Below are 57671 nucleotides of genomic sequence, written 5' to 3'. Positions count from 1 at the left end.
CGCGCGCGAAGAATCTGAATAAGATTCTTCACTGCCCAGATTATGGACAAATGTATCATCTGATTTTTGAGTTCAGTTCTTATATAGTGGAGTGACTTGAAAAAGGCATATGTTGAAAGTTAATCTAAAGCAAAAGTGTTCGTCACTCGATAATGCCTGAGTGCTTTAGCACAAAGGAGTTTGTGGCAATCTATACTTTTAGCTTATCAAACACTCAGGTATGGATTGCCATGGGGCTGCACCCCCTCTCAATGATGTATGGACACGGATTCAGTTTATATTGAATCTAATCGACATCTGAGTGCCAAAAGTTTTAACAAACTTACCAGGAGTCCATACCGTGAGTGAGATAAAACAATAGCATTTGATTGGTAGATTTAGCATTTTTCTAGAATGTTGTAAAAAAGCATGATAAGCATAATTCATATAATTTAAAATAGAACAGACAGGAAATTATGAAAAAAATCTTTAGTATAATTATATTCGTTTTTGTTTTAAATACGTTGACCGATATTCATGCAAATAATATTAATATTTTGAAAGAACAGATAAAACAAGAACATGATAATTTTCCAATCGGTGATTTAAATGATGTGGAGTTTGTAAAAAAAATTATTAATCAAATGTTTTTAAAAGATCAAGAAATTAGGCAATATTTTATAAAATATAGTAACGATTCAGAATTTCGGGATTTAGTAATAAATCTGGATCGCTTTAATACGTTAAAAATGAAAGAAATTTTGAGCGTACATGGATGGGTAAGCATTTCTAAATTTGGTGCTAATGCAGATGATCAGGCATGGTTATTGGTGCAGCATGCAGATCATGACCCTTTTTTTCAAGCGGGTTGTTTATTTATATTAGGGACGTTAATTGATAAAGCTGAAACAGTTAAAAAGAATTATGCTTTTCTCTATGATCGTGTTGCACTAAAGTTTCCGAGTCTTGGTCTGAAGCAAAAATATGGAACGCAAGTTAAAATTGAAAATAATAAGTTTGAGCTACTTCCTCATGAAGGAAGTATAGAGACATTAAATATAGAACGAGGTAAAATGGGATTAAATTCTATAGAAGAATATATGGAAGTTATAAAAAAATTGTATGATAAATAAAATTAATGCTGACATATAATTGTTATGCTTAGATAATAAATGATATTTATTCTCATGCCGATGCAAGAAATGTAGAGACATTTGTGTAAAGTTAGCCGACTATATTTATGTTCATTTAGGTAGTGAGGAGTCTATTGGCTCCCAATCTACGGGACAAAAATTTAATTTTGGATAGAAACCTAGCAAATACTAGCTGTTTCCCTGAACAGGCGAGAGGCGAAGCAACGAGCACGGATTCAAGGTCCAATTAACAATCATGATCGCAGCTCATGACGTTATTAAATATTTTGCCATGCTCTTCGAGCATGTATTTCGTTATGTATCCTGTCTGCATTCGTTGCTTCGCTTCAAGGCGTTCAGGAAAACAATGGTGTGTGGACAAATTTCTAGCATAAAAATGAAAATTGTCCCGTAGATTGATTAACTCATCACTATACAAAGTATCGTTAGTGATGGGCCGTATGAAGCGAGAGTTTCACGTAGGGTTCTGTGAGTACCTAGGGCTGAAATGCCCTGGGTGACTCGACTAAAATATACTAAAACTTATCCTTATATCGTTCCTTAAAGTCACTGAATATTTTTGTGATGATAGCGCTCATTTCCTCAGCATTAAATTGATCATCTTTCCAGATTTGGAAATCAATATCAGAATCTTTAAGCATTGATTGAATATCAAAAAGAATATTATATCCTATTCCAAAACGAGAATTTAAAACCTGAAACAAATTAAAATTCTTCCCCAATGCTCCAGTCATTTGAATCGTCATTACATCGCCCATATCCAAAAAAAATGGTTCTATTTTGCTTGGAGCAAATTTTTGAAATACCTCGATAGCGGAGATACCATTTTCAGTTGCAGAATAATTATGAAGTATTGGTAAAATGATATCAAATAAATTATTAAGAACAAAATTGCAATCAGTTTCTAAATCGTTAAACTCACCTCTATAAAAACGATAGTTTTCATGCTCAAGAAAAAACAAACAAAAATGATCTAGATTCTGTATTTTCTGATCTTGATTTAAATTGATCAGTCCAAGAAGCGCTTTATATTTATCAACTCCATCTTCATTGCACATATCAACAAAATTAGCTACTGGTGATGCATGCGCCCAGTCATGTGTCAAGCAACTCATAGATGTTTGATTTAAATATCCATCAAATTTAGAACGGAACAAAGGAAAACCACACAGACGCATATCTTGCCCTAATGATTCATTCAAAACTTTCAAAGATAAGTAACCTGATTCACTAACAATTGTATAAGGATATAAATTAAACTCAACATACATAGTAGGCTTTATATGTTCTGAACCAATTCCATTGTAAAAAATTCCATAATTATCATAATCTTTATTTAATATAAAATTTAATGCTTCTTTTAAGTTATCGAATAGAAATTTTTCATCTATAATAGAGTTTAATTGTGATTCAGTTACAATCTTCGCATAATATAAATGAACGATATTAAAATGAGCCAATGTTAAATTTTCACCATTTTCGCCAAAAAACGCTAATACGTGATCGTAAATTTTATTGAATGTTTCTAGGTATGCACCATCTAAAATTTCTGCTATTGCCGTAGAGTTTTCTATAAATTGCGGCAAAAGTTCTGGGAAGGGTGCGTCAGGAGCTCTATCTTTTTTTAATTGAACAAGTCTTTCAAATTGTACTTCCGGAGAAGTAAGTATTGCTGCAATTACTTTTGATGTTCCATAAAAAAAAGAAACACAAAAAAATACAGTTATAATTAGTTTTTTCAACATTTTATATCCTTAATTAAATTATACCATTTTTAAAAAATGCTAAGTAATTTAAAAACTTAGAGAATTTCTCTTAATTAAATTAAAAACATATAACAAACTAATAATTTTTAAAAACAGCACAACATACCTTGTTAACTATGTATAACTATCATCAAAAGCATATACAGTCAACAATTTTATACATTAAACATAAAAAATATTTGTATGTAATTTAAAATATACATTTATTATTATAAAAGAATAATTTTATTATTATAAAAGAATAATTTTATTTAAATATTGATCAATTTTGATGAAATAACACCTTCACGTCTTTTCAACAAATCCTTCGCTTGAAGATGGATATGCATCAAAAGCTCATCCTCATCAAAAGAGGTGACTTTTCCTTTAGATACAACTTGTTTGCCATCAACCCAAACATCTTCAACATCACTTGCGCGTCCTGCATAAATTAAATTCCATAAAACTGGATCATGATTTTCTGACGATATAAGAGGCATTAAATGGGGTTGCCATAAATTAACTGTTATGAAATCTGCCTTTTTGCCTATTTCCAGCGATCCTATTTCATGGTCCTGTCCCAGCACTTTTGCGCCTTCAATAGTTGCTAAACGCAAAGTTTCGGCAGCATTAAGGGCAGTCGCATCGTGATTTAAATTCTTTTGTAAAAGGGAGCCAAATTTCATAAGCTCCCACATACTTAGGCTATTATTGGATATAGAACCGTCCGTACCCAATCCAAATTTTATATTTGCAGCTTTAAGACGATCAATTTGCATAGAACCGCCGCCTAATTTCACATTACTTGTGGGGCAATGCGCAATGCGTACGTCATTATCTTTAAACAAAATTATCTCGTCATCAGAAAGATAAACACAATGAGCAATAATCGTTTTGGGCGTTAATATATTGCGTTCATGCAATAAATAACCTGGCAATTTGCCAAAATGGTTTTTAACAGCTTCAACTTCGTCTTTGAATTCGCTTGTATGTGTATGAATATAAACCCCATATTCGTCTGAAAGCCTTCGCGCCTTTTTATATGCATCAACAGAACAATAAAAAAGATGCTCAAGCCCTACTAAAATTTGAATTCTATTATTGTAACTTTGATGATGTGTTTTAATAAGTTTTTCATTTTGTTCCATTGTTTCAAAATAGCCTTGCCCTAAATCTGAAACATAGGGCGCTAAATGCGCACGCATTCCAAGGGAACCTGCAGCATCCGCCGCTTTATGCATAAAACGATACATATCAAGAACGCAAGTTGTGCCGCCTTTTAAAGCCTCAAGGTAACTAACCATCGAGGCCCAATACGCATCTTCCTCGGTCAAAACTTTATGTTCACGTTGATATTCAGGTAACCATTCTAAGAAAGGTAGATTTTCAGAAAATCCTTTTAATAAAGAACTATGAGAATGGACATCAATAAATCCAGGTAACACAGCAAAGCGGTCTTGGGCATCTATAATTTCAACGTTTTCGTTTAAAATAACATCATTTTTTGATCCAACATTAAGGATACGATCATTCTCCCACAAAATTGTGCCAGATTCGTAAAAATTGTTGTGAAGATCAACAGGATAAATACGCGCGTTAATAATTGCTTTTTGAGTCATAAATTTTATCCATCCATAATTTTGCAAAAAATATAATTTTTAACTTGCAAATGGTCAACGGTTATGTCATATTATGTTTACAACACATTTATTGGCTGCCCGGCCAGTGTTGTTTTCTTCTTGGGCGTTTCCTCCCTAAACTTGGGCCGTTCGCGGCCTCTTTTTTATATAGTATTTTCCATTTTTGTTAATAGGGCGTTATTCGTTTCTCATGTAGGAAAAGACTACACTTCACGCCTCATTCCTACTCTTAACTAAAAGCGAAAACATTATATATTGTTATTCATTCGAAAATTGCTTTTCAACTTTTTCAAAAACACCTTTCATAGAATCAGAAATTTTACCACCAAAGCTTGATAAACCGGTGACTAAAACCAATACGAGACATGCAAGTAAAAGAGCATATTCAATGGCTGATGCGCCATATTCAGAATTTTTTAACAAGGATTTTTTAAGCTGTTGTTTGTTTGACATTTCCACTTGATGTTCTTTCCCTCGTTTTATTTTTTTGAAGTATACCGCTCTTGTTTCAAACTGTGGAGGTCGTCAGATTTCGGGATTCATCATGCTCATGTACAAAGAGGTACACGCAGCAGTCTTCACCACTCATCTTCTCGACCCAATTTCGAAACAATTTGGGTATAGCTTTTTATATTTTTGAATGAATTGGATAAAAAGTAAAGGGGGAGTTGCCTCCTCCTTTCCGATCTATAATAGTGAAATGATTTGAGATTCAGACAAGAAGCAAGGCTCGAAGTGTAGTTCTTCCTACATGAGAGCGGTAGCGATGATGTATCAATCCAAAGTCATTTCATTATAAATTAGGCGCTATAATACATGTCAAATTCAACTGGATGCGGCGTATGTTCATAACGATACACTTCATTCCATTTCAATTCGATATAGCTTTGAATAAAATCATCAGTGAATACATTACCTTGTTTAAGGTAATCGCAATCTTCACCCAAAGAAATAAGGGCTTCGCGCAATGAACCACAGACTGTTGGTACTTTTGCAAGCTCTTGAGGTGGTAAATCATAAAGATTTTTATCCATAGGCTCACCAGGATGAATACGATTTTTAATCCCATCAAGACCCGCCATAAGCATAGCAGCAAATGCTAAATAAGGATTAGCTGTTGGATCTGGGAAGCGTACTTCAACACGTTTTCCGTTTGGATTTGATACATAAGGAATACGGCAAGAAGCAGATCGATTACGTGAAGAATACGCCAATAAAACAGGCGCTTCAAATCCTGGAATCAAGCGTTTATAGCTATTGGTCGATGGATTTGTAAACGCGTTCAATGATTTGGCATGTTTAATGATCCCGCCAATGTAAAACAAGGCGGTTTCAGATAAATCAGCATAACCATTACCGGCAAAAAGCGCTTTACCATCTTTCCAAATGGATTGATGCACATGCATACCGGAACCATTATCACCCATAACAGGTTTTGGCATAAAGGTAGCTGATTTTCCATAGGAATACGCAACATTTTGAACAACGCATTTATATGTTTGAATTTTATCAGCTGAATTCACAAGTGTATCAAAACGAATACCAAGCTCATTTTGAGCGGGTGCCACTTCATGGTGGTGACGTTCTGTTTCAATGCCCATATCTGATAAAACAGTGAGCATTTCTGCACGTATGTCATGCATTGAATCAACAGGTGCTACAGGAAAGTAACCGCCTTTAACAGTTGGTCTATGCCCTAAATTGCCCGTTTCGTATTTACGATTCGTATTATGTGGGCTTTCTAAAGAATCAAGTTTAAATGATATATTATGTGATTCAACAGAAAAACGAACATCATCAAAGACAAAGAATTCAACTTCTGGACCAAAATATGCTTTATCGCCTACTTTAGAAGTCGCCACAAATGCTTCAGCTTTTTTAGCAATCGAACGTGGATCTCTGTTATAAGGCTGTTGTGTTACAGGTTCATAAACGTCTGCAATAATAATAAGTGTTGGTTGCGCTGAAAAAGGATCCATAACTGCTGTTGCAGGATCTGGCATTAAGCACATATCTGATTCGTTAATTTCTTTCCAACCAGCAATTGATGAACCATCAAACATAATACCATCTTCGAAGAAGTCATCATTAACAGTTCCTACGGCCTGGCTCATGTGATGCCATTTTCCGCGCGGATCTGTAAATCGCACATCAACATATTTCACATCAAATTGACTGATTAAGTCATAAACTTTTGTCCGATCAGACATCATTACTTTCCTTTTGATTTGGCTGTTTTCTAAGTAGGCAAAATACTCAAATCTGTTATCTCATACTTCAACTTGTTCAGCAATAGTAGAATTAATGCAATAGTCAATAGATTTGAGAAACAGGCAAGGAACAACAAGCGAAGTGCATCTTTATATACATAAGCGAGGCGTAACGATGAATCCTTCTAATATCTATCGATTATAGATTTGCGCATGAAAAATTTTGTTAATATCGAATTTCAATATGTTAAGATTAAAACTTCAAAACAAGTATCTTAATATAAAAATTTTATGGGGGTGGTGGAGCCAAGCGGGATCGAACCGCTGACCTCTACAATGCCATTGTAGCGCTCTCCCAGCTGAGCTATGGCCCCATATAAGTTCTTTTCTACCCTATTTTCAAAAGAATGCAAGATAAAAATGCTATTTTTTGGTTTTTTTTGAAGGTTGATTAGATTTTCAATCCAATAAACATATTTTACTTTTATTCTAAAAACAAAATACATGATATACATTAAATATTATCAATTACATGATCATATCACTCAGTAAAATTTCAATAATTCTAACACATTTTATTATATTTACTCAATTCTTCTTCTAGTTTCAAAAGAAGAAAACCATTTTTTTATATAATCAATTTTTATTTTAATTTTATCGTTAATTTTATGATTGTTAAAACTAAGAGCCATCTGATAAGCATCTAACGCTTTTTGTTGGTATGCTTTACTTTTATTAATATCTCGTTCATGTTTAGCGAAATTAAAACTATAGGTATCTCCTAAAGCATCATAAAGATCTGATGAAGAACATTTTTTAATCCCTTTTTGATAAATTGAAATTGCTTTGTAAACGTCTTTTTTTTCATATTTATAAGCATCTCCTAAAGCACGATAAAGTTCTGCTGAGGGACATTTTTCAATACCTTCTTGGTAGATTGCAATTGCTTTATTTGTATTTTTCTTTTCATGTCTATAAGCATCACCTAAAGCACGATAAAGATCTGCTGAAGGGTAGTTATCAATCCCTTTTTGATACATTGAAATTGCTTTATTTGTATCTTTTTCTTCATAATAATAAGAATCCCCTAAAGAACGATAGAGATCTGCTGAGGGGCATCTATCAATCCCTTCTTGATAGATTTCAATTGCTGTATTTGTATCTTTTTTTTCATATCTATAAGCATCACCTAAACCACAGTAGAGATCTGCTGAGGGGCATTTATCAATTCCTTTTTGATAGATTTTAATTGCTTTATTTGTATCTTTTTTTTCATAATAATAAGCATCACCTAAAGAACGATAGAGATCTGCTGAAGGACATTTAAAAATACCTTCCTGATAGATTTCAATTGCTGCATGAACTTCGTGCTTTTCATATCTATAAGTATCACCTAAAGAACGATAGAGAACTGCTGAGGGGTATTTATCAATCCCCTCTTGATAGATTTCAATTGCTGTATGAACCTCTTGCTTTTCATATCTATAAGCATTGCCTAAACCACGGTAGAGATCTGCTGAGGGGCATCTATTAATCCCTTCTTGATAGATTTCAATTGCTTTATTTGTATCTTTTTTTTCATAATGATAAGCATCACCTAAAGAACAATAGAGATCTGATGAAGGACATTTAAGAATACCTTCCAGATAAATTTTAATTGCTGTATCTATATCTTGTTTTTCATAACAATAAACATTACCTAAGCCAATATATGCTTGTTCATAATAAATGGATTCTTGATTTTCATCATCATTAGAATATAAAACCATCGAAAAGTACTTTATTGCTTCGTCAGCCTTTTTTTTAAAAGAAAAATACTTTCCTTTTAAAATTAGATCACGCAATTTTTTATTTTTTTCGTTAATGTCATCTACTGTATCTAAAAAATCATCATTATGATTTCTGTTTAAAGAATCATCATGCAATGAATATAAATCAGAAATATTTTCAGGATTTTCAACTTGGTCTTGCATTTTAGTATCGACATCTATATCAGTATCACTTTCTGTGTCCGTATTAGTGTCTGTATTACTCGTCATAATACGTAATATTTTTCGAGGCGGTTGAGATTTTATTGTAGAAGAATTTTTTGTTCTTTTACGTCCCACAATAGAATTTTCCATTGTTTCAATTTGATCTAATGGCTGCGCGGAAACATTTGGCGCAGAAACATTTGACGCAGAACCGTCTTGAGTGGATCTATTTCTTGGTCGAACTCTATTCACATTGCCTTGCCTACGAACCTTGTCACGAATATTTGTACGTCTTTTGTTTGCTTCTTTACTTTTGTAATAATCCGGATGAAAAGTATCATTTTGACGTGTTGAATTTGATGTTTGTTTTTTTTGAGTCTTTCCGTTTCCAATTGTTTTATTAAATAATGTCCAAGCCAATGCAACAGCATTCTCCCGTGTCATTCCATTAGGTGTATATTCATAAAGAAGAATCATTTCCGACATATCTAAAAAATATGTTTTTGTGTAACACTCATTTTTTGTTTTTAAATTATCAAATATTTCCCAAGCTTTATTTAGTTCTTTTTGTTTAACGTAAATTTGACCTTTATAAATTTTTGCATAATGTCTATATTTTTTTATTACACTTTGTGAACCTTTTTTATTAATTAATGTGTCTAATTTTTTTAACATAGAATCAATGGAATTATTTTCGTGAAGAAAGTTTTTTTTAAGATAAATTTGAATGTGACAAAAAAGAGCATTTTGATCATCAAAAAGTTTTGCCGCATTTTTATATGCAGCAATCAAAGATTCATAAGCATTAAGTCCTGGAAGGTATTTTGCTTTGCCAAAAACAAAATATTTTATTTGAGAAGCAGTAAAACTTATTTCCGTTTGTGCAGGCTGTGATACTTGATTGTGTGGCTCATCTTCAGTGAATTCTAAATCGTAACAAGGTGTTGTAGGTAGAAAACTTGAAGAAAAATCTTCAAAAGTTATTTCTTCTTCTGGTGATTTTGGTGATTCTAAAGAAAAAAATATTTCTTCTTCCAATGGTTCTGAAGAAAAACTATCAAAACTTATATTTAATGAGAGTTGCTCTTCTCTAAATCTTCCTTCTTCAAGAAGAGAATTTCTTAATTCTGTTAGATGTTTATCTTCATCATTTTGTGAACGTATATTTGTATTCACATGTCCTGTTTCAACTAATCTATTGTAATGTTGATTTTTATGTAAAAGAGATAAATTTTGATTTACATTGGAAGAATCATTTGAAAAAGCATGACTTATAAAAAGGATTTTTTCACCAGGAGCAGCGCTATAAATATATAAGTTTTTATTATTTAATACGGCAAAAGCATCGATAAGGGTGTATAAAATTGGTAAGTTAGGATCAATTTTTTGAATTTTTTTGTTTTGGTCTAAAAAGTACTTATTTGCATTGTAAGAAAGCTCATGCTTTATATTTTTAATTTTATTTAAATATTCTTCTACAGAAATATTTTCTGCGTAATCATTTTTAATATATTCGCGCATTTTACGATTACGACGCTCATATTTTGTATCGTTATCGTTAAGGGCGTTAAGCATTGCATCAATAGCTTCTTCCCGCGAATCGTATCCAAAAGCTTTAAAACCACAAGCAAGGTTTTTGCCTGAAATATAATATTCATTAAAAGTAATTGCTTGATTAGTATTCAGTTTCCATGGATTTGTCCTATCAGGTATTGATGCATTAACAGCATCATCAATAGTACATTCTGAACAATTAACAGAAGAAAAAAATATAAAAAAAGATAAAAAGATAAAAGAAATATTTTTAATCATAACAACCTACATAATTTTAAAAAGTAACAATCAAGACTGTATCATAAAAGCAACATGAAAACAAAAAATATAATAAAATTTATAAATAAACTAAATATTAAGTAAAGTATAAATAAAACTTCAATAAAAAGATATTTAATTACAATTAACCACATTGTAATAAATATTTTTTCAAACATTATATACAAATTACTGATGGAAAACGCTAAATTATACACAGGGTCTAGAACATGTAAAAACACTTAAAAGAAATTGCAAATCCATTAAAATTGTTTTTCACGAAATAATTTAGGAAGGAAATAAAGTTACAACAAGACATACTGGTCATGTAATAAAAGACGATGATTCTGAAGTAAAAGTAGATGTAATGGCTATTTTTGAGATTAAAGACGGCAAAATAATCGGCTGCCGTGAATTAACGCGCCTTGTATAGTCATTCCAATTAACATCCATATGAATTACGATTTGGTCTAAGGTAGTGCCATAAGGGTCAAAAATCCTACGTTTTTTTAAGAGGCTGTCTATTGGAATGACTATATTTTTCTATTGAGTCGAGACATGTTGTTCAATGAGTTGAATAATTTGTTTATTTTTAGTTTTACGTGCGTATTGCAAAGGGGTTCCGTATAAAGGATGTTTTATTCTTAGATCTATTCCATGCTCGATTAATGTGGTGATAATGGAAAAGTTTTGAGTATCAATTGCTTTATTGATCGGTTGTTTTTCAACAGAAGGTTCTGAATCAAAAGAAAGTTTGAAAATATCTAGTAAAAAGTTAAGAATTTCTGTGTTTTCAATTTTGATAGCAATGTTTAGAATTTTAATTTTAAAATCTTCATCCATCATATTATTAGTAAAAAATTTTTCATTCTTAAAAAGAACTTTTACTAAATCTATTAGTTTATTTTCCATGATATATTTAATTAAATTTATGGATTTTTTTTTGTCAAGTGCAATATCTTCGTGTTTTATAAAAATTTCTAAAATTTCATTTCTCCCGTATTGTTGAATAAGCTCAATAAGTGGCTCTTCTAAACACCTATATCTAAATTTTGAATTAGGATTGCATCCAGAATTTAGCAATTTTTGCGTAATAAGAGGATAATTGTTAATACTGGCCCAACCTAGCAAATTGCGGTCAGCGGAAGGCTCATCTTTTATTTGTGCGCCTTTTGCTAATAGCAAATCAACAAGTTCAGGGTGATTATATTTGACTGCAAGATATAAGGGGGAATGTTCAGTTTCTTCTTCTAAGTCATTGATATCTATTATTGATTTATTAATATCAATTTGATTTTCATTGTTGAGGATGGAAATTAGTTTATCTAGATCACCAGAGCATATATAAGCAGATAATAAATGATCTGAAATATTTGTCTTTATAGGAATATTTTCATTTTCTAATTCAATATTTCTTTTTTTTAACAATAAGTCTAATGCATCGTTCTCTGTGAGAATTGTTTTTCGCGGTGGTGTAAATCTCGATTTTAATATTAATGAAATGATATCAGTCACCAATACTTTCAGGTTTGTTTTATATTCTTGCACTTCTGGCGCATTACGAGAGAGGCCGCGCCAATAAGATATAACTTGCAAGGGGCTATTTTCTGAAAAAAGCTTTGGATGTAAGATAAACCTACCTTGAATTTTATTTAAATCGAATAAAGGATTATTTATTTGGATTAAAGATTCATGATCGTTTTTACATATTTTTTTTGAAAATTTTTCAAGTTGAGCAGGATTATGACGCATAGCTTTAATAAGAAGCGCCACTTGATTTTTGTTAATATCATAATCTTTGGACCCATCTATAGTCACGCCAACACCTAATGATTTAGATAGATAAACAAATTCATCGATATTATCGGGCGCAAAACTAAATTGGAACAAGCGTCCACGATCTAATAAAGGAAGCGCTTCAAATTTTAAAATTAAATCCTTTATTTCTGATAGTTGTGACATATCAATGCCAAAATAAGTAAATAATTTTATCAATGATTTAGAGAGCAAAATCTTCCTCTCAGATCTTGCCTCCATAAACAAAGCCATTGAATCGTCAAATACAACATGATGATTTCCAAACAAGAATAAATTCATGGATAACGCTTTTTCAGCATAATCGGCAGAATAATTACCGAGGTCTGTGAAAGATTTTACGTTTTGCTTAACTTTTTGATCATTAATAAAATCGGCGATATTCTCAATATCAAAAAAAGCTTCATCTGTACCGCGACACAGCATAAGGTCTTCTCGTTGAATATTCATTATTTGTCGTCTGAGTTCAGAATAAATGTCATAAAGCAAACCAACAATTGGACTTGAAGCATGATACATAAAATATCTATCTGGTGAATTTTGTTCTTCTAAAAGCGCTTCAACAATTGGAGTAATATTTTCATGATTTGAATTGCTCCTTATTCCTAAGTAATCTGTCATTGTGAAATCTTTTTCATAAAAATTTTGTATGTTTTTTTTTATGTCTTCAGATTCAGATCCTTGTTTTATTTCTACAAAATCATTTCCAAGAAATGACTTTAGATATCCAAGGCTTTGCGAATAATTTAAATCAAAATGTTTGTTTTGAAAAATAGGATTAGCGTTTATACTACTGGATGCATAAAATAGAAAAAATGCATATATAGCGATTTTTTTTAACATATTTGTCTCTTAATTAATAAAAATATTATATTTATTTTAAACTAACTGTAAAACAAAATTTTGTCAACAAAAATGCAATTTTTATTGTTTTAAAGTAAATTTATTCAAATATAGTCATCATATGTCGCTTTTTTTATTGTTTCTTATCTAGGCGCGTTAAAACCTTCGTCTTCAGGCGAAGACTTTAGTACGTTATTGCTATGGAAGAATGCAGAAACGGAAGTCATAGTCTATTTGACATCAATCTACGGGACAAAAAATAACTTTGGTAAAACCCGCCAAACATCCAGCCGTTTCCTGAACAAGCGAGAAGCAAAGCTTCGAGGACGGATTCAGGGTTCAATTAAGAATCATGATCGTAGATCATGACGTTATTTAATAATTTTGCCATGCTCTTCGAGCATGTATTTCGTTATGGATCCTGATCTGCATTCGTTGCTTCGCTTCAAAGCGTTCAGGAAAACAAAGGTTTGTGGGCAAATTTCTAACAAAAAAGGTTTAATGACGATGCTTGCAGCTTGATAAAAAAGGAATTTTATTTTTTTGAGACAGACCAGGTCCTTTCGCGTTAGAACCAGTTAATTTTTCAATAGTTGATCTAGGCATATAAGCTTCTTTTGATTGAATTAATGAATGCCCTGAAACAATTGGAATCATAGATTTTTTTTGACATTTTGAACAATCTTTCAAATCATCGCGCGCACTTATCGAGCGTAATTCTTCTTTTATGATCCCGCATTGGGTGCATTGATAATCGTAAAATGGCATTTTTCACTCCCTTGATAATGAAACACTATAATTATTTCGGAAGAATGTCTTGATCAAATATCCCTGTCGGTATTGAAAGTGAGCAAACACAATTGGGGATATCAACAATGCCACCTATACGTCCTTCAATGGGTGCTGCTGTTAAAATAAGATAGGCTTGCGCGCGCGTATAGCCAAAATGTTCTAAATAATCAATAGCTTTAAGACAAGCTTGGCGATATGCAACAGTTGCATCCATATAGTAATTGACACCGTTTTCGACAGATATGCCTTGAAAACTTATATAATTTTCATAATGCGGTTTAATTTTGCTTGGAATAAAAACAGGTGCATTAATCGAATATTTGGCCATGCCGCCTTTGATGAGATCAACACCAATGTGCATTGCACCATCCATTTCAATAGCGCCGCAAAAAGCGATTTCACCATCGCCTTGACTAAAATGTAGATCGCCCATGGATAGTCCTGCGCCCTTTTGATAGACGGGGAAAAAGATACGACTACCGCGCGAAATATCTTTAATGTCCATATTGCCGCCATGTTCACGTGCTGGAATTGTTCGACAGGCTTCTTTGGCCATTTGATCAAATTTATTTCCTTTTAGCCCACGCAATACTGCAGTTTCAGGGCAGGGTGGTTTGGCAAGACCTTGTGCCACAAGTGGAGCTTCACGTTTGTTCCATTCCGTCAGTAATTCATATGATGGCAAGCAGCCAATTAATCCAGGATGAACTAATCCTGTAAGTTTTATGCCTGGAATATGCCGAGAAGTTGCAAAAAGACCTTTTAAATCCCAAATTGCCTTATGTGGATCTGGAAAATAATCGACTAAGAATCCGCCACCATTGTCTTTTGAAAAATTGCCTGAAAAACCAATAGGTGTAATAGGATTTATATCTATAATATCAACGACAAGTAAATCACCAGGTGCTGCCCCTATTATTTCGAAAGGACCTGTTAAAGGATGGGCTAATGTTAAATCAATGTTTCGAATATCGCTCACATCATCATCATTTTTAATCTGTGCATCTAAAAAATCTAAACTTTCAATAATAGCTTCATCGCCTGGCATGAGGGAGGCTAAAAATGGGATATCGGAGTGCCACCTATTATGTCCAATTTCAGGTTGTTCCGACAATCTTACACCCGGCTTGATACGAATATGGAGCATTTTTAGTCTCCTTAGTTATTCTATAATTTCAGCGTAAATCTATTAGGGTTAAAAAATGATTAAATGACATGATTTAACACGAGCAAAAAAAATGATAATGTGAGATTGATTTTAAATGTGCAGAGCAATTATATTTTTTAGATTAATGCGGTATTTACTCTTTTCAGAATCTGTTGATCAACGTATTATCATATCAGTTAATAATCTAGATTTTCTGTGTAGAGGCCTTGTCTATTTATGCTTTATAACCTGCTTACCCCGCTTGCTGATTCTTTTGGGCCTTTGAACCTTTTTCGTTATTTGACGTTTAGAACTGGTGGTGCCATTCTTACCGCATTAATTTTAAGCTTTATTTTGGGACCAAAAATTATTAATTGGCTTAAAACTAAACAAAAAGAGGGCCAACCTATTCGGGATGATGGTCCTGAAACGCATCTTCTAACAAAAAAAGGGACGCCTACAATGGGCGGCCTTCTTATTTTGACAGCTTTATTGATAAGTACTTTTTTGTGGTCTGACCTTACCAATCCTTATATTTGGATTGTGATGCTAGTGACCCTTTCTTTTGGATTTATTGGATTTATAGATGATTATCTGAAGCTTACAAAAAAAAACTCAAAGGGATTTTCAGGAAAAATTAAGTTATTTATTGAGTTTATAATTGCAGCGATTGCAGGTTATTTCATACTTATAAACTCAACAGAAAACCTTGGAACGATGCTCACCATTCCGTTTTTTAAATCAATGCTTATTGATTTGGGTTATTTTTTTGTTCCTTTTGCCTGTTTTGTTATCGTTGGAACATCTAATTCTGTTAATTTAACAGATGGTTTGGATGGTCTTGCGATTGTACCGATTATGATTGCATGCACTTGTTTTGCGCTTATTTCGTATCTTGTGGGTAATGCGGTTTTTGCCAATTATTTACAACTTCATTATGTAAGTGGGTGTGGTGAAATCACTGTATTTTGTGGCGCTATGATAGGGGCGGGGCTTGGTTTTTTATGGTTCAATGCGCCGCCTGCAATGGTGTTTATGGGTGATACGGGATCTCTTGCGGCAGGTGGTGCTTTGGGTACAATCAGCGTCATTACGAAGCATGAAATTGTCTTGATGATTATTGGTGGTCTTTTTCTTGTTGAAACGGTATCAGTGATCGTACAAGTTATATCCTTTAAAACAACAGGTAAACGTGTTTTTCGTATGGCGCCGCTCCATCACCATTTTGAAAAAAAAGGATGGGCTGAACCTACTGTTGTTATTCGCTTTTGGATTATTGCAACAATATTAGCGCTTATAGGTCTTTCAACTTTAAAGTTAAGGTAATCATGCTTAATCTATCACTTTTCAGCGGTAAAAAATTTGGCGTCTTGGGCCTTGGTAAATCAGGGCTTGCAACGGCGCTTGCCTTACAAAAAAATGGTGCGCAAGTCATTGCATGGGATGATGCTCAAGAAGGTCGTAAAAGTGCTGAAAATCAAGGTGTTACTATAAAACCCTTTGATGCTATTGTGTTAAGTACATTGGATATGCTTGTTGTATCACCAGGCGTTTCATTAACGTATCCCAAACCACATGCAGTAATTGCGCTTGCGAAAGAATTAAATATTCCTTTGACGGGAGATTTAGATCTTTTCTATAAAGCACACCAGCATGTTAATTTTATAGGTATTACGGGCACGAATGGTAAATCAACAACAACTTCACTTCTTGGTCATATTTTGAAACAAGCCCAACGTGAAGTGACGGTTGGTGGAAATATTGGTACACCCGTTTTAGAATTAGACTCAATCTCTGAAAATGGTATTGGTGTCTTGGAGGTTTCTTCATATCAGTTAGATATTAATCCTCAATTAAAGTTCAAAGTTGCTATTTTGCTTAATATCACACCTGACCATTTAGACCGTCATGGTAATTTTGAAAATTATGTTCAAACGAAGAAAAAAATCTTCCAGCATCAAACGTCCGATGATTTTGCTGTCATTGGGATAGATTCACCTTCTTGTAATGCAATCGCCCGTGAATTGGAAGAAAAAAATAAACAAAAAATCATTAAAATCGCTATTGAGCGTGTAATTCCCGGGGCTTATTATACTCAAAATGGCGTTTTATTTGATGGTACGTCAAAACAAATAAGAACAATTCTTGATCTGAAAGATTTACCACGTTTAAAGGGTCAGCATAATTGGCAAAATGCTGCTGCAGCTTATATTGCGTGTCATGTTCTTGGTATTTCTGATGCACAAATTATTGATGGATTAAGAACTTTCCCGGGGCTTGTTCATCGCCAAGAATATGTCGCGTCGACGAACAATATTCAGTTTATTAATGATAGTAAAGCAACCAATGGTGAGGCTGCTGCCAAGGCACTCGTATGCTTTGATAATATTTATTGGATTTTAGGTGGGCTTCCTAAACAAGATGGTTTAACAGCAACCATTCCATATTTTTCTAAAATTAAGCATGCCTTTTTGATTGGTAAGGCAGCACCTGAATTTGCTGAAGAATTGAAGGGAAGGGTGCCTTATACACATTGCGAGATTCTAGAAAAAGCTGTTTTAGCTGCTTACGAACAAGCAAAACGAGATCAATTACCAAATGCAACTATATTGTTGTCGCCAGCTTGCGCGTCTTGGGATCAATATCCAAGTTTTGAAGTACGCGGTGACGCGTTTAAGAAAAATGTGCATGATTTGTCGAAGTGAATCAATTTGAGATTTACGGGATAGTTTTTAATTTCATACTTTCTGTTTGATTCTCGCGCCACTGTTTTCCCGAACTCGTTGAAGCTACGCAACGAGCACGGATTCAGGATCTTAAATAGTGTTTGCCTGATAGATTAGAAATACTAATCTTCATAAAAACGCAACTCATCCCGTGCATTAAGGCGTGTATCTGGGGGTAATTGTGTTCTAAAGCTAGTCGATTCGCCTGGATTTAATTTCTCTGCATTTACCTTGATTTTAGCAGATGTTAAAATCTTATCATCTCTTTTATATGGCACGACTTTAATTGAAGGAATAACTTTCTCATCATTTGAAGTATTTTTTATCTCTCCTTCAAGAAGCATAAATTTTCCACCTTCGGGATTGCGATCAAAAGAAGTTTTAAGATTTTCAAATTTAAGCCCTTCTCCAATCTTAGGTACAGGCAAGCCTATCAATTCATAAAAACGCGCTGACCCCTCCCAGGTCTTCACAATAGATTTGCGCATTAATAATAAACTTGTAATAAAAAGAATCAAAATCAAAGAAACAATCAAAAGAACTGGCCAAAGTGGTTTTTTAGTTTTATCACTTGTAGCTGCAAAACGTGGTACAGCCTCTCTTGGATGAACAATAGTTGGTTTGCTTCTGGTAAAAACATCACTATCTTGAGGGGATTGCGAAGGAGCAGCATGCAATTGAAGTTTAACTTCGGGCGAAGAGGTGTTTAAATTTGGGGCATTATCTTCATCATTTGGAACAGCATAAATATTTTTTGAAACGTGAGGTTCAGGAATTGATTCTTTTGGCACAGATCTTGAAACGGCTCTTGCGCCAACGGCAATCTTTTCATCAAGAGCGAGCTGCTGAGAATCATCAATAAGATCATTTTGTGAAGCAATCCAGGAATGCTGGCACTTCGCGCATTTAACGCGTCTTCCCTCATCGCTGATATTATTTTGTTTTAATCTATATTGCGTACTACAAGCCGGACATTGTAAAATCATGGAGGCCCCCTCTTTCTTATTATTTATAACTTTTATCATTAGTTGATGCAAGTCTTACCAGAAAGAAAGTGGATATAAATCTCATTTATGATGGATATTTTTTTAATTTTAGACAGGATTTTGAACATATTAAAAATATATAATGAATGACATCATTCCAAATATTAATGAACCCTGAAAAAGCCATCACTTTTAATAAAATTAAGGATGGTAATTTTACATTATTATCTTTTTTACCGCAATAAATTAAAACTCTATTTTGACCAAATGTAAATTTTTTAATTGAAATCTATGCTTATTTTTAATAATAAATTGAAATTTTATAATAAATATGATATATCTTGTATAGGAAATACATTCTTTTTATGGAGGTTCAAATGGGAAAATTCAATTTTCTTGATTGGCTGGCCATGATTATTATGATTATTGGTGCACTAAACTGGGGCTTGGTTGGTGTGTTCAACTTTAACATAGTTGAATATATATTCGGCATCGGTGCTGTTGCTACCAAAATCGTTTATATCGTTGTAGGATTGGCAGCCGTCTATGGTATTGCAATGCTTTTTAAATGCTTTAAAGGATGTTAAGAAGCTGCAATAATTGTGAGCAAGCGAATGTCAGAGGTCAGGCGTTAGAAGATGTGTCTGAAGTTCGCCATCGCCGTTATTTTTCTGACGCCTGACCTCTGTTATTCGCTTTTTATTTCTCTTTTTATACGGAAGGGGGGGCGCTTGGTAGCGCCTCTTCTTCTTTTATCTTCTGAGAACTACATTAAGGCCCCCAAATAATATTCAACCTTTTATCCCGCCCACAATTCCAGCGATAAAATTTATAACGAACAGGATTTTTTAGGTGATATTCTTGATGATATTCTTCGGCGTTATAAAAAATGGACGCAGGTATAATTGACGTTACAACGTTTTTACCTAATTTTTTTTCAACTTCTTTTATGGATCTTTTAGCTTTTTCCTCTTGTTCTTCATTTTTAAAAAAAATAGCCGCTTTATAAGGAAATCCTTTGTCGCAAAATTGTCCATGATCATCAAAAGGGTCAATATTATGCCAAAAGATATCCAATAATTTTTCATAAGGCATTATAGCAGGATCAAACACTATCTTAACTGCCTCAAGATGTCCTGTATGCGATTCATATGTTGGATTTGTTGATGTGCCGCCTGTATATCCTGATTTTACATCGATGATGCCAGGCGATTTTTTGTGAGTATCATGATCCTCAAAAGCAGTTGCTCCACACCAAAAACAGCCCATTGCAAAAATTGCTTCTTGTGTTTCCATATCATCTGTTTGTTTTTTAAAATCAAAACTCATTTGATACCCCGATTGTGATTGATTTTCAGCATGAAGATTTATAGGTAGAACACCTTGTTTAACTTAAGATTAAACATTTTGCACCCAAATAGCTTATTTTCTTTCCATATTCATATTTATATGCATTTTTGTTATTATACAATACATCGATTTTATATCTTGTACACTAAGTTAATAATGACACAAATGATACATTTCGATTACATCTAAACAATAAGTTGAATAAATATATTTTTTTGAGTTATAAACTTAACTTCTAAAAAGTTAAAATACTAAGGGAAATTTTTAAAATGTATAAAGGCGAAATCATCGATACCCATATGCATTTATGGGATTTAAAAAACAACTATCCATGGCTTACAACAAATCTACCTACTCTTGAATATTTGGGTGGTAATTATAATAAGCTGAAAAAAAATTTTCTAGGAAATGATTACTCCAAACTTATACAACAACAAAAAATTACTAAATCAGTACATGTAGAAGCCTTCGGCTTTCAAGGAAATCCTATATTAGAAACCCAGTGGTTACAAAAACAAGCTGAATTGAGTATTCTAACTTCCTATATCGTTTCAGCAATTAAATTCTTTGGTCACGATCGTTGTATGTTTGGTAGCAATTTTTCACCTGATAGTTTGTTTTATAATTTCAATGAATTGGTAGATAAATTTAAAACAATACTTAATGTTTTTACAGAAGAAGAACAACATAAAATATTCTACAAAAATGCAGAGAAAATCTATAATTTGTAAATATAATAAACAAGTTAATTGAATAATAAATCTTAAAGACAAATGTAAAATAAAAAATTCAACAATGATCTTATTTTAAATATTAATCGTCATAATGTCCTTGGCAAGATAGAATTTTAATATTATCATTGTTTTCTATTTGATAAATAAGCCTATGTTTACCTGTAATCCGTCTAGAAAATGCATCAGAATTTACCAATTGTTCAGGCTTTCCACGTTTTCCACCTATTTTAATATCTGCGATGAGCTCGGATACTTTATCTCGTTTAAAAACATCAAGAGCTATCCATTCCTTTTGCGCATTTTTATCGAACGTAACTTTTATATCTTTGTTACCAATATTCATTTTTTGTTTTGAGATAAAAGAAGTTTTTTCTTGCTCTGAAAGCTTCCCGCGGAGAAGTTTTTTAAACTTATTACCTAGATCTTTTTTCTTTTGTTCACGCTGCTTCTTTTTAAGCGCTTTAAGTTCCTTTCGTTTCAATATACTTAATTCTTCAGACGATTCATCTGTTGATAAAGCAATTTTTTCTTTTACGTCAGCGTTCTCTATAACATTAGATGATTTAACAATATCACAATCACTATTAACTTCATAAGTATCATCAACACTATCATTATTAGCTAAGTTTATTTCTTCATTTTGTAGACGTTCATTTTCACTCATATTATCTAAAATAGAATCTTCTTTTTTTATTTCCGACACGGATTGATCAGATATACCAAAAGTATTTTGTTCTTCTTCTATTTCATTTTTTAAAATTTCATAATAAGAAGCTGCATTTTCAATACCCTCCAACGCCGCTTTCATTAAAAATGTTAAAGCCTCTTTCTTAACCTCAAGTGATTCGCCTGATGGTGAAAGAAGCTTAACAATAGCAAGATTGTAATAAGCATCACCGGAATCTGAATCCAAAAATAATTTAAGTGCAATTTCATTACGTTGAGAATCCGAAATAATTAGATTTCCATCTAAATCTTCAGATGTTTTCTTACAAAAAATTAAACATGCTAACCTGTTTAATGCAGAGCTTGTTTTTGATTTTCTATATAAACTTGCAGCAATTTCATTTCGTTTCCCTTCTGGAATATTATTGTTATCTAAATCTTGATCAACTTTGCCATCTTCAATTAAGTACCCAAGATAAAATAAGGACATAGACTCTGATCTTGACTGCCTAAATAAATCTGCGGCAATTACATATTGCTGTCCATCAGATATGTCCTGGTTATATAAATCCTTCTTAATTTCACCCCTTTCAATCAAATGACCAAGACTAAACAAAGACTGAGGTATTGATGTTGATTGCCTAAACAAATCTGCTGCTATTTCATATCGTTGTTCTTCTAAAAACTCTAAACCATTTAAATCTTTTTTAACTAAACCATTTTGAATTAGCAACCCAAGGATACATGAAGACATTGAGTGAGATAATGATTTTCTAAAGAAATTTGCAGCGCTTTCATATTTTTCATCAGGCAGAATGAGTTTATTGTTTAAATATAAAAGCTTATCCTTTAAAATACACATACCTATTTCATGCAATGACTCTGGCGTATTTAACTCTCTGTACAAATCTGATAAAATAATATATTTATTTTTTTCTGTTATATTTTTTCCATTTGAATCAAATTTAATATCACCATTTTGAATAGAACTTACCATGAATTTATTATTATCATTGTTATTATATGATTTTACGCTCCAAAACAGTCTTGATCCTATTTTGTTTCTATCAATTTCTTTAAATTTTATTCCCTTCTGATCTGAATTTCTTAACCCATTTAGAATTAATTTTGCTAATAAAGAAATATGATTTTGCTCAATAGGATTACGCCAACAATATGCACTTTCATGCAAAAATTTATTTTTATAAAAAAGAGCAGCAAGAAGATTTATAAGTTCTTCGCTTTTACTTTTTAATCTTTTATCACTTAAATACAACTTCCAGTTTAATAAATTAATCGTAAATATTGTTAATTTACGATCACATGGAAAAGCATGCAAAAAAGAAGTCCCTATATAATAAGCAACACTGAAAAAACGTGTATCAAAGAACGCGCTAGATATGCTTTCTAAAGAAAACAAAACACTACCAAGGTTTTTTTCCTCAAAATTTTTTATATATTCAAAACAAAGAATACGTTTTTTACAAAAACATGACTTTTTAACAAGGTTTTCTAATTTTGAAACAATTGTTGTCGGTATTTTTATTATCTGATTTAATTTAACTTTTTTTATTATTTGCATCCAAAATGAAATAACATACCATGAAAAAGCATCGTTATAATATTTTTGCTTTTCTTCTTCAGACGCATTATCACCTTGTTCTACTTTTAATGTACCTAATAACTCCATCGATTTGGGACATGCATTTTGAGATCCCTCTACAGAAAGCCTCAAAGCTTCATCAAAAGTTGGCTCATTTTTAAATTTATAATTCAAATATAATGCTAAAACATTTTTAAATTTTTTTTCGTTTTTTTCGTCAATTTTTTTTCGCTGGTTATCTTTAAGACTGAACCATTCTTTGAATTTTTCAAAACCACAAAATCTAGTATCGGCAAATGGATTTTCACCATTCATCATTATCTCTGTATCATCTTCATCATAATCAGCTGCAAAAACATGAATGGGTTTAAAAAAAAGACAAGAAACAATTGAAATAAAAAGAAATTTTCTCAACACAATAAAAACCCTTATTTAATATATATATATATAATAACGAGATAATATTATATTCAATCACTTAAATCAATAAATTTTATATTTTATTTTTTAGGGGTATATCAGATTTTCTGTTATTTGTAGGTTTGTTTAAAATTAAATTTTTGTCTCGTTGATTAATATTTATCAAACCCCAATCTTATTAATCGGAATTTTTATATATTGCATTTCATTACTTTCAGCTTTACCTAGATATCCGGCGCGCATATTGACTTGAATCGCTGGTAATAATAAACGTGGTACAGTGATGCTTTGGTCGCGTTTGCGACGTTTTTCAATATATTCTTCTTTAGTGATGGCGTCGTTAATCAATATATTTGATTTTTTCTCTTCTTTTACAGTGCTTTCATACAATGCCGAAGTACCTTCAGCAGGACAATCGTGGCACGTAAAAATTCTGGTTTCTGGCGGTAATTGTAGTATTTTCTGAATTGAATCATAAAGTATTTCAGCACTGCCTCCAGGAAAATCAGTGCGACCTGTGCCCATATGTGGCATGAAAATCGTGTCGCCCACGAAGATAGCATCATTAATAAGATAACTTATACAAGCGGGGGTATGACCGGGCGTATACATAATTTTTACGTCTAAAGACCCAATTGAAAAATGCTCATTATCCTTAAATAAATAATCGAATTGTGAACCATCTAAAGGTGTATCTTGGGATGTATTAAAAATAGGGATCCAAAATTTAAGAATTTCTGTAATGTTTGCGCCAATCGCAATTTTACCACCAAGTTTTACTTTTAAGTAATGTGCAGCTGTTAGATGATCAGCATGGATATGTGTTTCAAGAATCCATTCAACGTATAATGCATTGGATTTTATATACTCTATTAATATGTCTGCAGAATTTGTTGTGATTTTACCAAGCAGAGGATCGTAATCTAAGACGGGATCAATAATAGCGCATTTATGCGTTGTTTCATCACTAACAACATAGGTAATAGTTGATGTGTTTTTATCAAAAAAGGCTTGAATATTCATTAAATCCTCCAGCTCATAACAACTATAGTCGATAGACATTGGAAGGATACATAGTCACGCCTTAATGTATATAAGGATACACTTCGCTCGTTGTTCCTTGTCAACTTCTCAAGTCTATTGACTATAATAATGTGTACAATTCTTTTGTGATAACATAAATTGCGATTACTAACGTAAAATATCCGAATGATTTTTTGAGATTTTCAGCTTTTATGCCTTTGCCCATTGAAGTGCCAATCCAGATACCTAAAAGCGTAAATGATAAAAAGACTGCGATCAATGTCCAATTTAGGTCAATTCCTACGATTAGGTCTCCACTGAACCCAATAAGTGAATTAAACGCAATAATAGTAAGTGATGTGCCAATTGCTTCTTTGACGTTTAGTTTAAATATACCAATAAGTGTAGGAATAATCAGGAAACCTCCACCAGTACCGATAAGACCACTTAAAAATCCTATGCCTGAACTACAAATAATTAAATTAATGAATCTAATTATTTTTTTATAATGCGTTGTTTTTGTAGCAGAAATTAATACTATTTTATGTGGTTTGAGCATAAAAATGGAAGCAAGAATCATCAAACTTGCAAAAAGAAGCATAATAAATAAATCGTTAGAGATTGTTAGGTTGTGAATTGTCAAAAATGGATCTGGAAGATAATGCACTAAGTAAGTGCGTGTAATGAAGATCGTTAACATTGCAGGAATAGCAAATATAATGGCTGCGTGAATGTTTACTTGTTTATGTTGCCAATAACGAATGGCGCCAACTAAGGCTGCAATACCAACGATTATCAGTGAGTAGCTTGTTGCTATAATTGGTTTTATATCAAAAAAATAGACAAGGATTGGGATGGTAAGGATAGACCCACCAGCGCCAATGAGCCCTAGAATAAAACCCATTGCAAGTGGAAAACCATATCCAATAAAGGTTAGCATGTTGGTTGATAGTTTATGGACACGGTTCATCTTTTATGGCTGCGTCAATCCTTTGCACCAGTTCATTTGCTTTATTTTCATCATTTTTATATTTTTTACTTATTGCAATATAATATTTTTTTGAATCAACGAAAGGGGGATTAAGTTGCTGAATTTTATCAGAAACTTTCTTTTCTTTTAGAAGTAGGTCAAGTGCTTGTGGTCCTAGAATAATGCTTCCTACACGACCAAGAAGTAATTTATTAAGATTGATCTCATCACTTTGAGCTGAATCATCAACTTTAATATTTTTCATTTCCTTTAAAGTTTTTGTTACAGAATACCCTTGAGGTGCACCTATTGGTTGTGGAATGGCACTGACATTTTTTGACTCATCCCAAGCAATGTTTGAGCCTCTGATCGTTGCAAAAACATAGCTAACATTTTGGATGTTGTTTTGAGGATAAATTAAATATTGTTCACGATCAGGTGTTTTTGAAACAGAAAAAATGCCATCGATTTCACCTTGTTGATTCATTTGAAGGCATCTTTCCCAAGGAAGTGATGAGGTTTCTAAATCAAGATTTAATTTGTCAGCTATTTTTTTGATAATATTGACAGAACTACCTACAACTTTTTTTGTTGCTGGATCGGTAAATTCGTAAGGTGGCCAATCGGCGGTCGAACATAGTTTTAGTTTTTCTTTTTCAGGGGTCACGCAATTTATAGCAAAGCAAGTAGAGACTATAAAAGGTATAAGGTTAAAAGTTGTAAAAATTTTAATCATTTTGATCGGTCCCTATATTTTATAGCTGGGTGAATAAGAATCATATTTCTTATGTGGAAACTTATCGTATAAGGTTCAATAACATATTATTTTATTGAATCATTATAATTATAATTTTTCAACCTTCTTTAAGTTGAATTGAATTTTTTTTTGATTCAGAAAATTATATTGCGACTTCTATGCAAGGAAGCTTTTGGTTTTTAATACCTTTGCAAATTTTGCCTGACTTACTTTGGGGAACATTTTTAATTTGAGCGCGATATAATTTTTTACCATTCACTGTATAGGGCGAAATGAATACATTTTTAGCAAATAAGATGCCTTTATTAGCTTTTATTGCCTTTTCGCCTGCGCGTCTTGCAGCTTGAGGTGTCTTATATGCGCCGACTTGAAGTGTAATATTATTAGATAGTGGCGTTTTCTGCATTGTTAATGGCGTAAGTTTTTTTATATCTTTCATTAAATTCTGTGGTTTTAAAAGGGTTTGTGGTTTTTTATTTAGATTCATTTGAACACAAGAAGATGATTTGTCTTGGTTTATAGGTTCATCTAATTTTTGAGACGCTAACATAAACTTAGCAGGCGCTGATTGATTGTTATTGTTTTCATTAAAGCAGGCGTTTAAAATTCTAGTCATTTTCAGATTACGTGCGCCCGGGGATTTTTCGCCTAATACAACTGCAATGACATTTTTGTTGTCACGAAAAGCTGAAGCCGCAAGATTAAAGCCTGAAGCGCGCGTATAGCCAGTTTTAAGGCCCGTACATCCTTTATAGGAAAAAAGAAGCTTATTGTGATTAGGGTAGGAGCGCCCTTTATAATTAAAAAACTTTGTAGCAAAAAAAGTATAATATTTTGGGAAATGATGCATTAAAGCGAGGCCAAGTGTTGCTATATCCCGTGCAGTTGTTTTTTGATATGGATGTGGTAATCCTGATGCATTGTAAAATTTTGTATTTGTCATGCCGAGGGATTTTGCTTTTTGAGTCATTTTTTGCGCAAAAGCGCCTTCATTTTCTGCCAAGGCTTCTGCAATAACAACAGCCACATCATTGGCTGATTTTGTGGCTAATGCTTCAATTGCATGCTGAACAGTAATCTTGTCACCGGGCTTAACATGAATTTTTGTAGGTGGTTGAATAGAAGCATGTTTTGAAACAGATAATAAGGATGATAGACTATATTTTCCTTTTTCAAGTGCTTCAAAAAGAAGATATATAGTCATCATTTTTGTAAGCGATGCTGGAGAATGGGCCTTATCTGAATTCATTGCATGTTTAATTTTACCTGACTCAGCATCAATGGCAATGGAGGCAAATTGAGATGCAAAAACATTTGGTGTAAGAGAAAGAATAAAAAGTGTTGTTATAATTCTGATGATCATTTTTATTTCTTTAGTACTTATATTTATGAAACCTTAATGTTAGTTTAACCTAATTAATAATCGAATGTCCAGGAGTTCCTATGAAAAAAATTGAAGCAATCATTAAACCTTTTAAATTAGATGATGTAAAAGACGCGTTACATGAAGTAGATATTCAAGGGATGACGATTACCGAAGTCAAAGGTTTTGGTCGTCAAAAAGGCCAAACGGAGCTTTATAAAGGTGCTGAATATGTCATTGATTTTTTGCCTAAAATAAAAATTGAATTGGTCGTTCGGGAAGATCAAGTTGAACAAATTATAAATGTTATTCAACAAGCTGCCTTCACAGGCAAAATTGGAGACGGCAAAATATTTGTATTATCTGTCGAGGATGTATTAAGAATAAGAACAAAAGAACGTGGATTAGATGCAGTTTAATCTATTTGCAGTGTATGTTTTCTTTGCAAAACAGTGATTAGAAAAAGATTTTTATCGTTGACTTAGTGGATGAATTGGTTGAAAATTTAAATTTAGTCACTGTTCACAACTGGAGAAAAAAATGTTTTCCTATTATTATGATTTTAAACGATTTAAAATTTTTGAAGGCATAGACAACACGCGTATCAACATATCTATTGGACATGAAAATGAAATCCAACCGAATACATAATAATGATTTAAATTTAAAATCTGTATATTTTTCTCATTCTTTTCTCTCCCTCTTTATACCCATTCATAAAATTTATCGATTCCGATATTGATCTAGCAATAAATTACGTATCACTTTCTTTATCATTAGCTTAAAAATATTGGAATTTTATCATGCAACGTCAAATTGGCTCTATTTTTATTGTAGCAGGCACAGCAATTGGTGCTGGTATGCTCGCTTTACCACTTGTTCTTGGTCAATTCGGGTTACCCCTCACGATCTTAATCATGTTTGGTATATGGTCTATTATGTATTATGTATCTCTTGTCGTTGTTGAATTAAACTTGCAAGAGGGGCATGGACTGACCTTAATCCAATTGGGCAAAAGATTTTCAGGTCCTGTGGCACAATCCATTGCGCTTATTTGCTTAAAAGTTCTGACATTTTCATTATTAGCTGCTTACATTGATGGTGGTGCATCCATCATTCAAAAATTGTTGTTGACGTTTACTGACACTCAATATGATATTCAATTAATTATTATTTTCTTTGCGTCAGTCCTTATCTTATTGTTTTTATTTACAACAAGATGGATTGATTACGTAAATAGACTTTTATTTTTAGCTTTGATCGTATCTTTTTGTTTGCTCATTATAGGGCTTTTAACAAAAATTGATTTAGTTAAACTCCCTATTTCACCAATTGAGCTCAATTTTGATGCATGGCGCATTGCATTACCAGTTGTATTTACCTCTTTTGGGTATCAAATGGTCATCCATTCATTAACAACTTATTGTAAAAATGATAAAGTCCAATTAAAACGCGTCTTTTTGTGGGGAAGTCTTATTCCTACTTTTGTTTATATATTGTGGACCATTTGCGTTTTAGGTGTTTTATATGTTGAAGATCCTATTGTTTTCCAACAAATTCTCATGGGGAAGGCCGCTATCGGCGACGTTATTCTTTCATTGAGTCATATTTCAAATGCAACTTCGATTCATTTATTTTCAACCATTACATCATTACTTGCAATTTTCACATCTATTATTGGTGTTGGATTGGGTTTGAAGGATTCTTGGAAAATTATTCTTATAAAAAAAATAAAACATCCTGCAACACATTCTTTTACCTCGGTGCTTATTACTTTTGTGCCGTCTTTATTGGTTGTTTTATTCGTCCAAAATGCTTTTATTAAAGCGCTTAGTTTTGGAGGCATGATATCGGCTATTCTTGCAGTTCTTTTGCCATTGTATTTATTACGCAAAGCAAAAGCAAAAAATGAACATTATCATTACCCGATTCTACAATATAAATCATTGCAATTCATTGCGTTGAGTGTTGGTGTTATTGTTATTATATGCGAAATATTAAATCTTTTGCAATAAACCACCCACCCTATGGTCAAATTCGTCGTCAGGACTACTCAGAAAAAGAAACTGGCGGTACTCATGTACGACGAAGTACATTCCGTTCCGGGTCTTGTCCTTTCTAGACTTTGCCACATAATCTGGGTGGTTAATTCAAAACAAACTGGGAAGTTACAATTCTCATTATCGATTTAACAGAGTTTTAAAATTAAGGAATTTTTAAATGCAACGTCAACTAGGCTCAATTTTCATCGTCGCCGGTACTGCCATTGGTGCTGGTATGCTTGCATTACCGTTAGTATTGGCTAATTTTGGTATTATCTACACAATTCTTCTGATGCTCGCGACCTGGGGGTTGATGTATTATCTATCACTCGTAAATCTAGAGCTGAATCTTGATGCAGGAAAAGGTCTTACAATTTCACAATTAGGACGCAAATTTTCAGGTCCTGTGGCTGAAACTATAGGATTTTTATCGCTCAAAATCTTAACATATGCGCTTCTTGCAGCTTATATTGATGGAGGCGCTTCTGTCATTCAAAAAATATTGCTTAGCTTTTTCAATATAGAAGTAACTTTAACGCCAATTATTATTGCCTTTACAACTTTTCTTGTTCTTCTTTTTATTTTTGCAACAAAATGGGTTGATTATACAAACAGAATTATGTTTTTTGGGTTGATCGTTAGCTTTATTATTTTGCTTATTGCACTTTTAGGCATTATTGATTTCAATAATTTGCCGACAACGTCCTCTAATCTTAGTTTGTTATCTTGGCGTGTTGCTTTACCCATTGTTTTTACTTCTTTCGGCTTTCATGTCGTTTTTCATTCCTTAACGGCTTATTGCAACAATGACAAGATCGTGTTAAAGCGTGTTTTTTTCTGGGGTAGTTTTATTCCAACTATCGTCTATATTTTGTTGGTTTTTTGCGTATTAGGTGTACTATTCGCAAAAAATGCTGATTATTTCCAACAGATGCTTCAGGGTAAAGCACAATTAGGTGATATGATTTTGGCGCTTTCTCAATCAGCTGGGACTGAAACAATTCATATTTTTTCAACAATCACTTCACTTTTAGCTATTTTAACGTCCGTTATAGGTGTTGGGTTAGGCTTAAAAGATTCTTGGTTGATGCATCTTTCCAGCAAAATTAAACATCCTCATGCCCAAACATTGGGATCTATTTGTGCTACGTTTGCACCACCTTTGATTCTTGTGTTTTTAATACCAGAAGCTTTTATCAAAGCGCTAAGTTTTGCAGGGCTGATATTGGTTATTATGGCAATTTTGCTTCCGTTGTATTTGCTTCGAAAATCTAAAATGAAGCATAAAGATTATCATTATCCCATTTTACGTTTTATGGGATTGAGGTTTTTAGCAGCAACTGCTGGAATTGCGATTATTGTATGTGAGGTGATTAATATATTTTCATGAATTTAGCTTACATTGTTGAAATGATAGTTTTCAGCTAGAATGAATGCATAAAATAAATTGGGAGGAAAAAATGCGTTTTATTCTAGTGAGTTTTTTTATTTTATTGTCCAACTTTAATGTTCAAGCGAATATAAAGCCTTTTTTAGAGAAAATGTGTCAAATAAGTGAGGATTCACTTAGTTGGATAATGGAACTTTCCAATAATCATGAAGCTATTGATTATACGCTTGAATTTTATAAAAAAGAACTTGTTGATATTGAAAAAGAAGTTTCGGGTAAGAATTTAAATGAATTACAATCTCAAGTGAAAAATGAGCAATTTGCTATTTTAAAAAATAAAATGGAAACGCAAGTAGGTTTTTTGATTGTTTTAAAAGACATTCAAACATTAAAGATTATTGGATCTTTATTTATTGAAGGGGTTGTAACGTGCGATAATAAAGTGATATGGCATTTAAGAGTATTTGGATTGTATAATAAGTATAAAAAATATCTTAATTGTATAAAAAAAACATTTAGTTATGTTAGAGATGTTGCGAAAAATGTATGTGTCGATAAAATCGTTACATTGGGTATGCAAGATGATAAATTTATTATTAATTTGATTTTGATGCGTCTTGGATTTGATGAAGATTTAAATTATTTTTCTGAATATAAAATTGCATCATATGAAAAATATTTTAGTATGGATCTAGGTGATTTGAATTAAATTAAGCAACCATTTTCTTTTGAGATGGTAATACCGCATTCAAGTTTAAAGTGCAGCACGGTTTAAATTTTTAAGGAAATCTTCATGCGGAGAAAGCCAAGAAAGATTTTTTCTAGGTCTAAGATTATATACCCAAATAATCTGAAACTACCGTTTTTAGTCGATGACCTTTGGTCGCTTTTTGAACCAAAAATCTCTAAGGTAAAACAATTATCTGTCGAAATTTTCGGCATCAAAAATCACCTCAAATCTCATGCCTAAAAATCGGCATTTCCAAATCATTTGGGTATATAGTGAAATAAGTTGAAAATGCTACAAAAGTCTCATCATATGTGATAGCCTGACTCCAGGATAAACAGAATGCTTAAACCATTAAGACGCCTAGATGCTGGATACATGACAGCTTCTTTCTAATAACTACTTTTATGTAACTTTTTTCTTGACACTTATATCCGTGCCCATTTATGACGGATGGTAGTTGTTATTTTTTTTAAGCCGATCCTTTTAGGTGGAGGAAACGCGCAACGATGGAAAAGTTGGGATTCTTAAAAAATTTATGGATTCTGCGGGCGAAAAAAACAAGCGTAGGGTGTGCAGGTTTTAACTCATTTTACTAATCTATGCAGCATGTAACGCGATAGTTTTAAATGATCTTTAACAAAGGGTTGGAAGCATTATGACAGAACGAATTGGGGTTTACCCAGGTACATTTGATCCAATTACAAATGGTCATCGTGATATTATTAAACGTGCTTTACGTGTTGTTGATAACATTATTATTGGTGTTGCGCTCAATTCTGAAAAAGATCCTATTTTTACCAATGATCAACGTGAAAAATTAATCCAAGAAGAAGTCCAAATGATAGCAGATGAATTGGGTGATCAATCTATTTTAAATCGTGTGCGTATTTGCTCATTTGATTGCTTGCTGATTGATTTTGTGCGTTCGATTGGTGGTAGCCTTGTGATTCGTGGGTTAAGGGCTGTCAGTGATTTTGAATTTGAGTTTCAAATGGCGAGTATGAATGGACGATTAGCGCCTGAAATACAAACGATCTTTTTAACGGCATCTGATCGTAATCATTTTATTTCATCCAGATTTGTTAAAGAAATTTGTAGATTGGGTGGGGAAATTGATCAATTTGTTTCACCTCATGTCGCAAAAGCACTTTATAAGCTTTACCCGCGTAAACATCATCATTTGGTACAAACTATGCCCAAAGAAGCAAAATTGAGCTAATTTTTTTGCCTCAATGAATTAAATTTATATCTTCTATCGTTTTAAAATAAGAATTATATAAAGAGTAGGTTGTTTATGCATACATCAGCAATTATCGTTATCGGCAGCGAAATTATTTCAGGGCGTACGCAAGATCTTAATGTTCGGTTTATAGCGCAGAAACTTGATCAACGTGGTATTGATCTTAAGGAAATACGCATTATCCCAGATGATGAAAACATGATTATCGAAACAGTAAATGCGCTACGTTCAAAATATAATTATATTTTTACAACGGGCGGCATTGGGCCAACACATGATGATATTACCTCTATTGCTATTGCAAAAGCGTTTAATTTATCTTTGGTTAGATCTTCTAAAATTGTTGAGATCATTCAAAAACGCAATCCTAGTGCGGCTGAAGCTAGCTATAGAATGGCGGATTTACCAGAGGGTGCAACTTTAATTGGTAACCCTATAAACCAAATACCAGGATTTAAAATTGATAATGTGTACGTTTTTGCAGGTGTTCCATCAATTATGCAAGGAATGTTTAGTGCCATTGAGGAAACGCTTGCAAAAAATTTACCGACTTTAAGTAAGACAATTAATTGCAACGTGAAAGAAAGTGATTTGGCAGAGGGGCTTTCAAATATTCAGAACAAATTTATAGGTGTCGAAGTTGGTAGTTATCCATATCAAATAGATGCTGGTTGGCGTGTTAATGTTGTTATTCGTTCAAAAGATCCAAAGCCATTGAATGCTGCAACGCAGAATATAGTAGACTTGATTCAAGAATTAGGTGGGGAACCTGTGCAGATTTAAATTATTTAATTACATTAAGATGTTTCGGCAATAGTACATAATAATTACCTTCTTCTTTCATAATGCCTGCTTTTTCTTCAGCCATTTTACTTGCACCCCAAAAAAGGTCGCCTCTTATAGGACCTTTAATGGCGCCGCCTGTATCTTGTGCAATAACAAGGCGTTGAATTGGTTTTTCAAAGCGTGCTGAAGGCGTTGTTTCAAGCCAAATGGGAATTCCAAGCGGTAAGAATGCACGATCAATAGCTAACGATCGTTCTGGTGTTAAGGGGCAACCCATAGCACCAATTGCATTTTCACTTTCTAATTGTCTGAAAAAAACATAAGAAGGATTTTTCCATAAATAGTGTTTGATTTTATCAGGATTTTTAGATAAATAAGCTTTGATGCTTTGTAGACTCGCTTCTTCTTTAGTGATGTGACCATCTTGCACTAAAAATTTCGCAATGGCCTGATAGGAATGCCCATTTTGTGCGGCATAACCAAGTTTAATGACTTTTCCATCTTCAAATTGAATACGTCCAGATCCTTGAATATGCAGAAAAAAAGCATCTACTTCATCCTTCACCCAACATAAAACATTTTCGAGTGGTAATTCTTTTTGATCAAGCTCTTTCCGAGAGGCGTAGGGTACTAGCTTTTTGTCTTTTATTTTACCGCTAATACGCATGCCTTTTAATTTAGGGTTAAAAATACCCAAATTTTCAACCATGATGAGATCGTCTGGATGTTTGTAGAGCGGATAGGTATAGGTTGATGTTTTTTCTGGAGCGCCCTCAAGCAAAGGTTCGTAATAGCCTGTAAAAAGTCCTTTTGATTTGCTTTCGACTTTATATACATCAAAATGCTGCATAAAAAATTGACGTGCCTCAAAAGAGGAGGGGGTGTTGAGATTATCCGCTTCCTTACATATGGGAAGCCAATCTTTGACGGATCCTGCAAATTTAGGGCCAATTTGCTTGGATGTATTTTGTTTAGACCAAATGTTACAGCTTTGTTTAAAGGCGATCAGGGCTAAATCCTGAGCGTCATCTTGCCACGAGGAGAGTTTATTAAAATCGTTTTTTGAAAGCTTGAAATTGGGAAGTTCCGTTTTTTTTTGGCAATTTGCAAGAAATATAGACAAGCTTAAAATCAATATTTTTTTAAAGTACATCTGAAACCTTAATATTTTTGGGATAAATGAGATTTGTTAATATATGGCGGAGGGAATGGGATTCGAACCCATGATACAACTTACGTCATATGACGGTTTAGCAAACCGTTGCCTTCAGCCACTCGGCCATCCCTCCATTTGGATTGCTTCATTTTTAACGCGTTTTATGGGTGTTCGTCAATACCTTACTTTCAAAAGTTGTTAATATTAAAATTATTGTAACTACCCAGGAAGGGGTCAAGTTTTAGATACCTCTCCTCCTACGTCCCGCGACTTGATCCTGAGAGATCCACACGAAATATTTTTATAATACCTTGAAAACAATAGAAACCCGTCGTTGCGAGCAGCGAAGCTGCGCGGCAATCCAGCCCTAAAATCAACATTTATAGCTTTTGAAAGGCTGTTTTCTAGATTGCTTCTTCGTCTTCGATTCATCGCAACGACAAAATCCTAGGATTTCGCTGTGTTTAAATTCGTGTGGATCTCGCGGGACTTGCCCCGGGACGTAGGAAGTTTGTAGTGTTTTCGAATAATTTTACTATAATGATGTATATTATGAAATTAATATTTTTATTTACAATAATAAAATTATTTGTTACAATAAATTTTATTAAAATTAATTAAGGAGTTTTATGCTATGTTTAAAAGAATATTTATTTATCTTTCGTTAAGTGTTTTAGTTTGTAATAATGTTTATTCAAAAAATGATATTATTGATTCTCATGATGCAGTAATACAGCTTAAGAGTAATGGTGTTTTAAAGGGATTTCAAAAATTTGAAAAATTACTCATAGAAAGTCTTAATGAGGGCAAAAAATCACTTTTGGTTGAAACGGGCAGAGGTCAATTTTTTAAACAATTTTTATCTCTTATAGATCAATCATCGTTGAAAGACTCTATTTTAAAGATTGATCCAGTTTCTACTGATGGAAAAAAAGAAAATGCTTATTCTTTAAAACTTGATCCAGCTTTTCATGTTGAGCCAGCCGAGCATTTAACCGTTATTGAAGTTCCTTCAACTAAAATTGTTTCTGAAAAAAAGAAACAAAAACAAAAGGTAGAAAAAAGCGCTAAAAACACAGAAGCTTCTTTTGTTTCTAAGGATTATGTCTTTCCTGAACAGGATGAGTTAAATTTGCATAGTAAAAGTGTTCAAGGTGCTTATAATCTTGTGATGGATTTTATTGAAGATGCGCATCATACGGGTAAGAAAGTTGTTCTTGTTATTACGGGTAAAGGTAATCATGGGTCGCGTTATAGTAAAACACCTGAATACAAAGTTGGTAAAATTAAACAGCTTTTTCCTGAATGGCTTAAAGATGCACGCATTAAAGATTTAGTGGAAGATTGTGCACAAGCGCATGGTGTTCATGGCGGCGGCGGCGCTTTTTATGTAAGATTAAAATAGATTAAGTTTATATGTTGCTGAATAGTTATCACTGTCTGTTATAAAAATGATGGATAGTGAGATCAGTTTTTAATAAAATATATTTTTTAAGGTTGTTATTATGTTAAAAAAAATTTACTTTTTGCTTATTGCTTCACTTTTTTCGACCTACGTTTATTCTATGGTTAATGAAGAAATAGAATACAATAATTGTAATCCTATAACGTCGATCGATTTAGAAGAATCAATTAGTTCCGAATACAAACAATTGGAGCTTAACTCTCTGTACGAAAAAGAATTTTTAGATAATCCAAAAACGATAGAAAGTACGGCTTTTAAAAATTTTGATATAGACAAGAATCTTATAGATGACTGTTTGAATCAAATCAAACAAGCAGAGCTTCATTTTTTTTGGACGACAGGAAGAACATTAAGCGACAATAATAACTACCAGCCAAATACTCAAGTTGATGTGGGTGGTTCAAAATATGGAAAAAAATTTTTTTCTTATGTTGATAAACTCTTGGAGGTTTCTCCCAGCCATCTTAAAGTTAAATTGGTTGCTGATGATTTAACCATAAAATCCAATGAAAACTACATCACAGGTCTATTAGATAAATACGGCAATCGTTTTGAAATTCTACACATAAATAAAGTTCAGGATAATTTATTTACAAAATTTTCTTCAGAGGAACAAAAGCTAAAATGTTTGTTTAAGAATGCTACACAAGGTAGCCCCGTAATCGCAAGTGATATTTATCGTATCATTGGAATGGCGTATGGTCAAAATCACGAGTCAGAAATTAATCAAACACAATACACTTATTGTGACATTGATGCATTTTGTTATGGAATGGAAGCCTTATTACATAGAGATCTTATCAAATCGCTTTTTAGTTCTGTTGTTCAAGAACCTTTTTATTTTGGAAGAAGTCGAACGAATAACGACCTTATTAAATTATGCATTTCAAATATAAAATCTTATGAAGACTTTTGTTATCAAATATTGTCTAATATTTATATTGATGCGGAAGTTTTAACATATTTTTCAAATCTTCACGATCGAATAAAATTATGTGAGCATATTAACATAGAAGATATTAATATTGATTCTGTTGTTAAAGAACCTATAAACGATCTTATTCTTGCTGTTACTCGAACGACAGGGCCAATATTTCTTATAGGTAAATTCATAACAACTAATCTATCCTATCCATCTGAAACCATTGGAGAATGGTATGCTCCAGAGGAGGTTCTAGATTATACATACCCACGTTATGTCGCGACACATCCATCATCAATTTTAGACTGGGGATACGGTAATGCTTCTGCAGAAGAGAAAAAAGTATGCGATGCATTTGATGTGGATTGTAATCACTACCGAAAAGTTCTTTCAGCTGCTTTTTATGCAAAGCGTTTTGGAAAAAACCATCCTTTTAATATTATAATTAACACTTATCTTCAAGATTATTTCCCTTATCGTATGAATTCTTTTAAAGATCTTTTTAGAGAAAATTTTGACTTTCACCATAAGGATGTGGAGCAAAAATATTCCCTAAAGTTAATGTCAAACTTCGACCCAGAGGAAGATGGTTTTTATAAAGAAGAAACAGTTTATTTAGAAAAAACGGATGAGGGGCTCAAATGTACTTTTGCTATCTCGGATAAGCAAGCGTCTGATTGTATTCTTGATATTCAGATAGATAAAAAATTAAGCCTCCGAGTCTTAAGTAAATTTAGATCTGAAATACATAAAAAATTATCACAGCACGGACTAACTCTTAAGCCAAAAAAAGGGCTATCTTATGAAGAGTGGAAAAAGAAAGCATTTAGTCGTATTACAAAATCTAACGCTAATCATTATGCGGTGCTCATAAGTGTTCTCAAAAAATTAGAGTTGGATATTGATGTAACGCTTACGGAGGATTCTATAGATTTTCAAAATCACTAAGAGTCTGTTCAGAAAGTAAATTTTTAGATTTAATATTTTTTTACAAGAAAGTGTTAATAATTTGTTTTATTTATAGCTTTATTGGTTTAGAGTTTGTGTGTTGTTATAATATGTTAGTATTGTATATTTTTTTATTGAAGTAATAAAAAATTTATGCTATGTTTTTTTTTAAAAATTATGGAGTATTAGTATGAAAAAAATTCTATTAACACTAGGTTTATTAAGTTTTTCTTTTACATCAATGGCTGCTTTGTTAAGTCAGGAAGAAATAGATGAATTTAATGCAAATTCTAATGATTTAAAAATCGTTAATACCTTTGATCCTTCTAAGATAACAACTTTAGTGGTTGGTGCAGGAATTTTGGGATCAGAAGGACATTTTTTTGGATCTCGTTCCTTTTTGGGGGGTGGTACGGTTGAATATGTTTCAAGTCAAGGTGAATTATATTCTGAAAATCCAAATAAAAAATTGCACGAATATATAATTCCTGATTTGAGATATGATTCTTTAAACAATAAAGTTAGTTATAAGTTTAATGATGTAAACAATAATATTATTAAATTTTCAAATAAAAAAGATGCACTTTCTTATCAAAATAGAAATATTATAAGCCCAATCGAAGTAGATCCAGAAAATACGCTTTATTTAGATATTGATACGGATTGTATTGTTCATCTAAAAGGTAGTGTTTTTGATTTAATAGAACTTCCGTTTTCGATTAAAGTTGATAAAATTGTGATTGAATATTTGGGTGATCGTCTTTATAAAAATAAAGATTTTAATAAGATTAATTGGAATTGGCTTCATCAATTACATGGAATAATGAATGATGGATGTAAAATTTATTATGAAATGCGTAACGAATGTTTGGAATATTTACATGATATAAAGCCTTTTTCGTCTCGTCTTATGAAATATATTCCTATGTTTAAAGCAATAATTAGATCGCCAGAGGACGCGACGTCTAAAAGATTTCAGTTCATTAGAGATCAAGATTTTAGGTTTTCACAATTAAAAGACGAAGATTTTGAATGTTTAACTGATTATGTTTACCCTATGCGTGGTGCAAAACAGAACGATATTGTGCAAAAATTTATAGATAATGGTTTTGACTATTTATCTTATAATTTTTTTGAAAAATATTCTGTTTCCCATATTCCAAATCGATTTTATAATACGATTAGGATTGAGGTCGTAATTTCACAAAAAGAAAATATTCTTTAATAAGATGATTAAGTAGGATAAGAGTTTTTATAAGTTGAAAATAAAAGCTCTTGTCCTACAATTACTCTGTTTTTAAGCAGGTCTCGCGCGTTTCATGTCGCTCGTTTTATCAAAAGAGTTCTTTAGGAAAACACCGCCTGTTTGAATGCTATAGGCATCAATGCCATGACCTAGACCTTGTCTTATATTCGTTTTAACGGGGCAATTTAAGTCTTTGAGTGTTTTTTCGGCCATATACATGGCTTGAATGGGCACGACCATATCCTGGTCCCCATGAAATAACAATATTTCTGGTTTGGATTGAATTTCATTTTTTAGGACATCAGCACCCGTTAAGGCACCTGAAAAGCCTAAAACCCCGGCGCAGGATTGGGGGCGTCTTAATGCTACATGAAGGGCCATCATCGTGCCTTGTGAAAACCCAACAAGGGCTAAATCAGCATCCGTTAAATTACGTTTTGAAAGTTCTTGATCAATGTAAGGATTTAGAATTGTAGCAGCGTCTATTGCGCCTTTATAAATGGATTCTGGTGCGAAACTTTGTAAGCTAAACCACTGATAGCCGAAAGGTGCCATATCGCAAGGGAAGGGCGCGTTAGGTGATATAAATTCAGCATCAGGGAGCAGGTCTTTCCAATCATCGGCAAGACTAATAAGATCGTTACCATCTGCGCCTAATCCATGAAGAAGGATCACTAATTGTTTTGGCGCTTGGCCTGATTTGGTCATCATTCTAGGGCCAGATAATGTTTTAGCGGGATTCATGAAATCAATCCTTTCGGTTAATGCGCTGCATATAAAAAACGAGATAAACATAAGTAATAACGTCGTGTAAAGACGTTTGTACATGTTTTACCCGACGACAGTAATATGTTTCTGGTTCAAAAGATACGGCGCTAAATATTGGCCTGTATACGATCTTTCGACTTTAATAATATCTTCAGGGATACCTTGTGCAATAATTTCGCCACCTTTATCACCACCTTCAGGTCCCAAATCAATAATCCAATCGGCTGTTTTGATGACTTCAAGGTTATGCTCGATCACAATGATTGTATTGCCTTGATCAACAAGGGCATGTAAGACTTCCATCAATTTACGAATATCTTCAAAGTGAAGACCAGTTGTTGGTTCATCCAGAATGTAAATGGTTCGACCTGTGGCACGCTTCGAAAGTTCTTTCGATAATTTAATACGTTGCGCCTCACCACCCGATAAAGTAGTTGCTTGCTGACCAATACGGATATAGCCAAGGCCAACGCGGTCCAATGTTTCAAGTTTTTCTCGAATGGATGTATGTGCCTCAAAGAAAACAGCGCCTTCTTCGACGGTCATATCCAATACATCGGCAATTGATTTGCCTTTATATTTAATTTCAAGAGTTTCACGGTTATAACGTTTACCTTTGCAGACATCACATTGAACATAGACATCAGGTAAGAAATGCATCTCAATTTTTAAAACGCCATCACCTTGGCAGGCTTCGCATCGTCCACCTTTGACGTTGAACGAAAAGCGTCCAGGACTATAGCCGCGTGCTTTGGCTTCAGGCAATCCTGAAAACCAATCGCGAATTGGTGTGAAAGCACCCGTATAAGTCGCTGGATTTGAACGAGGTGTCCGGCCAATGGGGGATTGATCAATATCGATAATTTTATCGAAATGCTGAATGCCAACAATTGCATCATAGGGACCAGGATGCGTTTTGGTGCCGTTTAGGCTACGCGCTAAGGCTTTGTAGAGTGTTTCAAGGGTCAGTGTCGATTTACCGGATCCAGATACGCCTGTGATGCAGGTTAAGGTGCCAACAGGAATGGTGGCGCTGACATTTTTAAGATTATTGCCTTTAGCACCTTGGATGGTAAGAAATTTATTACCTTGGGCTTTACGTCTTTTGGTGGGCACTGGAATGGATTTGATCCCTGAAAGATAAAGACCAGTCATGCTTTTAGGATCGGCGATGACATCATCTGGTTTGCCTTGAGAGACAATCTCGCCGCCATGCACACCAGCACCTGGTCCCATATCGATAAGATGATCTGCTATACGGATTGCATCTTCATCATGCTCAACAACAAGGACAGTATTGCCTAAATCACGCAAACGAACCAATGTTTCAAGTAAACGTCGATTATCGCGTTGGTGAAGGCCGATGGAGGGTTCATCCAACACATAAAGCACGCCTGTTAAACCTGACCCAATTTGGGAGGCTAAACGAATCCGTTGTGATTCACCGCCTGATAGAGTGCCGGAGTTTCGGGATAGACTTAAATATTCAAGGCCCACATTAACTAGAAAGCCAAGACGTTCGCTGATTTCTTTAATGATACGAAAAGCAATTTCGTTATGTGTGGGGCTTAACACATTGGAAAGGTTACCAAACCAACGGAGGGTTTCTGAAATTGATTTTTGGGATACTTGCGTGATGTGCAAATTGTCAATTTTAACGCAAAGAGCTTCAGGTTTTAAACGATTGCCCTCACAAACATCGCAGGGACGTGCGGATTGATATTTTGTAATATCATCACGAACGGAATTGCTTTCAGTGTCTTTGAAACGTCTTAATAAATTAGGAATCACGCCTTCAAAGGTTTTTTTAGTGCGATAGGTACGAAATTCGTCTTCCATTAAAAACGTGATTTCTTCTTTGCCAGATCCGTAAAGAACGACTTTTTGAACTTTTGCGGGTAAATCTTTGAAGGGTGTCGATAAAGATTCTTTATAATGTTTGGCAACACCTTCTAGCATTTGGATGTAATATTTAGCATATCCGCCACTCCAAGGCGCAATCGCACCTTCCATCAGGCTTAAGGAATCGTTAGGGACAACAAGGTCAGGGTCAATATCAAGTTTCGTCCCCAAGCCATCGCAAGCAGGGCAGGCGCCATGAGGATTATTGAAGGAGAATAAACGTGGTTCAATCTCGTCTAAAGTAAAGCCGGAGACAGGGCAGGCGAATTTAGAAGAAAATGTTGTTCTTTCTTCAGTGGTCGCGTCTTCGGCGTAAATGAGTCCTTCAGACAAACTAAGGGCCAGTTCAATGCTATCGGCTAAACGATTGCCTAAATCTGCGTCAACAACAATACGATCAACAACAACTTCAATGGTGTGTTTTGTGTTTTTATCGAGTGCCGGGACATCATCAATATCATAAAACTTTTTATCGACCTTAACGCGTGTGAAGCCTTTTTTCTGAAGATCTAAAAATTCTTTACGGTATTCACCTTTGCGTCCACGTACGATGGGCGATAAAAGAAAGAGTTTGGTGCCAGCAGGAAATTCCATAATTTTATCAACCATTTGTGAAACGGTTTGACTTTGAATGGGAAGACCTGTTGTGGGCGAATAGGGAATACCAATTCGTGCAAAAAGAAGGCGCAAATAATCATGAATTTCAGTGACGGTGCCTACAGTTGAGCGTGGATTTTTAGATGTTGTTTTTTGCTCAATAGAAATAGCAGGCGATAGACCTTCAATTAGGTCTACATCGGGTTTTTGCATCAGTTGCAGAAATTGACGTGCATAAGCCGAAAGACTTTCAACATAACGACGTTGTCCTTCAGCATAAATGGTATCAAACGCTAAAGAAGATTTGCCAGAACCACTAAGCCCTGTAATCACTACAAGGGAATTTCGGGGAATGTCGACATTAATATTTTTGAGATTATGTTCGCGTGCGCCTCTAACCGATAAAAAGTCAATGGATTGCAAGGTGTTATTTTTTTTAACGGGTTTTTGAGAGAACGTCACAGGCTTTTCTCCGGCATAATTTTTATGAAAACTGATTAAGATAAAGCTTTTTTGGGGGAAATGGCAAGCATTATTTTTGTTTTGGTGGGTTTTTGAAAATATTATGCACGTTTGTAAATATTGGATTACCCCATTGAATAGATGGCTTAATAAAAATGAAGTGATTAAATTTTGTATTTAAATAAAATGCATATATTGTTTTCATTGATCACATATTGATGCCAATAAAAAAAATTGTTATTGATGTAAAGTTAAGTATATAAATTTTTTATTTAAATAATAGTTTTTTATTAAATTATGTATGCAATCTTTGATTGTTAATGTTATTTCTAAATTGATGACGAATATGATGGGAGAAGAACATATTTTTGGTCGTTATCTACGAAATATTAAAGACGAGGAAGCGCAACGTTTAAAAGCGTTGCTTGGTGATATTGTGGATCACGAAAGATTGATTGACAGGAATGATCGTGCGACCTTAGCCCAAACTTTAAAGCAATTCATTCATATTTTGCTGGCATTAAAAGATTCTCATACATTTTATCAAAATATTAATTTGTTGTGTGAATCTTATGAAATTTACTTACCTGTATGTAAATATAGTGACCAATTAGGAGATATTACATTTGAAGATTTAATTCAAAAATTGAAACAAAAAGATGTCGAGGGGCGTGGTCAAGTTGCAGATCTTCAAAATGAAATGCGCGTATTTGTTCAAGACGCATCTTTTAACACATTGTTGAATGATTTTTCTAATGAAACTGGTAGCAAATTACGCGCGTTAATGTCAGGTTTTGTTGCCAATGGTTGGGTTATAGGGCTTCTTAATTTAATGGAAGCTTCGAAAAACATGGGGCTGAATGAGGCAATTGATGCGTCTTTTGATCGCGTGTCAATTGACAAAGATATACCACTTACGTGGAGCAATCTTCAAAAAGTAATTTTGAAAGAATTAAGTGCTCTTAAACGTCGAAGCCTACACAATATTGTTAATAAATTAATAAACCCAAATTATGGGCAAGAATCTGATGATACTTTTCTACTCTTCAACCCGCATGATATTACTTATGTTGAAAGTCTTTTGGGTGAGATTATCGGTTTGCAGAATCCTCAAAAATCCTTAAATTTTGATGTTTGGGGTAATGTGGATGAAAAAATAACATCTAAATCACTTCAAGAAATGCTTGATCTTTTTCATGAGGATTTTACACCTGTTAAAATTATGGATTGTATAAAACGCATGATCGTCGATCATTAACTTAACATTATTGATCCTGCGACTGGGAATAATATCATTTGGTTGATGTTAAGTCTTGCGGCTAAAGAACAGCTTGTGGGTAAAGGCATTGATCCTTCTTTTGTTGATATGGATGAATTCATCTATAACGAAAATGGTGAAGCAACACAGCTTGCTATGGCTTTGTTTCTAACTAAGCTGGGTATTTTGAAAGAAGTTAGTAAAGAAGGTGCGCAGCTGAGCGAATAAAAATTTTGTGAGAGCCTGTTCAGTGCAGGCTTTTCTCCGACATAATTTCTTTGCAAACTGATTAGGATAAAGCTTTTTTGGGGGCAATGGCAAGCATTATTTCATTTTTTTATGGAAATTATTATTTTGTATTTTGGTATATAAGTAAATTATATTGACATTTTTTCTGATCGGCATTACTTTAACTTTATATTAACTTATCTATTTTATTATTTAAATTGAAACGTATTTTATTATGGAGTTTAAAATGAAAAGCAACACTATGTTTATAACTTTTTTTTCGCTGATTATTTTGTTTGGATTTCAATCCTACGCTGAAACGACAAAAGAAAGAATTCTTTCTTTATTTCCAATGCATTTTACGCAGCAAGAACTTGATCGATTGAAAGATCAAGAACCTGTCTTTAGAAATGATCTTTTTTACTCTATGAATGGCGAAGAAGCTCAAAAATTAGCATCGAGTTATCCTTCCAAAATACAAATCCTTACTGGTGGTGGTTTTCCTGATCGTGTCTTTAGAACAGATATAATTATGATTGAATCTGATAAGGCTGCTTCTGCAACTTATGTTGCAAAGGGGGCTTATTATGGGGAAACTAGGTTTGAAATTAAAGTTGAGCGGTTTATTGATGCAAACGAGTCACTTTTGGGGTATTCGTCTTCTGGGGAGGATTTAGATAGCCAAAAACTAACGACCCTTACACAAATTAAAGAATTGGATCGAAATTTTGTTCGTGGTGGTGAAGGTGTTAAAGGTAATGGATATGATAAACGCTTAATCAATAATTTGGTTGCTTTTTTTCTTGTAATTAAAAAACTAAATGGTGAGTCTTTTGATGATACGGCTGGACAAACATTTCAACAGGGTCGGGTTTTATTAAGAGAGTATATTGTTGATAAAATAAAAAAAGATTATCCAATAGACCAAAATGAAGAATTATTGCTGGATGAAGAAGATTTTTATGTCATTGTTGATTTGTTAAAGAATGAAATCTATCAAAAAATTGGCGTTAATCCAGGGGTCATTCCTTCGTTGGAGAAATATGTTGTTGAGTTTCTCAGTCCTTTGGGTGATGAATGGTTAGCAGGTGTTGCAGATAAATCTTTTGAAGAGCGTTATGTACATAAAGATCCTGCTCTTTTAAAAGTTGTGTTATTACCAGTGAGTGAACATTTGTTTCATGATATTGAGGGTTCTGCATTAGATGAAAGTTCGTTTCATATGGTGGAAGATAATAATAACAACAATATTATTGAGGATTTTGATAAAAACATAGGTCAATTTGCGAAAGCTACAGATATAGATGATGATACGATTGATTGTATTGATTTGTCTATTCTGGCTTTTCATTTTTATCTGCAAGGTAAAAATAAAGAAGAATTTGATGTTGCGGTCGAGACAGTACGTAATAAAACCGGATTTTTCGGTGGATCCTATGTTGCTGAACGTCATTTAGCTCAAAAAGATCCAAAATGGGATCGCTGGTATTTTAAGCCCTTTTACGGCATTGGTGGGAGTAAGTTGCTTCAATCGTATCGCACGCCAGGAGTTCATGGCATGGTTGCTTTTAATCCATCGAAAAATTTAATTGTTGTAACCTATCGAGGTACTCAAAGAGGTAAAGAATGGTTAGGGCAAAATTTTAATTTTGTCAAAAAACAACCGGTTTTAGCAGGAATTGAAGGTTCTGCTTTAAAAGATTTCGACGGTTGGGTACATGCTGGTTATTGGAATCTTTTTGAAACCACAAAAGATGAAATAGAAGCAAGTATTAAAGAGTTTTTATTGGAATTAGAAGAAGAAGAAAGAAAAGATGTTAAGTTAGTATTTACAGGTCATAGTCTTGGTGGTGCTACAGCAACGCTTGCTGCAGGCTATTTTGCTTCACAGGATACTTTTAAAGGTTTGGAAAAAGAAATTCGAACCTTTGGTTCTCCCAAAGTTGCTGGGGAGGATTTTAAATTATGGCTTGAAGCGCGTGTTCCAGGTAAAAGTTTTGCGCGCGAAACTGATCCGGTTCCAAGTTTTCCCCTTCGTGTTAGGGGTAAGTATTTTCAGACAACTTATCCATTGCTTATGTTAGATTCATTTGGTGATACATCTTTAAATTTGGATGCGGCTCATGATGCACGTAAATATCAGCAAGCGATTTATGCTTTAAGAAATATACCATATGAAAAAATGTATATTAAAGGTGCTGAGCTTTTAAATAAATAAAATATTTCACTATAAGTAAGGGGTTTTATTATTTGAAACCCTTTATTTTTTTTTGAATATAATTAAAATTATTTTTATTCTAAAACAGATTAAGATAAATTTTAAAATTATATTATTTTAATATAGCTTTAATATGATTTTGTTTTAATTTTAACGTTTTTATGTTATGTATACATATTGAACATATTTTTATTTAAAAAGATTGGATTTAAAATGAATAAAATTATTGCGGTATTTTTTTCTTTCACACTTTGTTTTTCAATGTCTTCATTTGCAGGTTTTAAGGAAGCTGCTGAATTGTTTGAGCAAAAAAGATATATCGAAGCATATGATGAATTTTTTATATGTTATCAGCAGAATGATTTAAGGGGTAATGCTTATCTTTCTAATATCATAGCAACTGATAAGATTAATGCTGAACGAAAAGAATTTTGGACTTCAGAGGAATTGCAAAAACTTGAAGATACAACCTGTATAAGATCGGAAAAATCTTTAAAGGCCTCAATATTATATCAAGATTTTTTGAAGCAAAATAATAAATTATTAACAGAAAAAAAACAGAATAAAAAAAAGAGAATAAATATAATATTAAGTGGATTGGTTGGTCAATTATTAAGTTTACATAAGGAATCAATAAGCCGTGCTGCTTTTATTTTGATAAATATTTCTGAAAATGATGAATTTAGAAGACTTTTCAAGCTTTCAAATTCAAGTGTTTATTATGATTATGCGCTAGAATGGCATGTTGATCGTGATATTTATATTGATGCTTTTCAGAAAGGGTTTTTGAATAGAAAAGGATATGAGACTTATAAGTTATACGCACAATTTTTGATTAGATTTCCTGTAAAAGGTGAAGGTGAATTAAAAATTTCAAATATGTTGAAAAAAAATGCAAGTCTCCTTAATGATCCTACGCATCTTACGCTTGTTAATCGTTGGCTTATTCAAGCAGCTCATTTAGGAAACCAACAAGCAGTTGAAATCGTTTCTGAAAATTTAACTCATTTGATTATAAGCAAAAATAAAATATCTGATGCAAGTTATATCAGAGATAGCTCTATTTTAACCTGTCTTTATAGGGCAGCTTATGACGGTAAGGATAATGGTTATTATGCTTGTTTATTAGGATGTAGCTTTGATTCAAATCATAAAAAAAATGAAAATCATATATCAGGTATTCAAAAAAATAACAAAAATTCTATTTTTTGGTATAAAAAAGCGAAAGAACAGGGTCATTATTTAGGTGCTTTTAATTATATTGTTTTGTGTTGTAATAAATATAAAGAGAATATTTCAAAACATACGCATAAGTTAATATTAAGTGATGTTGTAGAAATTATTGATGAGATTTTAAAAATTGAAAATGATGCATCTGATTTAAATACTAAAGAACATAAAGAAATACTATCTAAAAAAATAATATATTTTATTGAGATTATTTATATTAAAAAATTTAATTTTGATTCATTGTTACAAGCGTTAAATTATGTTATTGCACATGCTGAAATAGAAAGTAAAAATATCGCCGAATATTATAAAGCTGCTTTTGGTAAAATTGATTTTTTTGAAGAAAAATTAACAGATGATGATTTTTTTCAATTGTATTTAAGCGCGAGTAAAACATGTTATCTTGCAATGCTTGAACTTGGTTGTATTTATGAACATGGTTTATCAGGTCAAGAAATCGATTTTGATAAATCGTTTGCGTATTATACAAATGCTTATAATAGGATGAATGATTTAGGTCTAACCAATTATATTATGTTTTACAATTTAGGTATGTCTTATTTAAATGGTCGAGGATGTGAAAAAAATTACGTATATGCATATGAATTATTGAATAAAGCTTATGCATTAGCGCCAAATGATCCTGATATCGTTGATGCGATCTTAAGATGTTGCTTTCTTTTGGGCGAAACACACAATAAAAAAGCATATAAATTTGCTGTGTTAGCCTATAAAATGAATATTCCTTTCGGTGACTTTAATTATGCAATTTGTTTGCTTTTTGGTAAAGGTTGTAAAAAGGATGTTAATCAAGCAAAAGAAATTATTAAAAGCTATTATGATAAAAACAATGCTTTTGCTGCTTATTTGCTTGGAAAAATTGAACTAATAGAATCTTCTCACGAAAACGTAAAAGAGTATTTTGATAATTTTCTTTTATGGGCTGATCCAAATTCAGATCTTGAACAATCTTTTGTCGGAGAAGTTATTTTGTTTCTTTCAAATAAAGCTTTAGATGAAGTTGGTGTTTCTGAATTGGCTGAAAAAAAAGAAGAAGAGCCTGAAGAGATAGACGATCAAGATGATGGGCAAGATTTTGATATTGAAATAATTATTGAAGAAGAGCGTCAAAAAAGTTTAGATAAAAGAAATTCATTAAAAAATCGTCAACAGCAAGTTCAAATAGCTCAAGAAGAAAATGTGTTGCCTACTACTATAGCTAGATTAAAGCCTAAGCAAAGACAAATTTTTGATGCGATTATGGATTCTTCTGTAAATCAAGAAGTAAAGTGGAGTCAATTTGAAAAATTAATTTGTGGATTAATGAAAAATGGTGATTTTTTGAAGCCAGCGGGTGGATCGAAAATCAATATTAAACTAGGTCAAGTTCAGAAACAAATCCACATGCCTGAGCATAATGAGGCAGCGCCCTTATGTCCTGGACGACTTAAAAAAGCACGAGAATTGCTTTCGGCTGTTATGTTAGAAGAACCAGCTTAATCAACATTAAATTTCTGTTGCAACCTGTTGAATTCTTTTCGTTTATTCGAAAATGTAGATGGGTTGCAGCGTTTGAATATTCTCGATCCAAGACAAGTCATTTTCGTAAATCTAAGCGATCTTGGCTTTTTTTGTATTTTCATTGATGCTTTTATATGAATGTCATGTTTTTGTATAATTTTTTAATATAAAAATATGTATTATTTGTACTTTTTGTAAATTACCAAATAAATTTATTGTTTATTTTTTATTGTTTTGTTTTTACTTATGTGTTAAGTTTTTTTATTAAAATTAATACATAGGATTGATGATGAAGAAAATTATTGCAGCATTTTTTGCCTTTACATTTTGTTTTTCAATGAGTTTGCATGCAGGTTTCAAGGAAGCTGCTGATTTATTTGAACGGCATAAATATGGTGAAGCATATGATGAATTTCTGACCTGTTATAAAGCGAATGATTTAAGGGGTAATGCATACCTTCGTCATTTGATATTAAACGATAAGATTGATGCTGCGCGAAAAGAATTTTGGAGTGATTTTGAATTCCAAAAGTTAGAAGATACAACATGTATAAGATCAGAAAAATCTTTGCAAGCATCTGTTCTATATCAAGAATTTTTAAAACAAAGTAATGACTTGTTAACAGAAAAAAAAATAAATAAAAAAAAGAAATTAGAAAAATCTTTGGTTGGATTGTTGAACAAATTAGTAGATCTACACAAAGAATCAATAAGTCATGCTACTCTTATTTTAATAAACATTTCTGAGAACATTGAATCTAAAAAAAGATTTAAACTTTCTGAGACGAGTTTTTATTATGATTATGCGCTAGAATGGCACGTGGATCGGGATATTTATTTAAGTGCATTACAAAAAGGATATTTAGATAAACCAGGTTATGAGACTTATAAATTAAATGCACAATTATTGGAGAGAGTTTCTGGTAATGGTGTAGGCGAATTTTTAATTGCAAAAATACTGGCAAAAAAAAAGCTTCCTGATGTTGAAAGCCATCGTAAAGTTTTAGATCGTTGGTTTATTCAAGCTGCTCTTTTAGGAAATAAAGAAGCGCTTGAAACAGTGCTTGAATATCAGCTTGACTTGATTAAGAAAAAAAATAAAGTATCTGATGAAAGTTATATTAGAGACAGTTCGATTTTAACTTGTCTTTATAGGGCTTCATATGACGGTATTGCTGATGGTTATTATGCTTGTTCATTAGGATACAATTTTGATGGGAATCATAAAAAAACCGAAAACGCTTTATTAGGCATTAAAATAGATAATAGGAAAGCGATGTTTTGGTATAAAAAAGCAAAAGAACAGGGTCATTATTTAGGGGCTTTTAATTATATTGATTTAAAGTGTAAGGAATATAAAGATAAAGGTGTAAAATCCATAGATGAATCAAAAATAAATGATTTTATAAATATTATCAATGAGATTTTAAAAATTGAAAATGATCCGTCCGAGTTAAATAATAAAGAAGATAAAGAATTATTATCAAGAAAAATTATATACTTAGTTGAGCTCATATATAGTAATAATTCTTCTATTAATTTTACTTCATTATTTACAGCATTAAATTATGTTATTGCATATGGTGACATAGAAAGTAAAAACTTAGCTAAGTTTTTAAAAGCATTATATAATTTGAATGGTTTTTTTGAAGAAAAATTAACAGATGAAGATTGTTTTCGATTGTGTTTAAACGCGAGTAAAACATATTATCTTGCAATGCTGGAGCTTGGTTGTATTTATGAACATGGTCGATTAGGTCAAGGAATTGATTTTGATAAATCGTTTGAGTGTTATGCAAATGCTTATAATCAGATGAATATTTTGGGTTTAAGTCATTCTACAATATTGTACAATTTAGGAATGTCTTATCTAAATGGTAAAGGATGTGAAAAAAATTATGAGAAAGCATATGAATTATTGAATAAAGCCTATGATTTAGCACCTAACGATCAAGATGTTCTGGATGCTATGTTAAGATGTTGTTTGTTTTTGGGAAAAAAATATAATCAAAAAGCTTATAAATTTGCAGTATTGGCATATAAAAAGAAAGTTCCTTTTGGTGATTTTCATTATGCAATTTGTTTGCTTTTTGGAAAAGGTTGTAGCAAGGATATTGGTCAAGCGAAAGAAATAATTAATAAATATTATAAAGAGGGTAATGCCATTGCTGCTTATTTGCTTGGAAAAATTGAATTAATAGAATCTTCACGTGATAGTGCTCAGAAATATTTTGACAATTTAATTTCATGGGCTGATCCAAATTCAGAGCTTGATCAAGCTTTTTTAGCAGAGATAAAATTGTTTTTTTCAGATGAAATTTTAGATGAATTGGATGGTTCTGAAGCTGGTAAAAATCCATTGCAAGCATCTAATAGCGATATCTTAAATGTTGAAGCTAATAATGTTGAAGCTAATAATATAGAGGGTGAATATGATGAACCATATATAGACTATCAGCAAATAATCGAAGTAGAACGTCAAAAAAGTTTAGATAAAAGGTTGTTAAAAAATCGTCAGCAGTTAGATGGGCAGCTTGAAGAAGAAAATGTTTTACCTGCTTCTTTATCTAAATTAAAACCTAAGGAAAGACAAATTTTTGATGCGATTATGGACCCTGCTGTAAATCAAGAAATAAAGTGGAGTCAATTTGAAAAGTTAATTTGTGGATTAATGAAAAAAGGTGATTTTCTTAAGCCAGCTGGCGGATCGAAAATTAATATTAAATTAGGTCAGGTTCAAAAACAAATCGATATACCTGAACATCGTAAAGCGGCATCTTTATGTCCTGGACGCATTAAAGATGCGCGGGAATTGCTTTCGGCTGCTGTGATTGAAAAGTAGGCTAATCAACTTTAAATTACTGTTGCAGTAGTTGAATTCTTTTTCGTTCATTCGAAAATATAGATGGGTAGTAATCTCTAAATTTTCATTGTTTAAGACAAAACCATGTTCGTAAATTTAAGCGATCATGGCTTTTTTATTAAAATTTACTTAATAAAATTATTAACTTTACATTTAATTTTATTGATTTTTTATGAAATTATGTTATTGCTACTTTCTAATTTTAATACATAGGATTTGAAATGAAAAAAATTATTATGGCATTTTTTGCCTTTACACTTTCTTTTTCAATAGCTTCATTTGCAGGTTTCAAGGAAGCTGCTGAATTATTTGAGCAAAAACTATATATCGAAGCTTATGATGAATTTTTTATATGTTATCAGCATCATGATTTAAGGGGTAATGCTTATATTCATCATCTGATATCAACTAATAAGATTAATGTTGAACAAAAAGAATTTTGGAATACAGATGAATTGCAAAAACTTGAAGATACAACGAGTAAAAGTTCTGAAAATTTTTTAAAAGCTTCAGAATGTTATCAGTTGTTTTTGAAATATAATGCTAAATTAATCTCAGCAAATAAAAATAAAAGAAAAAAAATTGAAAATAGATTGAAAAATATAATTAAAAATTTAATAAACTTACATAATAAATCTAATGCGCGTTCTACAATTATTCTAGCACAACTTGCCGAAAATACTGAGTTAAGAAAGAGGTTTACCCTTTTTGCGCCTAAGTCTTATTATGACGCTTCATTACAATACGCAGATCGTGATATTTATATAAGTGCTTTACAGAAAGGTTATTTGGATAGAAGCGGCTATGAACAGCATAATTTATATGCACAGTTTTTAGAAAGATTTCCATCAAGGGGTGAAGGCGAGTTGAAAATCGCTAATATGTGTAAATCAAAAAAAGATCCTGTTGCTGAAAGTCTTTGGTTAGTTAGAGCTGCTCATTTAGGGAACCAGGAAGCATATGACAGAGTTTTAAAAGATTATTTGTTTCTTATTACAGATTTAAATCCACCTGATGGTCGTAACCCATTGAGAGATAACGATATTTTAGTTTGTGTCTATAAAGCTGCCTATGAATTAAAAGATGGTGGGGCTTACGCTTTGTTGATGGGTAATTTTTTTGATAATAATCAGAAAGATGAAATGCATAAAGTAAATGTATTAAATAAAGATAACAAGAAAGCTTTATATTGGTATAATAAAGCAAAAAATGCTGGAGATTATTTAGGTTTTACTAATTGTTTATTTTTACAATATAATGAGATAAGAAAAAAATTAATATCAGAAAATGAAGCTATGATCCAGCAGCATATTAATTTCGTTGAAGATGTTCTGAAAATAGAAGACGATTTCTCTGAATTTAATACAAATGAAATGAGAGTTAATTTATCTCATACAATTATCACTATTATTCAGAAGTTATTTAAAATATCAGATCTAAAACAAGAAATTTTTTCTAAATCTTTAGATTATGTTATTCATCATGGTAAATTAGATGATAAAAATATTGCTAAATTTTTTAAATTTTCATTTATTCAAGATGGTTTTATTTTAGGTCAATTCAATGATGAAGAACTTCTTCTTTTGTTAAAAGAATCTAGTGAAACTTATTGCCATGCTGCGAATAAACTTGGGTTTATTTATGATCAAGAGCTTAATTTTAAAAAATCGTTTGAATGTTATCTAAAAGCGTGTGCAATGGCAAATGCTCAAAATCCGAATCATTATTTATGTTTTTACAATCTGGCTTTAGCCTATATTAATGGATGTGGTTGTGAAAAAGATTACAAAAAAGCATATGATTTGTTAAAGATAGCGTATTTATTGAAACCTTTTGATTCAGATATAGTTGATAGTTTAGCAAAGTGTTGTTTTTATTTAGGTGGAGAATTTAACAAAGAAGCTTATCATTTTTATGAATTGGCAACTAAAATGAAAGTGCCTTTTTCAGATTTTAATCTTGCTCTTTGCAAACTTTTTGGTAAAGGATGTAAAAAGAACGTTGCTGCAGCACAAAAAATATTTGAAATTTATTATGCTACACAAAATTCAAATGCAGCATTTTTTCTTGGAATGATTGAGTTAATGAAATCTTCTGAATTAAACATTAAAAATGCGAAGAAATATTTTGAACAAGTTGTTTTATGGGCAAATTCAAATCTTGATACAGACCAAAACTATCTTGATACTGCAAAATTATTTCTTGCATCAGTCTCAAAAGAAAAAAACGCAGATGTATCTACTTTTGAATCTTCAGCTGCGCTTGTTGAAGGTATAGAGGATGTTGAAGAGAAAGAAGAAGACTCAGATTCTGAAGAATTTGTTTTTGATTATCAGCAAATAATCGAAGTAGAGCGCCAAAAAAGTTTAGATAAAAGGTTGTTAAAAAATCGTCAGCAAGCAGATGGACATATTGAAGAAGAAAAAGATGTGTTACCTGCTTCTTTGTCTAAATTAAAAACTAAGCAAAGAGAAACTTTTGATGCGATTATGGATCCTTCTGTAAATCAAGAAGTAAAGTGGAGCCAATTTGAAAAGTTAATTTGTGGATTAATGAAAATAGGTGATTTTTTGAAGCCAGCTGGTGGATCAAAAATCAATATTAAATTAGGTCAAGTTCAAAAACAAATCCATAAGCCTGATCATAGTGATGCAGCGCCCTTATGTCCTGGACGGATAAGTGCAGCCCGCGAATTGCTTTCTGCAGTTGCGCTTGAAGATTAATTTAATCAACATTAAATTTCTGTTGTAATCTATTGAATTCTTTTTCGTTGATTCGAAAATGTAGGTGGGTTGCAACATCTGAGTCTTCTCGATCCAAGACAAAGCCATGTTCGTAAATCCAAGCGATCATGGCACCGTTTTCATTAGGAATATCAAGCGTCAACTCTTTCGTATCTCGTAAAAGATATGTGTCAATGTGCTGCAATAAATCTTTTATGCCAAATCCTGTAAGCGCTGAAACGGCAAATTGATTGTCGTGGGATTGTAATGCATTTTGCTGTTCTTCATCAAGTAAGTCACATTTATTAAGCACTTCAAAAGCTGAAACAATAATTTCATCTGGAAGTTCTAAAGAACGTAAGACGTCTATCACGTCTTCGCGTTGTGCATCGCTATTTGGATGAGATATATCGCGAACATGCATGATGAGATCAGCTTCCATGGCTTCTTCAAGCGTTGCCCTAAAAGCTGCAATAAGATGAGTCGGTAAATCGGAAATAAACCCAACCGTGTCTGATAAAATAATTTTTTGGCCAGAGGGTAATTTAATAAGACGCATGGTGGGGTCAAGCGTTGCAAAAAGCATGTCTTTTTCAAAAACATCAGCTCCTGTTAATCGGTTGAAAAGTGTGGACTTTCCAGCATTGGTATAACCAACCAAAACAACCACAGGGTAGGGGACGCGTTGTCGTGATTTGCGCTGAAGTCCACGTGTGCGTTTGACGGTTTCAAGATCTTTTTTGATGATAATGATGCGATCGTCAATCATACGACGATCAAGTTCTAATTGCGTTTCACCGGGGCCACCAACGGTCCCCATTCCACCACGTTGACGCTCTAGATGGGTCCAGGATTTGACCAAGCGGCTGCGTTGATAGGTGAGGGCGGCAAGCTCTACTTGGAGGGTGCCTTCATGGGTTTGGGCGCGATCACCAAAAATTTCTAAAATAAGTCCTGTGCGGTCAATAACTTTAATTTTTAAAAATTCTTCAAGATTACGCTGTTGAATAGGCGTTAAAGGAGAATCGATATAAACAATATCAACTTTTTTATCATCATTATCATAAGAGTCAATAAGGGATTTAATGCGATCAAGGGTGCCTGTGCCAAAAAGGTGGCCGGCATTTGGTTTTTGAATGGAAATAACTTCGGACCATAAAACTTCAAGATTAATAGCAAGTGCTAAGCCTTTTGCTTCCTCTAATTGTGCTGCAGGTAAGCGTCTTTTTTTTGTGGGACTTAATCTGATTGATTTAAAATCGGGGCATAGGACGATAACGCGCCCTGTCGAGGATTTTGTAGGATTCAATTCGACCTCAAATAATAATGATTAAAGGCCACCTAAAACTCTTAAAGCGCCTTGCTTTATAACTAAGAATTTTTTGAGTTCAGACAAGGAATGATGAGCGACGTATATTCTTCATATATGAGCGAAGAATGACGACGTATCAACCTAAAAATTCTTAGTTATCGCACCTTAAGAGTAATGGATTTTAAATTTTATTCAATAGGCTTTTCGTACGTTGCCATTGAATCTTCACCATCTTGATCTTGAAGGGTGAGATTTTGTCCTGGCATGATGGTTGAAATGGCATGTTTGTATACCAATTGAACCTGATAATCACGACGAAGAAGCATGGAAAAATTATCAAACCAAGTGACAATCCCTTGTAATTTAACACCATTTACAAGAAATATGGTCACGGGGACTTTATTTTTACGAATGTTGTTTAAAAAAACATCTTGAAGATTGTGGCTTTTTTCGTTGCTCATTTTTATTAACCATTCTTTTGTTGTTGAAATGACAAAATAATACTGCACTTCATATAGATTATAGTATATTTTGAATCTAAAATCTATTTCTGTATAGCTTATTATGACATATATCGTGTCCTATTGTCAACATATTTATATTTTGTATTGAAATAATTTATGTATTTTGAAGATGATAATGATTATATTTTTTATTCAAAACATAGATTAAAGTCTTTGCCGTATTTTGGTATATTGGCTTCAGTTTCTTAATGTGTCGTGAAATGGGTTGAATTTTTATAAGATACGCTTCATTGCGAGTTGTCCACCATCTAGATGGGCCGGCTTAAAAGGAATGACAACCCATCCTCCGTCATTGCGAGTTTCCCACCACCTAAAAGGGTCGGACTTAAAAGGAATGACCAAATTCGCAAACATGTGTATAAAAAGCTTGTGCGACCTGGAGGCCGTCGAAGCATTGGTGTTTGAAGAACCCGTTTGCGAGTCTGGTCCGCA

Annotated in this window: 41 protein-coding genes and 2 tRNA genes (1 of these 43 running past the window's edge); 21 read left to right on the top strand and 22 right to left on the bottom strand. The window is 32.8% G+C overall.

The features are described 5' to 3' along the window. On the top strand, positions 1 to 22 hold the 3' portion of the coding sequence (gene gyrA, locus Q8L85_00640; protein ID MDP1723194.1) for a DNA gyrase subunit A. The gene continues 2738 nt to the left of window position 1, outside the view; the window shows 22 of its 2760 coding nt (coding positions 2739-2760); its start codon lies off the left edge, out of view; the stop codon is at positions 20 to 22. A gap of 433 nt (positions 23 to 455) precedes the next feature. Then, entirely contained in the window at positions 456 to 1112 is a 657-nt protein-coding gene (locus Q8L85_00635) for a hypothetical protein (GenBank protein ID MDP1723193.1), read from the top strand. A 536-nt stretch (positions 1113 to 1648) separates the two neighbouring features. Here the strand turns inward: Q8L85_00635 and Q8L85_00630 are convergent. The 9 genes from Q8L85_00630 to Q8L85_00590 form a co-directional block, all read right to left on the bottom strand. Next, entirely contained in the window at positions 1649 to 2878 is a 1230-nt protein-coding gene (locus Q8L85_00630; GenBank protein ID MDP1723192.1) for a hypothetical protein, read from the bottom strand. A gap of 272 nt (positions 2879 to 3150) precedes the next feature. Then, positions 3151 to 4497 (bottom strand): amidohydrolase, encoded by a 1347-nt coding sequence (locus Q8L85_00625; protein MDP1723191.1) that lies wholly within the window; start codon positions 4495 to 4497, stop codon positions 3151 to 3153. Positions 4498 to 4776: 279 nt separating this feature from the next. Next, positions 4777 to 4971, bottom strand: a complete 195-nt coding sequence (locus tag Q8L85_00620) for a Flp family type IVb pilin (protein ID MDP1723190.1) — start codon at positions 4969 to 4971, stop codon at positions 4777 to 4779. A gap of 347 nt (positions 4972 to 5318) precedes the next feature. Further along, on the bottom strand, positions 5319 to 6728 hold the full coding sequence (glnA, locus tag Q8L85_00615) for a type I glutamate--ammonia ligase (GenBank protein MDP1723189.1): 1410 nt from the start codon (positions 6726 to 6728) through the stop codon (positions 5319 to 5321). Positions 6729 to 7026: 298 nt separating this feature from the next. Continuing rightward, positions 7027 to 7102: transfer RNA gene (locus Q8L85_00610), tRNA-Ala, on the bottom strand. 210 nt (positions 7103 to 7312) lie between these two features. Next, complete coding sequence (locus Q8L85_00605) at positions 7313 to 10513, bottom strand: tetratricopeptide repeat protein (GenBank protein MDP1723188.1); 3201 nt, start codon at positions 10511 to 10513, stop codon at positions 7313 to 7315. A 543-nt stretch (positions 10514 to 11056) separates the two neighbouring features. Next, entirely contained in the window at positions 11057 to 13171 is a 2115-nt protein-coding gene (locus Q8L85_00600) for a hypothetical protein (protein MDP1723187.1), read from the bottom strand. 498 nt (positions 13172 to 13669) lie between these two features. After that, positions 13670 to 13939, bottom strand: a complete 270-nt coding sequence (locus Q8L85_00595) for a zinc ribbon domain-containing protein (protein MDP1723186.1) — start codon at positions 13937 to 13939, stop codon at positions 13670 to 13672. A 31-nt stretch (positions 13940 to 13970) separates the two neighbouring features. After that, on the bottom strand, positions 13971 to 15110 hold the full coding sequence (locus Q8L85_00590) for an acetamidase/formamidase family protein (GenBank protein ID MDP1723185.1): 1140 nt from the start codon (positions 15108 to 15110) through the stop codon (positions 13971 to 13973). A gap of 237 nt (positions 15111 to 15347) precedes the next feature. Here Q8L85_00590 and mraY point away from each other — a divergent pair, with 237 nt between their 5' ends. Both mraY and murD read left to right on the top strand, forming a co-directional pair. After that, positions 15348 to 16436 carry a phospho-N-acetylmuramoyl-pentapeptide-transferase gene (gene mraY / locus Q8L85_00585; GenBank protein ID MDP1723184.1) on the top strand — a complete coding sequence of 363 codons (1089 nt, stop codon included), beginning with the start codon at positions 15348 to 15350 and terminating at the stop codon, positions 16434 to 16436. Positions 16437 to 16438: 2 nt separating this feature from the next. Beyond that, positions 16439 to 17815 (top strand): UDP-N-acetylmuramoyl-L-alanine--D-glutamate ligase, encoded by a 1377-nt coding sequence (gene murD / locus Q8L85_00580; GenBank protein MDP1723183.1) that lies wholly within the window; start codon positions 16439 to 16441, stop codon positions 17813 to 17815. Positions 17816 to 17958: 143 nt separating this feature from the next. Here the strand turns inward: murD and Q8L85_00575 are convergent, their stop codons facing one another. Beyond that, positions 17959 to 18822: a zinc-ribbon domain-containing protein gene (locus Q8L85_00575; GenBank protein ID MDP1723182.1), complete on the bottom strand. Its 864-nt coding sequence runs from the start codon at positions 18820 to 18822 to the stop codon at positions 17959 to 17961. 377 nt (positions 18823 to 19199) lie between these two features. Between Q8L85_00575 and Q8L85_00570 the strand changes: the two genes are divergently transcribed. Further along, on the top strand, positions 19200 to 19409 hold the full coding sequence (locus Q8L85_00570) for a DUF378 domain-containing protein (protein MDP1723181.1): 210 nt from the start codon (positions 19200 to 19202) through the stop codon (positions 19407 to 19409). A 184-nt stretch (positions 19410 to 19593) separates the two neighbouring features. On the opposite strand, the gene msrA is transcribed toward Q8L85_00570, so the two are convergent. Continuing rightward, positions 19594 to 20151 (bottom strand): peptide-methionine (S)-S-oxide reductase MsrA, encoded by a 558-nt coding sequence (gene msrA / locus Q8L85_00565; GenBank protein MDP1723180.1) that lies wholly within the window; start codon positions 20149 to 20151, stop codon positions 19594 to 19596. Between the two features lie 290 nt (positions 20152 to 20441). Between msrA and Q8L85_00560 the strand changes: the two genes are divergently transcribed. Further along, the gene (locus tag Q8L85_00560) at positions 20442 to 20903 is read left to right on the top strand and encodes an amidohydrolase family protein (GenBank protein MDP1723179.1); all 462 of its coding nucleotides are present in this window, start codon (positions 20442 to 20444) and stop codon (positions 20901 to 20903) included. Between the two features lie 82 nt (positions 20904 to 20985). Here Q8L85_00560 and Q8L85_00555 read toward each other — a convergent pair whose 3' ends face one another. The 5 genes from Q8L85_00555 to Q8L85_00535 all read right to left on the bottom strand — a co-directional run bounded on the left by Q8L85_00555 (position 20986) and on the right by Q8L85_00535 (position 27708). Further along, the gene (locus tag Q8L85_00555; protein ID MDP1723178.1) at positions 20986 to 23592 is read right to left on the bottom strand and encodes a type II toxin-antitoxin system YoeB family toxin; all 2607 of its coding nucleotides are present in this window, start codon (positions 23590 to 23592) and stop codon (positions 20986 to 20988) included. Between the two features lie 165 nt (positions 23593 to 23757). Beyond that, positions 23758 to 24618 carry an MBL fold metallo-hydrolase gene (locus Q8L85_00550; protein ID MDP1723177.1) on the bottom strand — a complete coding sequence of 287 codons (861 nt, stop codon included), beginning with the start codon at positions 24616 to 24618 and terminating at the stop codon, positions 23758 to 23760. A 121-nt stretch (positions 24619 to 24739) separates the two neighbouring features. Further along, positions 24740 to 25588, bottom strand: coding sequence for a sulfite exporter TauE/SafE family protein (locus tag Q8L85_00545; protein MDP1723176.1), 849 nt, complete (start codon positions 25586 to 25588; stop codon positions 24740 to 24742). Continuing rightward, the gene (locus tag Q8L85_00540; protein ID MDP1723175.1) at positions 25572 to 26324 is read right to left on the bottom strand and encodes a transporter substrate-binding domain-containing protein; all 753 of its coding nucleotides are present in this window, start codon (positions 26322 to 26324) and stop codon (positions 25572 to 25574) included. Before Q8L85_00540 ends, Q8L85_00545 begins: the two co-directional genes overlap by 17 nt. Before the next feature lie 163 nt (positions 26325 to 26487). Next, a complete protein-coding gene (locus Q8L85_00535) occupies positions 26488 to 27708 on the bottom strand; it encodes a D-alanyl-D-alanine carboxypeptidase family protein (protein MDP1723174.1) in 1221 nt (406 codons plus the stop codon). Positions 27709 to 27788: 80 nt separating this feature from the next. Here Q8L85_00535 and Q8L85_00530 point away from each other — a divergent pair, with 80 nt between their 5' ends. The 6 genes from Q8L85_00530 (at position 27789) to Q8L85_00505 (ending at position 33893) form a co-directional block, all read left to right on the top strand. Continuing rightward, on the top strand, positions 27789 to 28127 hold the full coding sequence (locus Q8L85_00530) for a P-II family nitrogen regulator (GenBank protein ID MDP1723173.1): 339 nt from the start codon (positions 27789 to 27791) through the stop codon (positions 28125 to 28127). Between the two features lie 384 nt (positions 28128 to 28511). Continuing rightward, positions 28512 to 29723: an aromatic amino acid transport family protein gene (locus Q8L85_00525; GenBank protein ID MDP1723172.1), complete on the top strand. Its 1212-nt coding sequence runs from the start codon at positions 28512 to 28514 to the stop codon at positions 29721 to 29723. Positions 29724 to 29928: 205 nt separating this feature from the next. After that, on the top strand, positions 29929 to 31140 hold the full coding sequence (locus tag Q8L85_00520) for an aromatic amino acid transport family protein (protein MDP1723171.1): 1212 nt from the start codon (positions 29929 to 29931) through the stop codon (positions 31138 to 31140). A 43-nt stretch (positions 31141 to 31183) separates the two neighbouring features. Beyond that, entirely contained in the window at positions 31184 to 31849 is a 666-nt protein-coding gene (locus Q8L85_00515; protein ID MDP1723170.1) for a hypothetical protein, read from the top strand. 676 nt (positions 31850 to 32525) lie between these two features. Further along, a complete protein-coding gene (gene coaD / locus Q8L85_00510) occupies positions 32526 to 33089 on the top strand; it encodes a pantetheine-phosphate adenylyltransferase (GenBank protein ID MDP1723169.1) in 564 nt (187 codons plus the stop codon). 75 nt (positions 33090 to 33164) lie between these two features. Beyond that, positions 33165 to 33893, top strand: coding sequence for a molybdopterin-binding protein (locus Q8L85_00505; GenBank protein MDP1723168.1), 729 nt, complete (start codon positions 33165 to 33167; stop codon positions 33891 to 33893). 1 nt (position 33894) lies between these two features. Here the strand turns inward: Q8L85_00505 and Q8L85_00500 are convergent, their stop codons facing one another. Further along, positions 33895 to 35049, bottom strand: coding sequence for a murein transglycosylase A (locus tag Q8L85_00500; protein MDP1723167.1), 1155 nt, complete (start codon positions 35047 to 35049; stop codon positions 33895 to 33897). Between the two features lie 44 nt (positions 35050 to 35093). After that, positions 35094 to 35185, bottom strand: a tRNA-Ser gene (locus Q8L85_00495). Between the two features lie 501 nt (positions 35186 to 35686). On the opposite strand from Q8L85_00495, the gene Q8L85_00490 reads away from it, so the two are divergent. The 3 genes from Q8L85_00490 to Q8L85_00480 all read left to right on the top strand — a co-directional run bounded on the left by Q8L85_00490 (position 35687) and on the right by Q8L85_00480 (position 39612). After that, positions 35687 to 36457, top strand: a complete 771-nt coding sequence (locus tag Q8L85_00490) for a Smr/MutS family protein (GenBank protein ID MDP1723166.1) — start codon at positions 35687 to 35689, stop codon at positions 36455 to 36457. 100 nt (positions 36458 to 36557) lie between these two features. Beyond that, on the top strand, positions 36558 to 38387 hold the full coding sequence (locus tag Q8L85_00485) for a hypothetical protein (protein ID MDP1723165.1): 1830 nt from the start codon (positions 36558 to 36560) through the stop codon (positions 38385 to 38387). A 190-nt stretch (positions 38388 to 38577) separates the two neighbouring features. Continuing rightward, positions 38578 to 39612, top strand: coding sequence for a hypothetical protein (locus Q8L85_00480; GenBank protein ID MDP1723164.1), 1035 nt, complete (start codon positions 38578 to 38580; stop codon positions 39610 to 39612). A gap of 72 nt (positions 39613 to 39684) precedes the next feature. Here Q8L85_00480 and Q8L85_00475 read toward each other — a convergent pair whose 3' ends face one another. Next, on the bottom strand, positions 39685 to 40377 hold the full coding sequence (locus tag Q8L85_00475; protein ID MDP1723163.1) for a dienelactone hydrolase family protein: 693 nt from the start codon (positions 40375 to 40377) through the stop codon (positions 39685 to 39687). A gap of 87 nt (positions 40378 to 40464) precedes the next feature. Then, positions 40465 to 43362, bottom strand: coding sequence for an excinuclease ABC subunit UvrA (gene uvrA, locus Q8L85_00470; protein ID MDP1723162.1), 2898 nt, complete (start codon positions 43360 to 43362; stop codon positions 40465 to 40467). A 301-nt stretch (positions 43363 to 43663) separates the two neighbouring features. On the opposite strand from uvrA, the gene Q8L85_00465 reads away from it, so the two are divergent. From Q8L85_00465 to Q8L85_00440, 6 genes are all read left to right on the top strand, one after another. Further along, on the top strand, positions 43664 to 44620 hold the full coding sequence (locus tag Q8L85_00465; protein ID MDP1723161.1) for a hypothetical protein: 957 nt from the start codon (positions 43664 to 43666) through the stop codon (positions 44618 to 44620). 42 nt (positions 44621 to 44662) lie between these two features. Continuing rightward, on the top strand, positions 44663 to 44848 hold the full coding sequence (locus tag Q8L85_00460; protein ID MDP1723160.1) for a hypothetical protein: 186 nt from the start codon (positions 44663 to 44665) through the stop codon (positions 44846 to 44848). A gap of 247 nt (positions 44849 to 45095) precedes the next feature. Further along, a complete protein-coding gene (locus Q8L85_00455; protein ID MDP1723159.1) occupies positions 45096 to 47066 on the top strand; it encodes a lipase family protein in 1971 nt (656 codons plus the stop codon). A gap of 213 nt (positions 47067 to 47279) precedes the next feature. Then, positions 47280 to 49796: a tetratricopeptide repeat protein gene (locus Q8L85_00450; GenBank protein ID MDP1723158.1), complete on the top strand. Its 2517-nt coding sequence runs from the start codon at positions 47280 to 47282 to the stop codon at positions 49794 to 49796. Positions 49797 to 50106: 310 nt separating this feature from the next. Further along, positions 50107 to 52659 carry a hypothetical protein gene (locus tag Q8L85_00445; protein ID MDP1723157.1) on the top strand — a complete coding sequence of 851 codons (2553 nt, stop codon included), beginning with the start codon at positions 50107 to 50109 and terminating at the stop codon, positions 52657 to 52659. 476 nt (positions 52660 to 53135) lie between these two features. Next, positions 53136 to 55403 carry a hypothetical protein gene (locus Q8L85_00440; protein ID MDP1723156.1) on the top strand — a complete coding sequence of 756 codons (2268 nt, stop codon included), beginning with the start codon at positions 53136 to 53138 and terminating at the stop codon, positions 55401 to 55403. 1 nt (position 55404) lies between these two features. On the opposite strand, the gene hflX is transcribed toward Q8L85_00440, so the two are convergent. Then, positions 55405 to 56712 carry a GTPase HflX gene (gene hflX / locus Q8L85_00435; protein ID MDP1723155.1) on the bottom strand — a complete coding sequence of 436 codons (1308 nt, stop codon included), beginning with the start codon at positions 56710 to 56712 and terminating at the stop codon, positions 55405 to 55407. Between the two features lie 191 nt (positions 56713 to 56903). After that, positions 56904 to 57176: an RNA chaperone Hfq gene (gene hfq, locus Q8L85_00430; GenBank protein ID MDP1723154.1), complete on the bottom strand. Its 273-nt coding sequence runs from the start codon at positions 57174 to 57176 to the stop codon at positions 56904 to 56906. Positions 57177 to 57671: the final 495 nt, after the last annotated feature.

It is taken from the genome of Alphaproteobacteria bacterium (genome assembly GCA_030680745.1).
Classification (GTDB): domain Bacteria; phylum Pseudomonadota; class Alphaproteobacteria; order JAUXUR01; family JAUXUR01; genus JAUXUR01.
Note: the sequence above shows the minus strand (reverse complement) of the source record. Positions and strands in the feature narration are given on the sequence as shown.

Bases quoted from the DNA above. Each gene is read 5' to 3' on its own strand.
- Q8L85_00635 (MDP1723193.1), top strand. From the start codon at position 456: ATGAAAAAAATCTTTAGTATAATTATATTCGTTTTTGTTTTAAATACG.
- Q8L85_00630 (MDP1723192.1), bottom strand. From the start codon at position 2,878: ATGTTGAAAAAACTAATTATAACTGTATTTTTTTGTGTTTCTTTTTTT.
- Q8L85_00625 (MDP1723191.1), bottom strand. From the start codon at position 4,497: ATGACTCAAAAAGCAATTATTAACGCGCGTATTTATCCTGTTGATCTT.
- Q8L85_00620 (MDP1723190.1), bottom strand. From the start codon at position 4,971: ATGTCAAACAAACAACAGCTTAAAAAATCCTTGTTAAAAAATTCTGAA.
- glnA (MDP1723189.1), bottom strand. From the start codon at position 6,728: ATGTCTGATCGGACAAAAGTTTATGACTTAATCAGTCAATTTGATGTG.
- Q8L85_00605 (MDP1723188.1), bottom strand. From the start codon at position 10,513: ATGATTAAAAATATTTCTTTTATCTTTTTATCTTTTTTTATATTTTTT.
- Q8L85_00600 (MDP1723187.1), bottom strand. From the start codon at position 13,171: ATGTTAAAAAAAATCGCTATATATGCATTTTTTCTATTTTATGCATCC.
- Q8L85_00595 (MDP1723186.1), bottom strand. From the start codon at position 13,939: ATGCCATTTTACGATTATCAATGCACCCAATGCGGGATCATAAAAGAA.
- Q8L85_00590 (MDP1723185.1), bottom strand. From the start codon at position 15,110: ATGCTCCATATTCGTATCAAGCCGGGTGTAAGATTGTCGGAACAACCT.
- mraY (MDP1723184.1), top strand. From the start codon at position 15,348: ATGCTTTATAACCTGCTTACCCCGCTTGCTGATTCTTTTGGGCCTTTG.
- murD (MDP1723183.1), top strand. From the start codon at position 16,439: ATGCTTAATCTATCACTTTTCAGCGGTAAAAAATTTGGCGTCTTGGGC.
- Q8L85_00575 (MDP1723182.1), bottom strand. From the start codon at position 18,822: ATGATTTTACAATGTCCGGCTTGTAGTACGCAATATAGATTAAAACAA.
- Q8L85_00570 (MDP1723181.1), top strand. From the start codon at position 19,200: ATGGGAAAATTCAATTTTCTTGATTGGCTGGCCATGATTATTATGATT.
- msrA (MDP1723180.1), bottom strand. From the start codon at position 20,151: ATGAGTTTTGATTTTAAAAAACAAACAGATGATATGGAAACACAAGAA.
- Q8L85_00560 (MDP1723179.1), top strand. From the start codon at position 20,442: ATGTATAAAGGCGAAATCATCGATACCCATATGCATTTATGGGATTTA.
- Q8L85_00550 (MDP1723177.1), bottom strand. From the start codon at position 24,618: ATGAATATTCAAGCCTTTTTTGATAAAAACACATCAACTATTACCTAT.
- Q8L85_00545 (MDP1723176.1), bottom strand. From the start codon at position 25,588: ATGAACCGTGTCCATAAACTATCAACCAACATGCTAACCTTTATTGGA.
- Q8L85_00540 (MDP1723175.1), bottom strand. From the start codon at position 26,324: ATGATTAAAATTTTTACAACTTTTAACCTTATACCTTTTATAGTCTCT.
- Q8L85_00535 (MDP1723174.1), bottom strand. From the start codon at position 27,708: ATGATCATCAGAATTATAACAACACTTTTTATTCTTTCTCTTACACCA.
- Q8L85_00530 (MDP1723173.1), top strand. From the start codon at position 27,789: ATGAAAAAAATTGAAGCAATCATTAAACCTTTTAAATTAGATGATGTA.
- Q8L85_00525 (MDP1723172.1), top strand. From the start codon at position 28,512: ATGCAACGTCAAATTGGCTCTATTTTTATTGTAGCAGGCACAGCAATT.
- Q8L85_00520 (MDP1723171.1), top strand. From the start codon at position 29,929: ATGCAACGTCAACTAGGCTCAATTTTCATCGTCGCCGGTACTGCCATT.
- Q8L85_00515 (MDP1723170.1), top strand. From the start codon at position 31,184: ATGCATAAAATAAATTGGGAGGAAAAAATGCGTTTTATTCTAGTGAGT.
- coaD (MDP1723169.1), top strand. From the start codon at position 32,526: ATGACAGAACGAATTGGGGTTTACCCAGGTACATTTGATCCAATTACA.
- Q8L85_00505 (MDP1723168.1), top strand. From the start codon at position 33,165: ATGCATACATCAGCAATTATCGTTATCGGCAGCGAAATTATTTCAGGG.
- Q8L85_00500 (MDP1723167.1), bottom strand. From the start codon at position 35,049: ATGTACTTTAAAAAAATATTGATTTTAAGCTTGTCTATATTTCTTGCA.
- Q8L85_00490 (MDP1723166.1), top strand. From the start codon at position 35,687: ATGTTTAAAAGAATATTTATTTATCTTTCGTTAAGTGTTTTAGTTTGT.
- Q8L85_00485 (MDP1723165.1), top strand. From the start codon at position 36,558: ATGTTAAAAAAAATTTACTTTTTGCTTATTGCTTCACTTTTTTCGACC.
- Q8L85_00480 (MDP1723164.1), top strand. From the start codon at position 38,578: ATGAAAAAAATTCTATTAACACTAGGTTTATTAAGTTTTTCTTTTACA.
- Q8L85_00475 (MDP1723163.1), bottom strand. From the start codon at position 40,377: ATGAATCCCGCTAAAACATTATCTGGCCCTAGAATGATGACCAAATCA.
- Q8L85_00465 (MDP1723161.1), top strand. From the start codon at position 43,664: ATGCAATCTTTGATTGTTAATGTTATTTCTAAATTGATGACGAATATG.
- Q8L85_00455 (MDP1723159.1), top strand. From the start codon at position 45,096: ATGAAAAGCAACACTATGTTTATAACTTTTTTTTCGCTGATTATTTTG.
- Q8L85_00450 (MDP1723158.1), top strand. From the start codon at position 47,280: ATGAATAAAATTATTGCGGTATTTTTTTCTTTCACACTTTGTTTTTCA.
- Q8L85_00445 (MDP1723157.1), top strand. From the start codon at position 50,107: ATGAAGAAAATTATTGCAGCATTTTTTGCCTTTACATTTTGTTTTTCA.
- hfq (MDP1723154.1), bottom strand. From the start codon at position 57,176: ATGAGCAACGAAAAAAGCCACAATCTTCAAGATGTTTTTTTAAACAAC.